The sequence below is a fragment of the Streptomyces virginiae genome (assembly GCF_040638905.1).
In the GTDB taxonomy this organism is placed as follows: domain Bacteria; phylum Actinomycetota; class Actinomycetes; order Streptomycetales; family Streptomycetaceae; genus Streptomyces; species Streptomyces virginiae_B.
Window position 1 is genome coordinate 1 of the sequence record NZ_JBEZYV010000019.1, and the last position, 56,508, is coordinate 56,508.

Genomic DNA, 56,508 nt, shown 5'->3' on the forward strand with positions numbered 1-56,508 from the left:
GGGGGGTGTCTCCTCGGCTCGCGCGGGACTGACCTTCTCGGCCGTACCCGCCGGTGCGCGCTCGTCCTGCGGGGACACCCCCCACCGACCCCACACCCCCACCCCGGCGGCGCCCCGTCCCGGACGAAGCGGGGCCGTGGGGTGGGGACACTCCGGGGGCTCCCCGCAGGACGAGGCGCAACCACCGGGCACAACCGGGACATGCCCGCACGCGCCGAGCCGAGGAGAGCCCCCGGAGGGGCACCACCCCACCCGAAGCCACCGCCCTACCCGACGGGCCACACCCCCGGCCAGGGGACGCGACCCAGCCCCGCCGGCGATTGAGACGCGGCCACCGGCCCGCAGCCGGGAACGGGAACGGGCCGGGCCCGGTGCCCCCGTGGGGGAACCGGGCCCGGCCCGAACTGCTGACGCGCCGCGAGGCGTACCGCTTAGTTGTCGTCCTCGTCGATCAGGAAGCCCCGCATCGGCGACGGCGCCTGCATCGGCTGCGGCGCGGCCGGCCGCACCGGAGCCATCGGCTGGGTCATCGCCGGCGACATCTGCTGCTGGCCGCCGTAGGACGGACCGGCGCCCATCGGGGAGGGACCGCCCATGGACGGGCCGCCCATGGAGTGGCCCATCGCACCGGCCGGAGCCATCGAAGGCGACGGCGACGGGGGCAGCGCGGGACCGGCCGGGTTGCGCGGCGGGGCCAGGGAGTCGTCCGCCTGGGTCTCCAGCTGGCGCAGCTGCGACTCCAGGTAGGACTTCAGACGCGTACGGTACTCACGCTCGAAGCCCCGCAGGTCCTCGACCTTGCGCTCCAGCGTGGCACGGGCGGACTCCAGGGAGCCCATCGCGACGCGGTGCTTCTCCTGCGCGTCCCGCTCCAGCGCGTCGGCCTTGGCGCGGGCGTCCCGCTCCAGGCCCTCGGCGCGCGACCGGGCCTCGCCGACGATCTTGTTGGCCTCGGAGCGGGCCTCCGCGATCGCCTGGTCGGCGGTCTGCTGCGCCAGCGACAGGACGCGGGCGGCGCTGTCGCCACCGGCACCCTGCTGCGGGAGCTGCGGCTGCTGCATCTGCTGCATCTGCTGGCCCATGGGCTGCATCTGCTGACCCATCGGCTGCATCTGCTGGCCCATGGGCTGCATCTGCTGGCCGAGCGGGTTCTGGCCGCCCATCGACTGCTGCTGCTGCATCTGCTGCTGGCCCATGCCCTGCGGTCCACCCATGGGGTGCTGCTGCATGGGTCCGCCCATGGGGCCGCCCATCGGGCCGGGGCCCTGCTGGCCCTGGCCGCCGGGGCCCGGCGGGAGCTGCGGCGCGCCGCCCGGCAGCTGGGGCGGGCCCATCTGCGGGTTCTGCTGCTGCGGCGGGCCGGATATGGCCGCGGGCACGGGGGCGCCGGGGCCGCGCTGGTCCTGGGGCTCGGGCTTGCGCATGCTCTGCTGCTGCTGGTTCTGCGCGGCGGCACGCGTGGCGGCAGCCAGCTTGGCGCGCAGGTCCTCGTTCTCGCGCAGCAGGCGCGTCAGTTCGGACTCGACCTCGTCGAGGAAGGCATCGACCTCGTCCTCGTCATAGCCTTCTCGGAGGCGGACGGTCGTGAACTGCTTGTTCCGCACGTCCTCGGGAGTCAGCGGCATGTCTTCTTCACCTCTACGTAGTCGTCGGCAGTCGGCTGGACCGTATCGGGACCGTCCCCGCGCGTACGGGGAAGCTCATCGTTCACACGCTTCTCGCAGCGGTGCTCACGAAGCTGATGAGGATGTAAACGATGATCATCAGAACGAAGAAGGACAGGTCGAGTGCCACGCCGCCGAGACGCAACGGCGGAATGAACCGCCGAAGGAGCTTGAGCGGTGGATCGGTGACAGTGTAGGTGGCCTCCAGAACGACCACCATCGCCTTGCCGGGTGTCCATGAACGTGCGAACTGGAACACATAGTCCATGACCAGTCGGAAGATCAGCACGATCAGGAAGCACATCAGCACGACGTAGACCACTTGCAGTGCGATGCCCATCCCGCGCTTCCCTCTCCCCGTTTCCCGATCTGTTCCCGGTCCCGTATCTGACGGATCGGTCTAGCTTTGGTTGAAGAACCCGCCCTCCGCGATGCGGGCCTTGTCCTCCGCCGTGACATCGACGTTAGCAGGCGACAGCAGGAACACCTTCTGTGTCACGCGTTCAATGCTGCCGTGCAGACCGAACACGAGTCCGGCGGCGAAGTCCACGAGACGCTTGGCGTCCGTGTCGTCCATCTCCGTGAGATTCATGATCACCGGAGTGCCCTCACGGAAGTGTTCCCCGATGGTACGGGCCTCGTTGTAGGTCCGGGGGTGCAGTGTCGTGATGCGGTACGGCTCCCGCTCGGAGACGACCTTGGGCATGATCACGGGGGCGTTCTTCTCCAGGTTCGTGCGATCAGGTGTGATGGATGCCACGGGGGCAATTCGCGCAGGACGTCCGTTTTCCACCGGAATTGGGATGGGTTCCCGCTGCGCCGGAGGCTGTACGGCTCGTACCGGTTCGTCCGATACGGGCGACTGGTGCACGGGCTGCTGTCGGCGATCCCGCTCCCGAGCCCGCTCGATCTCCGGCTCGGGCTCGAACTCGTCATCGGGGTCGTACCCCGGGTTGTCGTACCGGTCGTCCTCCACGAGGCCGAGGTAGACCGCCATCTTGCGCATCGCGCCGGCCATTCTCCGAGTCCTCCGCTCTGTGGTGGATCGCCCTGTCGCAGGTGCCGCCGTGTCACGAATGTCACCAACTGCCCGCGATCCACGTGGTCTGCCCGCTCATCGACGGGAATGACCATATTTTCTGCTGTGGTCCGACTTTCTTCGCGACGTTACCCGAGCCGGGGTCTCGCGCCGAGTACCGCAGTGCCGACGCGTACATGTGTCGCACCGGCCGCAACGGCCTGTTCCAGGTCTGCGCTCATCCCGGCCGACACCATCGTGGCAGTCGGATGGTCCGCGCGCAGGCGGGATGACAATTCCATCAACCGCTCGAAAGCGGCCTGTTCGCGTCCCGCGTAGTGGCCGGACAACGGTGCGACGGTCATCAGTCCGTCGATCCTCAGTCCCGGTGCCCCGGCGACGAGGTCCGCCAACTCCGCCAGCTGCTCCGGTGCGGCACCGCCCCGGATACCCCGCTCGCCCGACTCGGCGTCGAGGGCGATCTGGACGAGGCAACCGAGTTCACGGCCGGCGCCGGTCGCGGCCGCCGAGAGGGCGGTCACGAGCCGGGGCCGGTCGACCGACTGCACCACATGCGCGTATCCCGCCACGGAACGGACTTTGTTGGTCTGCAACTGGCCGACGAAGTGCCAGCTGAGCGGCAGATCCGCGCAGGCCGCGGCCTTGGGGGCGGCGTCCTGGTCGCGATTCTCGGCAACATGACGGACGCCCAACTCCGCCAGCAGTCGTACGTCGCTCGCCGGGTAGGTCTTGGTGACCACGATGAGGGTCACCTCCCCGCGCTCCCGGCCCGCCGCGGCGCAGGCGGACGAGATACGTTCCTCCACCCGCACCAGGTTCCCGGCGAGCTCCGACTTACGATCCGTCATTCTTCTTTTCCCCCGGGGTCCGGGGGTACTCCCCCCGGGAAAGCTCCGTCAACCAGACATATCCGGCCAGCCGGCCGGTGACCCGGTCGCGACGGTACGAGAAGTGGTCCCGCGACTCCAGTGTGCAGACCGGTGAACGCAGGCCGTTCACCACCCCCGCCTCCGCGAGCTGCGCGTGCACCCCCGCGACGACGTCGACCGCCGGTGTGCCCCAGCTGGTCTCGGCCCGGGCGGCGGGAACCACCGACGCCACCGACTCACGCATCTCGGCCGGCACCTCGTAGCAGTGCCCGCAGACCGCGGGTCCGGTACGGGCGACGATCCGCCCTGGTTCGGCGCCGAGGGAGACCATCGCCTCCACGGCCGCGGGCACCACCCCGGCGACCAGTCCGGGCCGCCCGGCGTGGGCGGCCGCGGCGATCCCCGCGACGGGGTCGGCCAGCAGGACGGGCGTGCAGTCGGCGGTGAGCACGGCGAGGGCGAGTCCACGACGGGCGGTCACCACCGCGTCCACGGCGGGGATCGCGGTGTCCGCACCCCACGGGCCGTCGACCACCGCGACGTCCCGGCCGTGCACCTGGTTCATCCAGACCACCAGGTCCGGGTCGAGTCCCAGGGATCGCGCCGCCAGGGCCCGGTTCGCGAGAACGGCGGCCGGGTCGTCTCCGACCGCGCCGCCGAGGTTGAGCTCTTCGTACGGAACGGCGCTCACTCCGCCCCACCGGTCGGTGAAGGCGAAGTGGGCGCCGCCCACGTGATGCTGCTCCGGTGTCACTTCAAGAAGTCCGGGACATCCAGTTCCTCGGCCGGGCTGTCCTGGTACGGCCGGGCCGTGGGGACCTGCGGCGCGGGGGCCTGGACCTCGACCGGGGCCGCCTCGACGGGGGCCGGGGGCTCCTCGCGCGGGGGGACCGTGCCGAGTCCGCCGAAGGCCGGGCGGGCCGGCTCGGCGGCGCGGACCGGAGCCGGGGCGGGCTCCTCGCGCTTGGTGGACGCGGCGCCGATGACGTTGTCCCGTCGGGCCGGGGGCTGTCCGCCGTCGAAACCGGCGGCGATGACGGTGACCCGCACCTCGTCGCCGAGCGCGTCGTCGATGACGGCGCCGAAGATGATGTTCGCCTCGGGGTGCGCGGCCTCGCTCACCAGCTGCGCGGCCTCGTTGATCTCGAAGAGACCGAGGTCCGAGCCGCCGGAGATGGAGAGCAGCACGCCGCGGGCGCCGTCGATGGACGCCTCCAGCAGCGGCGAGGAGATCGCCATCTCGGCGGCGGCCACCGCGCGGTCGTCGCCGCGGGCCGAGCCGATGCCCATCAGGGCCGAGCCGGCCTCGGACATCACGGACTTGACGTCGGCGAAGTCGAGGTTGATCAGACCCGGGGTGGTGATGAGGTCGGTGATGCCCTGGACGCCGGAGAGCAGGACCTGGTCCGCCGACTTGAAGGCGTCCAGGACGCTGACCTGGCGGTCCGAGATGGACAGCAGGCGGTCGTTGGGGATGACGATGAGGGTGTCGACCTCTTCGCGGAGCTCGGCGATGCCGTCCTCCGCCTGGTTCGCGCGGCGCCGGCCCTCGAAGGTGAACGGCCGGGTGACCACACCGATCGTCAGGGCGCCCAGCGAACGCGCGATGTTGGCGACGACGGGTGCGCCGCCGGTGCCGGTGCCGCCGCCTTCACCGGCGGTGACGAAGACCATGTCGGCCCCCTTGAGGACCTCCTCGATCTCCTCGCGGTGGTCCTCTGCCGCCTTGCGACCGACCGCCGGGTTGGCGCCGGCGCCGAGGCCGCGGGTGAGTTCGCGGCCGACGTCGAGCTTGACGTCGGCGTCGCTCATCAACAGCGCCTGCGCGTCCGTGTTGATGGCGATGAACTCGACGCCCTTGAGACCGACCTCGATCATTCGGTTGATGGCATTGACACCACCGCCGCCGACACCGATGACCTTGATGACTGCGAGGTAGTTCTGCGGTGCTGCCACGTCGAAGGCCTCTCGCCTCGAGTTACGTGTCGCCGCCTCGCGGGCCTGCGTTGCGACGACTGATGCCGAAATAGGGACGGTCCGAACGCGCCGACCCGAACCCTCACCCTGAAGTTTAGGGTTAGGGGTGTGTCTGTTCCTTGGAATCTTCCGAACAGGACACTAAGTCGACAAGTAGCGCGTGTTCAACGAACACGCCGAACCTCCCGTTTTTCTTTTCACCCTATGTGATCACCCGTATCGCTGGCCAACCAGGGTGCGTCGCTGTTCGACCTGACGTCAACTCCCGGCCGCAGCAGGGGCGGTGGGAACGCTCACGTCGAAGTGAGCGGCCTTCGGCGCGGCTTTCAACAAAGCGGTCAGCGCGCGCCCCTTCGCGTCGCTCTGTTCGCCGCTGCCCCACCGCACGGACCGGCCCCCGGTCAGCTCCAGCACGATCGAATCGTAGGAACCCACCTTGACCTGCACGGTTTGCCCGGCGATCGGCGCCGGGAGGGATCCGGCGACGAGCACGGCCTCGTGCAGCAACCGCTCTTCGTCGAAGCGGCGGGCGCTCGGGGAGCCTCCCGCGTTCAATTCGAGGACCGGAACACCCGCGGGTGCTTTCGGAACCGTGTCGAATCGCACACCCGATGCGTCCACTTCCACGAAGTTGGCGTCCTTTTTGATGAGCAGGACGGGTTTGCGCTCGGTCACCTTCAGTCCGATTCCGTGCGGCCAGGCCCGCACCGCATCGACCGAATCGATGCGGGGCAGACGGCCCCGTACGCGGCTTTCGATCTCGTCCGTGTCGATGCCCACGAGGGGCGCTCCCACCGGCACGGCCGCGGCGGAGATCACCTGCTCGGGCGTGAGCACGTCGGTGCCGGTGGCGGTGACCTTCTCGACGCGGAGCCAGGAGGACCCGTAGAGGACCCAGCTGCCGCCCGCGACGAGGAGCACCGCGGCGGCCAGGGAGGCCAGCGCGGGGACCCGGCGCAACTGCTTGCCGGGGCCCCGCGGGACGTTCCACTTCACGGGCTTCGCGGGCTTCGGGCTCTTGGGCGGCTCGGTAGAGCCGGCGCCCTTGCGGGGCGGCCGGCCGGGCCGATCAGGAGACGGTGTGCCTCGCTGTGCGGTCGTCGCTCCGGCCACTCCTGTGCCTCCTGCGTCCGTGCTCCCGCGTCAGCGGGACCGGTGGGCTGCGATCGCCTCGTACACCATGCCGACCAGCAGCTCGTCGGCGTCCCGGCGGCCGAACTCACCGGCGGCGCGGGACATCTCGTACAGGCGGTGCGGGTCGGACAGCACCGGGAGGACCTGGCCGAGCACCCAGTCGGGCGTCAGTTCCGCGTCGTCCACGAGCAGGCCGCCGCCGGCCTTGACCACCGGCTGGGCGTTGAGCCGCTGTTCGCCGTTGCCGATCGGCAGCGGGACGTAGGCGGCGGGCAGCCCGACGGCGGACAGTTCGGCGACGGTCATCGCTCCCGCGCGGCACAGCATCATGTCGGCGGCGGCGTACGCGAGATCCATCCGGTCCACGTACGGTACCGGCACATAGGGCGGCATCCCGGGCATGTTGTCGACACGCGGCAGTTCGTTCTTCGGCCCGACGGCGTGCAGGATCTGCACGCCGGAGCGCTGGAGGGTCGGAGCGACCTGCTGGATGGTCTCGTTGAGGCGGCGTGCGCCCTGCGAGCCGCCGGAGACCAGCAGCGTGGGCAGGTTGGGGTCCAGGCCGAACGCGGCGCGCGCCTCGGGGCGTACGGCGGCCCGGTCGAGGGTGGAGATGGACCGGCGCAGCGGGATGCCCACGTAGCGGGCGCCGCGCAGCTTGCTGTCGGGCGTGGAGACCGCGACGGCGTGCGCGTACCGGGATCCGATCTTGTTGGCCAGTCCGGGCCGGGCGTTGGCCTCGTGGACGATGATCGGCACTCCGAGCCGCTTGGCCGCGAGGTAGCCGGGCAGGGCCACGTAGCCGCCGAAGCCGACGACGCAGTCGGCCTTGGTGCGCAGGAGGATCTCCTCCGCGGCCTTGATGGTGCCGCGCAGCCGTCCGGGGACGGTGATCAGCTCAGGGGTGGGCTTGCGGGGCAGCGGTACGGCGGGGATCAGCCCCAGCTCGTAGCCGCGCTCCGGCACCAGGCGGGTTTCGAGTCCGCGCTCGGTTCCCAGGGCGGTGATGCCCACTGAAGGGTCCTGCCTGCGCAGGGCGTCCGCGAGGGCGAGCGCCGGCTCGATGTGGCCGGCGGTCCCCCCACCGGCGAGTACGACATGCACCGAAATTCACCGCTCTCCGGACGGACGCTTCTTGACGCGCCGTCTCATCGACTTCCATCTCACCCCGGTCCGCCTCCAGCCGGTCTTCGGCTGTCGCGTCGCGAGGGCCGCGCGCGCGGCCGGCTCCTCCCGCGCGAAGGCGATGAGCAGTCCGACCGCGAACATGGTCGGCAGCAGGGCCGACCCCCCGTAGGAGAACAGCGGGAGCGGGACTCCGGCGATCGGCAGCAGGCCGAGCACCGCACCGATGTTGATCACGGCCTGCGCCGTGATCCAGGTGGTCACGCCTCCCGCGGCAAACCGTACGAAGGAGTCCTCCGTGCGTCCGGCCACGCGGATACCCGCATAGCCTAGAGCCGCGAACAGGGCGAGGACCGACAGCGTCCCCGCCAGTCCCAGTTCCTCCCCCGTGATGGCGAAGATGAAGTCGGTGTGGGCTTCGGGTAGTTGACCCCATTTTTCCACACTTGCACCCAGCCCGGAACCGAACCAGCCGCCCGACGCGAGGGCGTAGATCCCGTGTACGGCCTGCCAGCAAAGGTCGTTCTTGCCCGGTTCTGTCGCACCGATGCACTCCAGGCGGTCCATCCGGTGCGGACTGGTCTTGATGAGCAGCGCGACGATCGCAGCCGCGAAGGCCAGTACGCCGACGAACATCCGCGTCGGGGCCCCCGCGAGCCAGAGCAGGCCGAACAGGATGGCGCCCAGGATCATCGCGGTGCCCATGTCCCCGCCCAGCATGATGAGGCCGAGCAGCAGGAAGGCCACGGGGACCAGCGGCACCAGGAGGTGCTTCCACTGGCTCAGGAGGCCCTTGTCGCCCTTGCGGGCCAGCAGGTCGGCGCCCCACAGGATCAGCGCCAGCTTGCCGAACTCGCTGGGCTGGAGCATGAACGGGCCGCCGAGGGAGATCCAGTTCTGGTTGCCGTTGATCGAGACCCCTATCCCGGGGACCTGGACCAGGACCATCAGGAACAGCGTGCCGGCGAGCACCGGATAGGACAGCGCCCGGTGCAGCTTGACCGGCATCCTGGAGGCGGCCAGCAGCAGGCCCGCGCCGATGAGGGCGGCCAGGAACTGCTTCTTGAAGAAGTACGCGTCACCCAGGCCCAGCTGGAGGGCCTTGATCATGGAGGCGGAGTACACCATCACCAGACCGAGCACGGTGATGAGCAGGGAACTTCCGAAGATCAGGTAGTAGGCGGTGAGCGGGCGGTCCCACGCCCTGCGCAACTGCTGCTGCGTACGCCGCAGACCGGCCAGCGGCCCGCGCCCGGCGGGCCGCGTCGGGCGCTTCACGCTCACGCCGGGGCGCTTGCGGCCCTGCGCCTTCACGGCGGACGGCCGCCGCCCCGGCAGCATCTGCTTGGCCGGCATCTGTGATCTTCCCCTCCACTCGTACGAGGCGAGCATCCGGCCGGAGGGAACCTGTCCCGGCGCCCCCGGCCTAGGCCGTGTCCGCGGCGCTCTCGGCGGCCAGTTCGCGCACCGCGTCGGCGAACGCTTCCCCACGCTTGTTGTAGTTCGCGAACATGTCCATCGAGGCGCAGGCCGGTGCCAGCAGGACCGTGTCGCCGGGCTCGGCGAGCGCGGCCGCCTCCCGGACCGCTGCGAGCATCGCCCCAGTGTCGGTCCGGTCGAGGTCGACGACCGGGACCTCGGGGGCGTGTCGCGCCAGCGCCTCGGCGATCAGCGCCCGGTCGGCGCCGATCAGGACGACGCCGCGCATCCGCTCGGCCGACTTCCGCACGAGGTCGTCGAAGGTCGCGCCCTTGGCCAGGCCGCCGGCGATCCACACGACCTTGTCGAAAGAGGCGAGGGAGGCCTCCGCCGCGTGGGTGTTGGTGGCCTTGGAGTCGTCGACATAGACGACGGAGCCGACCTCGTCCACCCGGGCGACCCGGTGGGCGTCCGGACGGAAGTCGCGCAGCCCGTCGCGGACCGCGCGCGGCTCCACGCCGAAGGCGCGGGCCAGGGCCGCGGCGGCGAGCGCGTTGGCGATGTTGTGCGGGGCCGGCGGATTGACGTCCTTGACCTCGGCGAGCTCCTGGGCGTTCTTCTGCCGGTTCTCCACGAAGGCCCGGTCGACGAGGATGCCGTCGACGACGCCGAGCATGGAGGGGCCGGGGGCGCCGAGGGTGAAGCCGATCGCGCGGCAGCCCTCTTCGACGTCGGCCTCGACGACCAGGTCCTCGGTGGCCTTGTCGGCCACGTTGTAGACGCAGGCCACCGTGTTGCCCTCGTAGATCCGGCCCTTGTCCGCGGCGTACGCCTGCATGGAGCCGTGCCAGTCGAGGTGGTCGGGCGCCAGGTTGAGGACGGCCGCCGAGTGGACGCGCAGCGAGGGCGCCCAGTGCAGCTGGTAGCTGGAGAGTTCGACGGCGAGCACGTCGTACTCCTGCTCGCCGAGCACCACGTCGATGATCGGGGTCCCGATGTTGCCGACGGCGGCGGTGCGCAGGCCGGCGGCCTTCAGGATCGAGGCCAGCATCTGCGTGGTGGTGGTCTTGCCGTTGGTCCCGGTGATCGCGAGCCATTCGGCCGGCCCGGCGGGGGCCCGGTCGCCGGCTGCGGCCCCGTCGGCCCCTTGCGCCGCGGCCCGGCGGGCGGCACGGAGCTCCGCGCCGGCTGCGCGCAGCCGCCAGGCGATCTCGACGTCGCCGACGACGTCGACGCCGGCCGCGGCGGCGGCCAGGAAGAGCGGGCTCTGCGGCTGCCAGCCCGGCGAGGTGACGACCAGTTCGGTGCCCTCGGGCAGGGTCTCGCCCGCCGGGGCTCCGTCGGGGAGGTGGCCGAGACGGACCTCGATGCCGAGCTCCGCCAGCTCTGCGGCCCTTGCGCGGTGCGCGTCACCGTCGCCGTTGTCGACGACGGTCACGCGCGCGCCCAGCCCGGCCAGTGCCCGGGCGGCGCTGATGCCGCTGATGCCGAGCCCTGCAACGGTGATCCGGCCCGGCAGTCCGAACCGGCCCAGGGCGTCGGGGCCGAGCACGCCGGCCAGGTCGGTGGCGCTCACTTGTCGGCTGCCCATCCCGCGTAGAAGAGACCGAGACCCACGATCACGCACATGCCCTGGATGATCCAGAAGCGGACCACGACGAGGACCTCGGACCAGCCCTTGAGTTCGAAGTGGTGCTGGAGCGGCGCCATCCGGAAGACGCGCTTCCCGGTCAGCTTGAAAGAGCCGACCTGGATGACGACCGACATCGTGATGAGTACGAAGAGGCCGCCGAGGAGCGCCATCAGGAACTCCGTGCGGGAGCAGATGGCGAGGCCGGCGAGCGCGCCGCCGAGGGCCAGCGAACCGGTGTCGCCCATGAAGATCTTGGCCGGCGAGGTGTTCCACCACAGGAAGCCGAAGCAGGCGCCCATGAGGGCGGAGGCGACGACGGCCAGGTCGAGGGGGTCTCGCACCTCGAAGCAGGCGTTCGGGTTGGTGAGGTCGGCCGCCATCGCGCACGACTCCTGGAACTGCCAGACGCCGATGAAGGTGTAGGCGCCGAAGACCATCACGGCGGCGCCGGTGGCCAGACCGTCCAGACCGTCGGTGAGGTTCACGCCGTTGGACATGGCCAGGATCATGAACAGTGCCCAGACCACGAAGAGCACCGGGCCGATCGACCAGCCGAAGTCCGTGACGAACGACAGCTTGGTGGAGGCCGGAGTCAGTCCCCGCGAGTCCTTGAACTGGAGTGCGAGCACCGCGAAGGCGATGCCGACGATCAGCTGGCCGGCCATCTTGGCCTTGGCCCGCAGGCCCAGCGACCGCCGCTTGACGATCTTGATGTAGTCGTCGAGGTAGCCGACCAGGCCCATGCCAGCCATCAGGAAGAGCACCAGCAGGCCCGAGAAGCTCGGCTCGGAGCCGGTGAGGATCTTCGTCAGGGCGTAGGCGACGAGCGTGGCCAGGATGAAGGAGATGCCGCCCATGGTGGGCGTGCCCTTCTTGCCGGCGTGGCCGCGCGGGCCGTCGTCGCGGATGAACTGGCCGTAGCCCTTGCGGGCGAGCAGCTTGATCAGCAGCGGGGTGCCGACGACGGTCAGGAACATGCCGATGACACCGGCGAACAGGATCTGCCTCATCGGCCGGCGACCTCGCCCTCGACAGTGCCCTCGAGCAGGGCCTGCGCCACCCGCTCCAGACCGGCCGACCTGGAAGCCTTCACCAGCACGACGTCACCCGGGCGCAGTTCACTGCGCAACAGGTCGACCGCCGCCTGCGCGTCGGACACGAGCACCGACTCCTCACCCCACGAACCCTCGTTATATGCGCCCAGTTGCAGCCAGGAGGCTTCCCTGCCCCCGACCGCGACGAGCTTGCTCACGTTGAGCCGGACGACAAGTCGTCCGACCGCGTCGTGCTCGGCGAGAGCGTCGTCTCCGAGCTCGGCCATCGGGCCGAGCACCGCCCACGTGCGCCCCCCGTTCGCCCTGCCGCCACCGCCCATCGCGGCGAGCGCGCGCAGTGCGGCCCGCATGGACTCCGGGTTCGCGTTGTAGGCGTCGTTGACGATCGTCACACCGTCCGCCCGCTCGGTGACCTCCATCCGCCACCGTGACAGCGTGCCCGCCCCGGAGAGCGCGGTGGCGATCTCCTCGACGGACATGCCCAGGACGTGGGCGACGGCGGCCGCGGCAAGCGCGTTCGACACGTGGTGCTCACCGTACAGCCGCAAGGTCACGTCGCTGCACCCGGTCGGTGTGTGCAGTGTGAAGGAAGGCTGCCCCTTGTCCGTCATGCGGACTTCCGTGGCCCGGATTTCGGCGTCGTCGGCCTCGCCGAACAGGACCGTACGGGCCTTGGTACGCGCGGCCATGGAACGAACCAGCAGGTCATCGGCGTTGAGGACGGCGACGCCGCCCTCAGCCTCGGCCGGCAGCGCCTCGACGAGCTCGCCCTTGGCCTGTGCGATCTGCTCGCGTCCGCCGAACTCGCCGATGTGCGCGGTGCCGACGTTGAGGACCAGACCGATCCGAGGGGGCGTCAGTCCGGTGAGGTAGCGGATGTGGCCGATGCCGCGGGCGCCCATCTCCAGGACGAGGTGCTGGGTGTCCTCGGTGACGCGCAGCGTCGTGATCGGCAGGCCGATCTCGTTGTTGAGGTTCCCGGGGGTCCACACGGTCGGCGCGTGGTGCTGGAGCACCTGCGCGATGAGGTCCTTGGTGGAGGTCTTGCCGGCGGACCCGGTGAGGGCGACGACGTCGGTGCCCAGGCGGGCGACGACGGCCCGGGCGAGCGCACCGAGGGCGGCCACCACGTCGGGGACGACGATGGCCGGGACGCCGACGGGCCGGGTCGCGAGGACGCCGACGGCGCCGGCGGCGAACGCGCCTTCGGCGTAGTCGTGGCCGTCGACCCGCTCGCCGAGGAAGGCGGCGAACAGGCTGCCGGGGCGGACCTCGCGGGAGTCGTAGACGACGGGACCGGTGACCTGGACGGACGGATCCGGTATGTCGTGGGGCCGCCCGCCGGTGATGTCGGCGATCTCGGCGAGGGAAAGGGCGATCACTGGTTCACCTCGGCCTGTCGGACCTGGGTCGTTCGATCGAGCACGAGTTGGTGTTCGATCGCGGCGCGGAGCACCGTGCGGTCGTCGAAGGGCCGGACGACCCCTGCGGTGTCCTGGCCCTGTTCGTGGCCCTTGCCCGCCACGAGCACGGTGTCGCCGGGCTCGGCGCGCGCGACGGCGGCGGCGACGGCCGCCGCCCGGTCGGCGTCGACGAGGACGGTTCCGCGCTCGGCGGGCGGTACGGACACGGCGCCGCCGAACATCGCGGCGAGGATCGCGAGCGGGTCCTCGGAGCGCGGGTTGTCGGAGGTCAGGACGGCCACGTCGGCGAACCGGGCGGCCGCGGCGCCCATCGGGGCCCGCTTGGTGGTGTCGCGGTCGCCGCCGCAGCCGAGCACGATGTGCAGCTTGCCGGTGGTGACCTCGCGCAGCGCGCGCAGCACCGACTCGACGGCGTCCGTCTTGTGCGCGTAGTCGACGACGGCGAGGTACGGCTGCCCGGCGTCCACCCGCTCCAGCCGGCCGGGGACCCCCGGGACGGCGGCGACGCCGTCGGCGGCGGTCTGCGGGTCGAGGCCGGCGGCGGCGAGCGTGACGATCGCGGCGACGGTGTTGGCGACGTTGAAGGGGCCGGGCAGCGGGGCCTTGGCCCGTACGCGCTGTCCCTCGGGGCCGACCAGCGTCAGCGTGGAGTCCATGTGGCCGGTGACGACGTCCTCGGCGCGCCAGTCGGCGGCCGGGTCGCCCGCGGCGGAGAAGGTGACGACGGGGACGGTCGCCTCCTCGGCCAGGCGGCGGCCGTACTCGTCGTCGAGGTTCACCACGCCCAGGCGGGCCCGGCGGGGGGTGAACAGCCCCGCCTTCGCCTGGAAGTAGTCCTCCATGTCGGAGTGGAACTCCATGTGCTCGGGGCTCAGGTTGTTGAAGACGGCGACGTCGAAGACGCAGCCGTCGACGCGGCCGAGTACCAGGGCGTGGCTGGAGACCTCCATGGCCACGGCCTCGACGCCGCGTTCGCGCATGACGGCGAAGAGGGCCTGGAGGTCGGTGGCCTCGGGGGTGGTCCGCTCGGACTTGATGCGCTCGTCGCCGATGCGCATCTCGACGGTGCCGACCAGTCCGGTGCTGCGGCCCGCCGCGCGCAGGCCGCCTTCGACGAGGTACGCCGTGGTGGTCTTGCCCGAGGTTCCGGTGATGCCGATCTGGAGCAGGTCCTCGCCGGGCCGGCCGTAGATCGCGGCGGCGAGCTCGCCCATCCGGCCGCGCGGGTCGGGGACGGCCAGTACCGGCAGGCCGGTCGCGGCGGCGCGCTCGGCGCCGGCGGGGTCGGTCAGCACGGCGGCGGCGCCGAGGCCGGCGGCCTGGGCGGCGAAGTCGGCGCCGTGGGTCCTGGCGCCCGGCAGGGCCGCGTACAGGTCTCCGGGGCGGACCGCACGGGAGTCGTGCGTGATCCCGGTGATCTGCGCAGCGCCTGGCGACGGGATGCCCAGCAGCGCGGCCAACTCGCCCAGCGGGCTCGGAGTGGCGGACGCGGGCCTGGGCGCTCCCGGCGGCGCTGCCGGGGCGTCTTGCTGGGTGGTTCTGGGCTGATCAGCGTGGGGCACGGCGGTGAGCGTACCGGGCCCGGCGGCCGGGCCGCGAAGTGAGGGCCCGGCCCCGGCTGCGGCGTCCGGTCGGTTCCCGGGTTTCGGGGTGATCGTTGTCACTGATGGTGCCTCACGCTTTTCTGGCGGGCAGGCCGCGGCCGTGGGTCACTGGCCGGGCTGCGGACTGGGCTGCGGGGCGGGCTGCTGGGCGGGCTGCGGGCCGGGCTCGTAGGTGACCGGGAGCCCCGCGGGGGCGGTGCCGGTGGGGGCGACCTGGAGGGTTTTGAGGGCGAACTCCATGACCTTCTTGTAGATGGGGCCGCAGATCTGGCCGCCGAAATAGCTGCCCTTGGTGGGGTTCTGGATGGCGCAGTAGACGGTGATGCGCGGGTTGTCCGCCGGGGCGAAACCGGCGAAGGATGCGGTGTATCCCTTGTAGCGGCCGGTGGCCGGATCCACCCGGTTGGAGGTGCCGGTCTTGCCGCCGACCCGGTAGCCGGGGATCTTCGCCTTGGTTCCGGTGCCCTCCTGGTCGTCGACGACGGATTCGAGCATCTCGGCGAGGGTCTTGGCGGTCTCCTGGCTGATCACACGGTTCTGTTCGGGAGCCGGGGCCGGGGTGAAGCGGCCGTCGGGGCCCTTGGTGCCGCGGACCAGCGTCGGCTCGATGCGGACCCCGCCGTTGGCGATGGTCGAGTACACGGAGGCCGCCTGCATGGCGTTGAGGGACAGTCCCTGGCCGAAAGGGATCGTGTACTGCTGGGAGGTGGACCAGTCCTGCGGCCGGGCGAGGATGCCGCGGGACTCGCCCGGGTAGTCCAGGCCGGTGGGCCGGCCGATGCCGAACTTCGTCAGGTACGAGTGCAGGACCTCGTTGGACTCGGCCTGGGTGGGGCCGAGCTGGCCGGTGGCCAGGATGGTGCCGATGTTGGAGGACTTGGCGAGGACCCCGTTGAGGGTCAGGTACCAGGTCGGGTGGTCGATGTCGTCCTTGAAGAGCCGGTCGCCGCGGTGCAGCCGGTTGGGGACCTCGACGCGGGTGTCGGGGGTCGCCTTCTTCTCCTCCAGCACGGCCGCCATCGACATCACCTTGGCGGTGGAGCCGGGCTCGTACACGTCCTGGAGCGCGGCGTTGCCCATGGCGGCGGAGCTGGCCCGGGTCAGGTCGTTGGGGTCGAAGCCGGGGGCGTTGGCCATGGCCAGTACCTCGCCGGTGCGGGTGTCCTGGACGATGACGTAGCCGCGGTCGGCCTCGGACTTCTGCACCTGCTCGGCGATGGCGCTCTGCGCCGCCCACTGGATGTCCCGGTCGATGGTCAGCTCGATGTCGTCGCCGGGGACGGCGGGCTTCTCGCTGGAGCCGGCGGTGGGGACCTTGCGGCCGCCGGACTGGGCGTAGGTGATCTCCCCGTCCTTGCCGGCCAGCTTCTTGTCGAGGGAGGATTCCAGCCCGCCGGCGCCCCTGCCCTCGGCGTTGACGTAACCCAGTATCCCGGCGGCGAGGTCACCGCCCGGGTACACGCGCTTGCTGCTGTCCTCCTTGAACACGCCGGCCAGGACGTTGGCTCCGGGGGCGTTGTTCTTCTTGTCGGCGGTCGCCTTCTCGGAGAAGACCCGCTTGAGGTCCTTGATCTGGTTCCAGACCTGCGGGGTCTGGCGCTGGGCGAGGACCACGTACCGGCTGTTCTTGGTCCTGAGCTTGTCCGCGAGCTCCTTGGCGTCCTTGCCGAGGATCGGCGCCAGCAGCGCGGCGGCCTGCTCGGGGGCGTCGGGGGCCTTGCTGTCCTGCGGGGTGAACATCTTCGGGTCAGCGGTGATGTCGTACGCGTCGACGCTGGTGGCGAGGGCCACGCCCTTGCGGTCGGTGATCTCACCGCGCTCGGCGGCCAGCTTGACGTTGGTGTAGCGGTTCTTGGAGGCCGCCGCGGAGAAGGACGAGGCGTCGACGGCCTGCACCTGGAGCAGCCGGACGACGAAAGCGAGCATGACGAGGGTCAGGCCCACGCCGACCAGGCGCAGCCGGGGCCGGGGGCTGCCGAGCCGGATGGTGTGGGGCTTGCTGGGGCCGGAGGGGCGGCGCGTCGCCGGGCGGGAGGCCGGGCGGGCGGTGGCGCGGGTCCGGTCGCCCGGCCGCGACGGCCTGGCCGGCCCCGGCACCCGCCGCCGCGGCGGGTCCTGCGGGCTCACCCGGCCACCGTCCGCGGTGTGCCAGTGCCGGTTCCCGTGCCGGTGCGGTGGCCGTGGAACAGGGCTGCGGGCTTTCCGGGGCTCCGCCCCCGACCCCGCGCCTCACGCACCGGCGAGGCTGGTTCAGACGGGATCCGCGTCACGACGTCACCTTCCAGGGGTCTGGCTGGACTGCGGGGTAGCGGTGGGAGCCGGCTGGGCCGGGGCCGGGGGAGCGGCCGGGGCCGGGCCCGGTCCGGCCTGCGCGGGCGGCGTCGTCGTCGGGGCCGGGGTGGGCGACGGCGGCGCCTCGGCCACCGAGACGCTGCCGGCGACCTTGCCGTCGGGGCCGATGAAGACGGGGCTGCCGCCCGGGACCAGGCCCAGCTCACGCGCACGGCGCTGGAGTGCGTCGGGGGCGGAGTGGGCATCCACGTCGCGCTGGAGGGCCTGCTCCTCGTCGGTGAGGGCGGTGGTCTCCTTCTTCAGCCGGGTCAGCTGGAAGGAGCCCTCGTTGAGCGCGGAGTTCAGCAGCAGCAGGCTGATCAGCCCGCCGGCGAGCAGGGCGACGACCAGTAGGACGAACGGCATCCGGGCCGCCTGCCCGCCGGGCCGCGGCCGGGCCGGGCGGGCGCCGAGGGCCCGCCCGATGCGGGCCGCCTGCCCGCGGGTCAGCGTGGCGACCTTCCCGGCCTTGGTCACAGTCGCGCCTCCCGGATGCGTTCGACCCCCCGGAACCTCGCCGGGGCGGCCCGCCGGTTCTCGGCGATCTCCTCCTCGGTCGGCAGCTCCGCCCCGCGCGTGAGCAGTTTGAGCTTCGGCTGGTACTTCTCCGGCACCACCGGCAGCCCGGGCGGGGCGGTGGAGGTGGCGCCCGCCGAGAAGACCTGCTTGACCAGCCGGTCCTCCAGCGAGTGGTAGGAGAGGACCGCGATCCGGCCGCCGACCGCGATCCGGTCCACGGCGGCCGGGATGGCCCGCTCCAGCCCGGACAGTTCGCCGTTGACCTCGATCCGCAGCGCCTGGAAGGTGCGCTTCGCCGGATTGCCGCCGGTCCGCTTTGCGGCCTGGGGCAGGGCGTCGCGGATGAGCTCGACCAGCCGGGCGCTGTTGCTGAAGGGGGCCTTTTCGCGTTCGCGGACGATCGCGGACACGATCCGCTTGGCCTGCTTCTCCTCGCCGTACTGGCGCAGGATCCGCACGAGCTCGCCCGGCGCGTAGGTGTTGAGGACCTCGGCGGCGCTGATACCCGTCGTCTGGTCCATGCGCATGTCCAGCGGCGCGTCCTGCGCGTAAGCGAACCCGCGGTCGGCCTCGTCCAGCTGCATGGAGGAGACGCCCAGGTCGAAGAGGATGCCCTGGACGGCCGGGAGGCCCAGACCGTCGAGTACCTCGGCGAGGTCCGCGTAGATCGCGTGGACGAGGGTGGCCCGGTCGCCGAAGCGGGCGAGCCGTTCGCCGGAGAGCCGCAGGGCCTCCTTGTCGCGGTCGAGGCCGATCAGGCGGACGTCGGGGAACCGGGTCAGCAGGGCCTCGCTGTGGCCGCCGAGCCCGAGGGTGCAGTCGACGACGACGGCCCCGGGCCTCTCCAGCGCCGGGGCCAACAGGTCCAGGCACCGCTGGAGCATCACCGGGACATGTCGGGACTCGCTAGTCAAAGCGCCCTCTCAGATAACGGCGCGGCGTGCGTACGCACCGCCCGCTCCCCCGGCCGGTGAGCGGAAGAGGGCCGGGCCGTACGTACGCGCCGCGCACGCGGAGTCTTCATCGGTGGCCGGCGGCCGGTCAGGGCCGGGCTCCGGCCGGTTCGCGTCACTTTAGTGCAACGGTCGCCGCGGTCAACGAACCGGCCCGCGCGCCGTACGCGCCTCTCGGACCGAAGCCCCAAAAGCTCCCGAACCACCCGGACGGCCGACTCCCGCCCACCCCTGTGGGTTAGCTCACAACAAGCCCCGTTGACGTTCTTTGTCCAACCTCACGCGAGGCCGTCGGCGCCCGTGACCATTAACGTCGTACCCATGACGACTTCCGCATCCCTGCCTGCAGAATCCGCACCCGAGGCATCCGCCGGCGGATCCGTCACCGACCGGCTGGTCGAGGCGAACCAGCGTTACGCCGCCAAGTTCACCGACCCCGGCATGGACGCCCGCCCCGTGCTCCACGTGGCCGTCGTGGCCTGTATGGACGCCCGCCTCGACCTGCACAAGGCCCTCGGCCTGGAGCTCGGCGACTGCCACACCATCCGCAACGCGGGCGGCGTGGTCACCGACGACACCATCCGCTCCCTCACCATCAGCCAGCGGGCCCTCGGCACCCGCACGGTGATACTCATCCACCACACCGGCTGCGGTCTCGAAAGCCTGACCGAGGACTTCCGGCACGAGCTGGAGGACGAGGTCGGCCAGCGCCCCTCCTGGGCCGTCGAGGCGTTCCGGGACGTCGACCAGGACGTACGCCAGTCCATGCAGCGGGTCCGCACCAACCCGTTCCTGCCGCACAAGGACGATGTGCGAGGCTTCGTCTTCGACGTGCACACCGGGCTCCTCCGGGAGATCGATCCCAGCTCCTGAGTGACACAAGGCCCTAACGCCGTCAAGAATGCGGGGGGACACCACCCGGGAACCCCGGGTCCGGTGTCCGTGTTTCGGGGTGGGCCGGTCATGCGCCAAGGGCGTCGGCCCTGAGAAATGGGCCGAGGAGAACCAGGTGACGACGTATGACGACCGAGCGAGCCTCGCGGATCTGACCAGCACGGCGGAGCGGGTCCGCCGGTCGGTCGAGAGCGTGATCGAGGGCAAGCCCGAGGTCGTTCGCCTCGCGCTGACCGTGCTCCTCGCCGAGGGGCACCTGCTGATCGAGGACGTGCCCGGCGTGGGCAAGACGATGCTCGCGAAGACGCTGGCCAAGTCCATCGACTGCTCGGTGCAGCGCATCCAGTTCACGCCGGACCTGCTGCCCTCCGACATCACGGGCGTCAGCATCTACGACCAGCAGCGCCGCGAGTTCGAGTTCAAGCCGGGCGCGATCTTCGCGCAGATCGTCATCGGCGACGAGATCAACCGCGCCTCGCCGAAGACCCAGTCCGCGCTGCTGGAGTCGATGGAGGAACGCCAGGTCACCATCGACGGCACCACCTACACGCTGCCCAGCCCCTTCATGGTCGTCGCCACCCAGAACCCGGTGGAGATGGAGGGCACCTACCCGCTGCCCGAAGCCCAGCGCGACCGCTTCATGGCCCGCGTGTCCGTCGGCTACCCCAGCCCCGAGGCCGAGCTCCAGATGCTCGACGTGCACGGCGGGGTCAACCCGCTCGACGACCTCCAGTCCGTCGCGCACGCCCACGACATCGTCAAGCTCATAGAGGCCGTGCGCGAGGTCTACGTCGCCGAGCCCGTCCGGCGCTACGTCGTCGACCTGGTCTCCGCCACCCGCAGCCACCCCGACCTGCGGCTGGGCGCCTCCCCCCGGGCCACCCTGCACCTCCTGCGCGCCGTCAAGGCCTCCGCCGCGCTCGCCGGCCGGGACTACGTCCTGCCCGACGACGTCCAATCGCTGGCCGCGCCGGTCCTCGCGCACCGGCTGCTGCCCACCGCACAGGCCCAGCTGAACCGGCGCACCTCCGAGCAGGTCGTCGGCGAGATCCTCCAGCGCACCCCCGTACCGGCCGCGCACGCCCGCGGCGAGATGCCGCCCGGCGCCGGCGCCCGGAGCTTCTGATGGGCGCCGGCGGCCCGGGAGACGGCGGCGGACTGCGCGCCTCGCTGTCCGGGCTGACCACCCGCGGCCGTTCCTTCGTGGCCGCCGGGATCGCCGCTGCCGTGTGCGCCTACGTCCTCGGCCAGGGCGCACTGCTGCGCGTCGGCCTGCTGCTCGCCCTCCTGCCGCTGCTCTGCGTCTACGCCCTGCACCGCACCCGTTACCGGGTCTCCGGCAGCCGCCGGCTGACCCCCGGGCGGGTGCCCGCCGGCGCCGAGGCCCGGGTGCAGCTGCGCATGGACAACGTCTCCCGGCTGCCCACCGGCCTGCTGATGCTCCAGGACCGGGTGCCCTACGTACTGGGCCCGCGCCCGCGGTTCGTCCTGGACCGGGTCGAGCCCGGCGGCCGCCGCGAGGTGTCCTACCGGGTCCGCTCCGACCTGCGCGGCCGCTACCCGCTGGGCCCGCTCCAGCTGCGGCTGACCGACCCCTTCGGGCTGGTCGAGCTGACCCGCTCCTTCAGCACCTACGACACCCTCACCGTCATACCGCGCACCGAGCCCCTCCCCCCGGTCCGGCTGACCGGCGAGTCCAACGGCTACGGCGACGGCAGCCGCCGCTCCCTGGCCCTGGCCGGCGACGACGACGTGATCCCGCGCGGCTACCGGCGCGGCGACGACCTGCGCCGCGTGCACTGGCGCTCCACCGCCCGCTACGGCGAGCTCATGGTCCGCCGCGAGGAACAACCCCAGCGCAGCAGGGCCACCGTCCTGCTCGACACCCGCCGCCTCGCCTTCGACGGAGCGGGACCCGACTCCGCCTTCGAATGGGCCGTCTCCGCGGCCGCCTCCAGCCTCGTGCACGTCCTGGAACAGGGCTTCTCCACGCGGCTGCTCACCGACACCGGGAGCTCGGTGCCCGGCGAGGGCGGCGGCGGGTTCTCCGCCGGCGGGCACGAGTCCGCGGAGGCCGCCGGGCTGATGATGGACACCCTCGCCGTGGTCGGGCACTCCGACGGCGCCGGGCTCTCCCGCGCCTACGACGCGGTGCGCGGCGGCGGCGGCTTCGGCGAAGGCGGCGGCGACGGGCTCCTCATCGCCTTCTTCGGCGACTTGGACGACGTACAGACCGAACTGGCGGCCAAGATGCGCCAGCGCACCTCGGGCGCGGTGGCCTTCGTACTGGACACCGGGGCCTGGGGCGGACGGCCCGAGCCCGGGCACGACGTGGTCCCGCTGGAGGAGCGGCTGCGCAGGCTGCGCGACGCGGGCTGGACGGCGCTGGCCGCCACGCCCGGGGCGGCCTTCGGCGAGCTGTGGCGCCAGGCAGGGGCCGGACGCGTCGGTACGGGAACGAGCGGAGGCCGGGAATGAGCGGACGGGCGAAACTGACGGTGTTCGCGGCGCTCGCGACGCTTCTCACCTCCTGGTCACTGAGCCCGCTGGTGGAGTCGCAGGCCTGGCTGCTCCAGGGCGCGCTGCTGCTGGCCGTGCAGAGCGCGGTGGGCGCGGGCGCCCGGCGGGTGCCGCTGGCGCGTTCGCTGACCGTGGCCGCGCAGCTGCTGGTATCGCTGCTGCTGCTCGCGCTGCTCTTCGCCGGCAAGGTCGAGTCCACCGGCAGCGGGCCGCTGGCCTACTTCGTGACGGACTTCGGCTCGCTGTTCGCGCAGGGCGTCCACGACGTCGGCGAGTTCGCGATACCGGCACCGCTGACGGACGGCATCCAGCTGCTGCTGGTGTCCGGGGTGCTGCTGATCGGCCTGCTCGTGGACCTGCTGGCGGTGACCGCGCGCACAGCGGCCGCGGCCGGGCTGCCGCTGCTCGCGCTGTACTCGGTCGCCGCGGGCCTGTCGGGCGGCGGGGAGGCCTCGTGGGTCTCCTTCCTGATGGCGGGCTGCGGCTACCTGATGCTGCTGCTGTGCGAGGGCCGCGACCGGCTCGCCCAGTGGGGGCGGGTCTTCGGAGCGGCACCGCGCGGAAGCGGCGCGGCCGACTCCGGTCTCAGCCCCGGCGGCGGCCGGGCGACGGCTCCGGTGCGGTTCGGCCGGCGCGTCGGCGCCATGGCCCTGGGCCTCGCCCTGGTGGTGCCGGCGGCGCTGCCCGCCCTCGGCGAGGGGCTGCTCGGCGGTCCCGAGGACGGCGAGGGCAGCGGCGGGTCCGGCGGCACGATCTCGGCGGTCAACCCGCTGGTCTCCCTGCAGAGCAACCTGAACGCGCAGGACAACCGTGTGGTGCTCAGGTACCGGACGGACAACCCGCAGCAGAGCGAGCAGTACCTGCGCATCCTGGCCCTCGACGAGTTCAGCGGCGCCAAGTGGGAGGCGTCGGGGCGGGCCCTGACCGACGTGCCGCAGCAGCTGCCCGCCCCGCCGGGTCTCGGTGACCAGGTCCGCCTCGGCGCGACCGAGGTGACCACGAACATCACGGCGTCGGACAGCTACAGCCAGCGCTACCTCCCCCTGCCGTACCCGGCGACCGCGGTGGACGTCCGCGGCAAGTGGCGCTTCGAGCCGGTCGGCCGGACCCTGGTCGGCGACCAGCTGGGCAGGGACAAGTACCAGACCGTCCGGGGCGCCGAGTACAACGTGCGCAGCCTGCTGCTGAAGCCGACCGCGCAGCAGCTGCAGAAGGCCCCGGCGCCGGACCCGGCGATCCGCGAGGAGTACACGAAGGTCCCGGACAACCTGCCGCCGGTGGTCGCCGAGACGGCCCGCCAGGTGACGCAGGGGACGAAGGACGACTACTCGCGCGCGGTGAAGCTGCAGGACTTCTTCGCCGTTAGCGGTGGGTTCCGCTACGACACGCAGACCGCCTCGGGGACGGGGCCGCAGGCCGTGGCCCGGTTCCTCGCCGACAAGGAGGGCTTCTGCATCCACTTCGCGTTCTCGATGGCGGCGATGTCCCGCACGCTGGGCATCCCGGCGCGCGTCGCGGTGGGCTTCACTCCCGGGGAGAGGCAGTCGGACGGCGTCGTGAACGTGTCGATGCGCGACGCCCACGCCTGGCCCGAGCTGTACTTCCAGGGCGTGGGCTGGACCCGGTTCGAGCCGACGCCCCGGTCGGGCCTCAACGTCCCGGACTACTCCCGCACGCAGGCTCCGGCGGCCCAGCCGTCCGCGCCGGCGCCGCTGCCCTCGCAGGGCGCGGTGCTGCCGGCTCCGGCGCCGTCGGCGTCCGTCGAGTGCCCGCCGGCGCTGAAGAAGCTCGGTGAGTGCGGGCCGACCGCACCGCAGCAGAGCGCGGCCCGGGACGGCGGACCGTCCCTGGCGGCGGTCCTCGGCTGGGCGGCGGCCGTGGCCGCGGTGCTGGGCCTGCCCCTGCTCCCGCTGCTGTGGCGCAGCCGACTGCGGGCCCGGCGCCTGGGGACCGGGGAGGTGCCGGCGGCCTGGCAGGAGCTGGCCGACGCCGCCTGGGACGTGGGCGTGGCCCCGGACGAGGCGCTGTCCCCGCGCCGGGCCGCGAGCCGGATCGTGGACCTGGGCCAACTGGAAGCGGACGCCGCCGCGGCGGTGCACCGGGTGGCGGGCGCGGTGGAACGGGCCCTGTACGCGCCGCCGGGCGCGGAGGTCTCGTACGCGGGCCTGGCGGACGACGTACTCCAGGGCCGGGCGGGCCTGCTGGCCGCGGCGGACCGCCTGCCCCGGCTGCGCGCGCTGCTGCTGCCGCGCTCGGCGGCCCGGATCTCCTGGGCGGTCTCGGCCCGCTGGTCGGTTCTGGCCGGGGCGGCCTCGGCCCGCCTCACGGCCCTCCGGCTCCGCCTCCCGCTCCGGGGCCGCGGCTAGGGCGTGCCTGTCGGATCTTGTCGGCCGAGCCGCGTTGTCCGGTGCCGTGCCTCGCGAGGCGGAGGAGCTCTCCGCGTACCGGACGTAAGCGGAGCCCCGACAACGCGGCGAGACGCGGTGCCGGGCAGCGCGGGCCCGGCAGGATCCGAAGGAAGGCGAGGGGGTGTGGGGGCAGAGCCCCCGCAACGGCGCCGCGCCCAGCGCACCACCTGCGGAACCCGCGGACGCGAGAACGCGGCGAGGCCCGATCCCCCCGGGCCCCGCCGCGTCCGCGCTTTTCCCACCGGGTCCCCCGTACCTCCTCCCGGTTCCGGAAGGAGGTACCCGGTCCGCTCCGCAGCCCCGTGTCGGCGGTGCGGACCGGGTCTCCTGTCCGTTGCTCCCAGTCTGGCGTCCACGCAGGTGGGAGCCCATCCGCGCGCGTACTCATTTCCGCGGCTAGGTACGGGTACTCAGCGACCGCGGCGGGCCCCACCAGTTGTACGGCCTGACGCGCCCGCGCGGCACCGCCGACTGGGGGGTGCCGTGCGGTTCAGCGGTTTCCGCTGACCCGGCCGCGCAGCAGCAGCGACAGCGCCGAATGCACGTCGTCGAGGGACCGCTCCCGCTGGAAGGACTGCCAGTCCAGGGCGGCCACCAGGACCATCCCCACCATCGCGGCCGCGGTGAGCGGCACGTCGATCTCGGAGCTGAGCTCCCCCCGCTCGACGCCCTCGCGCAGCACCTTCTCCACGACGGCCACCGCCTCCTGGCGGACCACCATCAGGGTGGACTGCCAGGTGCGGTTGGTGCGCCACAGTTCGGCGACGTACAGCTGGGTGAAGGCGGGGTAGCGGTCGATGAAGACGAGGCCCGCCCGGATCATGGCGTCGAGCGCCTCGACCCGGCTGCCGCCGCGCGCCTCGGTCTCCTCGGCCGCCGTTCGCAGCGATGCCGTCAGCAGGCCGACGCCGTGCCGGAGCAGTTCCTCGAAGAGCTCGTTCTTGCTCGCGAAGTTGTAGTAGACGGTGCCCTTCGCCACGCCCGCCCGCTCGGCGATCTCATCGACCGTGGTCGCTGAGAAGCCCTTCTCGGCGATCAGGGTGACGGCCGCTTCGTAGAGCTTCTGCCGGGTGGCCCGACGACGGCCCCCGCCGGTACCCGTACCGGTGCTGCTGCTGTCCATGGCGCTGATTGTCACAGGTCAACACATCCCTACAGGGTCAGTTCCGGGTGCAGTCGGTCCATGGTCCACACCTGCTTGCCGCGGGCGGCCAGCGCGGTCAGTGCGAGGGCTCCGACCGTGAAGGCCACCAGGACCACGCTGCCCTGCCAGACCGGGGTGAGGTCGCCGCCGGTGATGAGGTGGCGCAGGCTCTCCACGACGTAGGACATCGGCAGGTAGGGGTGGACGGCGTTGAAGAAGTCCGGACTGGTCTGGACGGGGTAGGTGCCGCCGGCCGAGGTCAGCTGGAGCATCAGGACGGCGAGGACGAGGATCCGCCCGGCCGCGCCGAACTTGGCGTTGAGCCACTGGATGATCGCCGCGAAGCAGCCGGTGACCAGCAGCAGGAAGCCGATGGTGAGGGCCGGGTGGGCCATCTTCAGGCCGAGGTCCGGGGCCCACTGCAGGACGGACATCAGCAGGGCGACCTGGGCGGCGCCGATCCCCATGACGGGCAGCCAGCCGGCGAGGGCGATCCGCCAGGGCGAGGCGCCGGCGGACAGGGCCCGCTTGTTCATCGGGGTGATCAGCATGTAGGCGACCATCGCGCCGACCCAGAGGGACAGCGGGATGAAGTAGGGCGCGAAGCCGGTGCCGTAGTTGGGCGCCTTGTGCAGGGACTGGTTGGCGAGCTTGATCGGGTCGGCCATGACCTCGGTGCGGGCGTCCCGCTGCTGCTGGTCGTAGTCGGGGATCTTGCCCACGCCCTCGTGCAGGCCGCCGGCGAGCTCGCCGGTGCCGTCGACGAGCTTGTACATGCCTCCGTCGAGGCGGTGGGCGCCGTCGCCGAGCTTGCCGACGCCGTCGCTGAGGGCGCCGGAGCCGGTGGTGGCGGTGCCGAGGCCGGTGTGCAGCTCGGCCATGCCGGTGGCGACCTTGTGGGCACCGGTGTTGAGGGCGTTGACCTTGGCGACGGCCGCGTCGAGGTCCGCGGCGAGGTGGGGGGCCTTGTCGGCGAGGTCGCGCGCCTTGTTCTCCAGGTCGGTCAGCTGGGTGCGGAGCTTGGACACGTCGCCGTTGGCGTTCTTGACCAGGGCGCTGACGTCACCGCTGAGTTCGGCGGCCTCCGCCATGTCGTCCCGGACCCTCTTCAGGTCGGGGCAGGAGGCGAGGTGCGGTTCGCCGCCGGGGGTGACGCAGTGCTTGGTGTAGTAGGCGTCGGCGCCGGTGGAGGCGCGCTTGGCGGCGGCCGCGGCGGCCGGGGCCTTCTCGGCGAACTTGTCGAGGTGGTTGTTGACCACCTTCGCGCTGTCGGCGACCAGTTCGGCGGTGGCCGCGAGGCTCTTGGGGTCCTTGACGAAGGGGCGGGCCTTGTCGGCCGCGCCGTTGACCTTGTCGGCGACGAGCTGGGTGCCGTTCGCGACGTCCCTCGTGCCGGTCTCCAGCTTGGCTGCGCCCGAGTTGAGCTTCTTCAGGCCGTTGGCCAGCTCGCCGCTCTTCTCCCCGGCGGTGTCGAGGCCGTCGGCGAGCTCCTTGGCGCCCTCCTGGGCCTTGCCCGCCCCGTCCTTGAGCTTGTCGGCGCCGTCGGCGGCCTCGGCGGTCTTGTCGTGCAGGTCGGAGAAGCTGACGAAGATCTTGTCGAGGAAACCGCGGGAGGCGTTGGCGGACGCCGCCGAGCGGACCTCGGAGAAGACGGTGCGCGAGATGGAGCCGACGACGTAGTTGTTGGCGTCGTTGGTGCGGACCTGGAGGGCACCGGTGGTGGGGTCGTCGCCCGAGCTGGAGGCGATCTTCTCGCTGAAGTCGGCCGGCATGGTCAGGGTCAGGTAGTAGGTGCCGTCCTCCAGGCCCTTGGCCGCCTTCTCGGGGCTCACCTCCCGCCAGTCGAAGGTCCTGCTGTCGCGGAGCTTCTTGGTGATCTCGCCGCCCGCGTCCAGGTGCTTGCCGTCGACGCTCGCGCCCCGGTCGGAGTTGACGAGGGCGACGGGCACCTTGTCGAGGCGGCTGTACGGGTCCCAGAAGGACCAGAGGTAGAGGGCTCCGTAGAGCAGTGGCAGCAGGAGCAGCGCGACGAGGGCGGCCCGGGGCAGCTTCCCCCGCCCGAACCGCTTCAGCTCAAGCGCGGCCAGCTTCGGCGAGCGCATCGTCCGCCCCCTTCGTGTCGACGTTTTCGGTGTCGGTGTCGGTGTCGGTGTCGTTTCCGGTGCCGGAGCCGTCGTCGGTGCCGTCGGCCGCATCGGCGGCGGCATCGGCGGCGGCATCGGCGTCCTTCTCCGGGTCCGCCTCGACGTCCTCTTCGGCTCCCCTGCCGGCCTCGGCGTCGTCCTTCGCCCCCTTGCCCCACGTGATCTTCGGGGTGTCGGCGGCGGGCCTCTTCGGCTTCTCCTCCGGTGCCCCGTCGTCCGCCTTCGGGCCGGTCCGCAGGACCACGGCGTCGGCGGGGGCTTCGCTGCACACCGCGAGGACGGTGGTCCCCCGGGCGGCGATCGAGCGCAGCAGGGTCCAGACCTCGCCGCGTTCGGGGTCCGAGAGCTTGAGGTCGAGGTCGTCCAGGGCGAGCAGCCGCGGGGAGCCGAGCAGGGCGATGGCCACCGACAGCCGCACGGACTCCAGCCGTTCCAGGTCCCGGACGGTGGTGCGCTCGGCCTTGGGCAGTGTGGCGAGGTCCAGTCCGGCGGCGTCGAGGGCGGCCTCGATCCGGGCGGAGGCGGCGGCGCGGCGCTCGGCCCGGGGCCGCAGCAGGGAGCGGATCGGGGCGTCGTAGTGGCGCTGGAGCAGGGCGCCCTCGCGCAGCTGCTCGGCGACGGTGAGGGACTGGTCGAGGTCGTTGACCCCGGGGACCGGGCCGAGGGCGGCGATCCGGCGGACCGCGGCCATCTTCTTCGGCAGCCGGTGGGGGCCGACCTCGGCGTGGCCCTCGGTGGGTTTCATCCGCCCGGTGAGGGCAAGGAGCAGGCAGGTCCGGCCGCTGCCGGAGGGGCCTTCGACCGCGATGAGCGAGCCGGGCGCCGCGTCGAGGCCGAGCCCCCGGAAGGCCCAGCCGCGCGGGCCCTTGAGTCCGAAGTCCTCGGCCTTGACGGCCGCGCCGTGCGGGCTGTCCACGCCGTCCCCCTTCTTTTTGAACTGACCGGTCAGTTCAAAAACTACCACCTGATGCCGCACCAGGCGTGCAGGAGGGGGTAGTTGCTCTGCATATGACGGAAAAAGCGCAGGTCAGGGCGATTGTCAGTGGGGGCCGTCACGATGGGGGCAACGCACAACGCATCGACAGGAGGTTCGTCATGGCCACACCGTCCCCGTCCCCTGTCCACCCCGTCCTGCGGAAGTCGGCGGCCCCTCCGGCCGCCCTCGACCTCCTCGCCAAGGCCCACAGCGGCCTGGCCGAGGCCGCCCGGCTGACCCGGCCCAACGAGCGCTACGCGACGGCCCACCTCTCCGCACTGCGCACCGCCGCGGCCGTGCTCGCGGCGCGCGGGCGCCCCGAGCCGGCCAACCCGCGGCGGCGGCCCCGGATCCGCAGCGCGTGGGAGGTGCTGCCGGAGCTGGCACCGGAGCTGGCCGAGTGGAGCGCCCTCTTCGCCTCCGGCGCCGCGCGCCGGGCCCGGGCCGAGGCGGGGATACCGGACGCGGCGAGCGCCCGGGACGCGGACGACCTGCTGCGCGCCGCCTCGATGTTCCTGCGCCTGGTGGAGCGGATGCTCGCCGTACGGGTGCCCGCCCAGAGCCCGGCCCAGACCTTGCCCCAGCCACGGCCGGAGCGTCCGGACGCGGGATGACCTGCCCGGCTGCGGAAGGCAATAGGGTGGGGCACTGACCGCTCACCCTTACCGCGCCGAGGAGCCATCAGCCGTGTCGGACACTTCCCGCCCCCGTGCCTCCCTCCGCACCGCCGTGGTGTGGGAGGTCCTCAAGGAGGCGCTCGACCGCCGGGTGAAGGCGACCGGACGGGACGTGCTGGACGTGCTCGACACCGGCGGCGGCACCGGCAAGTTCGCCGTGCCGGTGGCCCACCTGGGCCACCGGGTCACCGTGGTCGACCCCAGCCCCAACGCCCTGTTCGGGCTGGAGCGCCGGGTGGCCGAGGCCGGCGTCGCCGACCTGGTCCGCGGCGTCCAGGGCGACGCCCAGGGCCTGTTGGACGTGGTGGAGCGGGAGGCGTACGACGTGGTGCTCTGCCACGGCGTCCTTGAGTACGTGGACGACCCGGCCGAGGGCGTGGCCAACGCGGTGGCTGCCCTGCGCCCCGGCGGCACGCTCAGCCTGCTGGCCGCCGGCCTCGGCGGGGCCGTACTCGCCCGCGCCCTGGCCGGGCACTTCACGGAGGCCCGTACCGCCCTCGGCGACCCGGCCGGCCGCTGGGGCTCCGGCGACCCGGTGCCGCGCCGCTTCACCGCCGAGCAGCTCTCCGAGCTGGTCGGGGAGGCCGGCCTGGCGGTCGGCGCGGTGCACGGCGTGCGGATCTTCGCCGACCTCGTCCCGGGCGTCCTGGTGGACACCGAGCCGGGCGCGGTGGAGGCGCTGCTGCGTCTGGAGGAGGCCGCGGCGGAGCTGCCCGCCTTCCACGCGGTGGCCACGCAACTGCACGTCCTGGGCGAGAAGCAGGTCTGAACTGCGCTCTTGCGCGCACGGAGTCTGCCGCCGACCCTCCGCTTCGCCGGTCCGCCCCGTATGATCGGGAGCAGTGACCGGCATGGCGATCGGGCCATTGGGGAATAACGGCCTCAGTGACCGCTCCCGCGGCGGTACGGTTTTCACGCAGTGGCGTTACGGCTGTGTCTTTCTGTGCTTTGTCATTTTGGAACGTGTGTAGAGGGCGGGTGTCACGGGGGCGATTCCCCGCCTATCCTGAAGGGGACCCCTGGTCGCTACCCCCGCGACCGACGGATGAGGAGGACTCCCGTGCCGCTCTCGGAGCACGAGCAGCGAATGCTCGAGCAGATGGAGCGAGCGCTGTACGCCGAAGACCCCAAGTTCGCGACAGCGCTTGAGGGCAGCGGGCTGCGTACGTACACCCGGCGACGGGTCTACCAGGCAGTCGCAGGCATTGTGGTGGGTATCGCGCTCCTCATGACCGGTGTGATCATTCCGAACGTGCTCTGGATCAGCGTGGTGGGCTTCCTCGTCATGCTGGGATGTACGGTCCTGGTGGTCACCGGTTGGCGCAAGGCACCCAAGCCCGGCGAGCAGCCCGTCTCCGGAAGTACTGGCGGTTCGGCCCGCGGCCACAACCGGCAGCGTCGGTCGATGATGAACCGCATCGAGGACCGGTGGCAGCGCCGGCGTGACGAGCAGGGGCAGTAGCCCCGGACCACGTGAGTGAGGGGACGGCCGCCACCGTGCGACCGTCCCCTCACTGTTGTGCGCCGGCCTGCGGTCCACGGGCGTCCCCGTACGGCATGATGATCCGATGAGTGTGCTCCCCCTGGTCTTCACCAGCGGCTGGGCCAGCGGGATCAACGCATACGCCGTGGTCCTCCTGCTCGGCATCTTCGGCCGTACCGGCCTGACCGACGAGGTCCCCGCGTCGCTCCAGCGCCCGGATGTGCTGATCGTCGCCGCCGTGCTGTTCCTGTGCGAGGCGGTCGCCGACAAGATCCCGTACGTCGACTCGATATGGGACACCGTCCACACCGTGATCCGCCCGGTGGCAGGTGCGGCGATCGGCGCCCTGCTGGCCGGTCAGAGCGGCTCGCTCTCCGACATCACCGCCGGGGCCGTCGGCGGCACCACGGCGCTGGCCAGCCATTTCGTGAAGGCCGGCACGCGGATGGCGATCAACACCTCGCCCGAGCCGTTCACCAACGTGGCAATGAGCATCGCCGAGGACCTCGGTGTGGCGGGCCTGGTCACCTTCGCGATGTTCCATCCGCTCGCCGCCGCGATCATCGCGGGCTCCCTGCTGGTCGTCGGGCTGGCCATACTCTTCTTCCTCTGGAGCCGGATCCGCCGTTTCCTGCGCCGGCGCGCCCAGCGCCGCGAGGAGAAGCGGCTGGCCACGGAGGCCCGCCAGGCCACCGGGGCCCCACCCCGCTGACCGCGGGCGCCCGCACGGGGCCATAGGCTCGCCCGCATGGCACGAATTGCGGTGATCGGCGCCGGCATGGGCGCGATGGCGACGGCGGCCCGGCTGGCCGTGGCGGGGCACCAGGTGACGGTGTACGAGCGGAGCGCGACCTACGGCGGGGCCGTCGGCCGGTACGAGCGCGAGGGCTTCGCCTTCGACACCGGGCCCGGGCTGCTGCACCTTCCCGCCGTCTACCGCGACCTCTTCCTGAAGACCGGCAAGCGGCCGCTGGAGGAGTGCGTCGACATGGCGCAGGCCGACCCGGCCGTCCGCCACGTCCTGCCCGGCCACGGCATCGACGTCACCCTGCCCGGCGCCTCGCACGGCGGTGTCGCCGCCGCCCTCGACGGCGCGTTCGGCCAGGGTGCCGGTGAGCGCTGGAACGGGGTGCTGGGCCGTGCCCGCGACGCCTGGGACGCCACCCGCCGCCCGCTGCTGGAGGAGCCCCTGCGGGACGGGGCCCGGCAGGCGCTGGGCGGCGACCCGTACCCGGCCCTGCGGCGCAGCGGCCTGCTCCGCCGCCGTACACCGACCCTCGCCGAGGTGGCCGGGCGGGAGCTGGGCGGTCCCCTGGCGCAGGTGCTGACCGGAGTGGTCCGCGGCTACGGCCTCGACCCCGCCACGGCTCCCGGCTCGGCGGCCGTGCTCCCGTACATGGAGCAGACCTTCGGCAGCTGGTACGTGAGCGGCGGGATGCGGGCACTGGCCACCGCCGTGTACGAGCGCTGCCTGGAGCGGAAGGTCGCCTTCGTCTTCGGGGCGGAGGTCCGCGAGGTCCTGGTCCGGGGCGGCCGGGCGGCCGGCCTGCTGCTGGCCGACGGAACGGAGGCGGCCGCCGACTCCGTCGTCTGCGGGATCGACCCGCGGCGGCTGCCGGCCGGTTCGCTCCCGTGGCCCGCCGACGCCGTACCGGCCCGCGGGGACGGCGTGCCCGGCCGGATCACGCTGCTGCTCGCGCTGCGCGGGGCCCGCCCGGCGGGGACCGTCCACCGCACCCTCGTGCACGCCGCCGGGGCGCAGGTCACCGTCATGCGGCCGGACGATCCCGCCACGCGGCCCGACGCGGAGCACGAGGCGGTCACCGTGAGCGCCGTCCACGGCCCGGGGACCTCGGAGCCCGGGGAGCTGCTGAACCTCGCTGAGAAGGCCGTACAGGGCCTGCGGGAGCGGCTGTTGTGGCAGGAGGTGCGCACCCCGGCCGACATCGAGGCGGCCACCGGTGCATTGGGCGGCGCGGTGCCCCCGCCCGCCCTCGCGGGCGCGGGGGGCCGGCTGCTCTATCCGGCCAACTCCACGGCCGTGCCCGGGTTGTACCTGGCGGGCGGCTGGGCCCACCCCGGCGGCGGGCTCGCGCACGCCGGGATGACCGGGGCCCTGGTGGCCGGGCTGATCGTGGAGGGTGCGGGCTTCCGCGGCTCCCAGTGACCCGGCCGCGGACCCTGACCTCGCCCTGACCCCGCCCTGACCCCGGCCCCGGCCGGCTCAGTAGCGGTACTGCTCGTACTCCCCCTGCTGGGGGTACGGGTACTGCTGCGGCGGCTGCCCGCCCTGCTCGTCCGACGGGTACGGCTGGCCGCCCCCGTCGGTGGATCTCTGCTGCGGGACCCAGACGCCGCCCGGCGGGGTGTCGGTGGAGTACTGCTGCTGCCCGTAGTCGGCGTACGGGGCGTAGTCGTAGGGCTGGGGCGGGACGACGCCCCCGCCGGTTCCGATGTACGGGTCCGAGTAGGCGGCGTAGACCTGCTGCTGCTCGCCCGTCGGGTAGCCGCCGGAGTAGTCGTAACCGCCCTGGTTGTGCTGGTCGTAGTACGCCGCGTACTGGTGGCCGTCCTGCTCGGCGGTGGTGAACGGCGAGGCGAAGGCCGCCGTCTGGCCGACCTCCGGGGCAGGCGTCGAGAAGCTCTGTATCCCGTAGGACCCGGTGTCCTCGGGCACCGGCTGCGGGCTGTAGACCTCTTCGGCCGCGGCCCGCAACGGCCGCTCGTCCGCGGCCCCGTCGGCGTCCCCGTACTCCAGGGCGGTGACCTGGAGCGCCGGTTCCGGCGTCGCGGTCCTTCCCCTGCGGCGCCTGGCCTGCCGTACGGGCTCCCCGCCGCGGCGCAGCGCCCAGCCGGCGACGAAGCCCTTGCGGAAGGAGAGCGTCACCAGGGTCTGGCCCACGGCGAACGCGGCGGCGCCGGCGCCGATGACCGGCACCGAGGGCAGTATCACCCCGGCGACGACGCCGAGGAAGCCGGCGAAGGCGAGCAGGCGCCAGCGGAGCCGGGCCTTGTACTGCATCAGTACCTCGGCAAGCAGCCACAACGCGACGATTCCGAACGCGATGTAGAGGACCGTCATACCCATGCAAGGCCCCTCTCGGTACGGCCGTCACACGGGTACGGCCGGTCAGGCCCGCTGGTGCAGGCCCAGGTTCTCGTAGATCTCGAGAGTCGCCGTGGAATTGTTCAGCGTGATGAAGTGCAGTCCCGGTACACCTTCGGACAGCAGCCGCGCGCAGAACTCCGTGGCGAACTCGATGCCAATGGAGCGTACAGCGGCCGGGTCGTCCTTGACGGCGAGCATGCGCTCTTTCACGTCCGCGGGGAAGACAGCGGTGCTGAGCTGGGGCAGTCGGTCGAGCTGCTTGATGCCCACAACAGGCATGACCTCGGGGATGATCGGGGTCTCGCAGCCCGCCTTCTCGACGCTGTCGCGCAGCCTCAGATAATTCTCGGGATCGAAGAACATCTGGGTGATCGCATAGTCCGCGCCCGCACGGCACTTGTCCACGAAGTGCCGGATGTCCGTATCCCAGTCGGTCGATCGCGGGTGCATCTCGGGGAACGCCGCGACGCCGACGCAGAAGTCTCCGGACTCCTTGAGCAGCCGCACCAGGTCGGCGGCGTAGTGCACGCCCTCGGGGTGGGCCACCCAGTCGGCCATCGGGTCGCCCGGCGGGTCGCCGCGCAGGGCGAGCATGTTGCGGATCCCGGCGTCGGCGAACTGGCCGATGACGTGGCGCAGTTCGGCGATGGAGTGGTCCACGGCGGTGAGGTGCGCGACCGGGGTCAGCGTGGTGTCCGCGGCGATCTCCTGGGTGGCCTTGACGGTGCCGCCGCGGGTGGAGCCGCCGGCTCCGTAGGTCACGGAGACGAAGCTCGGGGATACCGCCTCGACCCGGCGGAGGGCGTTCCAGAGGTTGCGTTCGCCCTTCTCGGTCTTCGGGGCCCAGAACTCGAAGGAGTACGAGCGCCCGGACGCGAGGAGGTCGCGGACCGTGTGTGCACGGTCCGACCAGGTGGAAGCGGTACCAGAGGCCATGTGGGCAGGTTAGACGCGGCCCGGCGCTCCCCGAAGCGGCGTCCGCCTTTTGGACACGTTTTTGGACACCTGGGCTTCCGCCTCTGGCTCGAAGGGGCCTGTACGGACTATGCGGCGCGGAATGCCACCGGTCGTCGGCTGTCCGGGCGGACGGGACCGGAGGGCTCAGCCGAGCCGGGCCCGGACGCGCTTGGCGAGGTCGGCGGCGGCCGCACCGGGGTCGGAGGCCTCGGTGAGCGCGCGGACGACCACGACGCGGGTGGCGCCTGCGTCCAGCACCTCGTCCAGGTTCGTGGCGTCGATGCCGCCGATGGCGAACCAGGGCCGGTCCTGCTCCAGGGAGGCCGCGTAACGGACCAGGTCCAGGCCGGGGGCGTGGCGGCCGGGCTTGGTGGGGGTGGGCCAGCAGGGCCCGGTGCAGAAGTAGTCCACGCCCGGTTCGGCGACGGCCGCGGCGACCTCGTCCTCCGCGTGGCAGGAGCGGCCGACGAGGACCCGGCCGCCGAGGATGGCGCGGGCGGCGGGGACCGGGATGTCGCCCTGTCCGAGGTGCAGGACGTCGGAGCCGATGGCGTGGGCGACGTCGGCACGGTCGTTCACGGCGAGGAGCTTGCCGTGGCGGCGTGCGGCCTCGGCGAAGACCTGGAGGTGTTCGAGCTCCTCGCCCGCCTCCATGCCCTTGTCGCGGAGCTGGACGATGTCCACGCCCCCGGCGAGCACGGCGTCGAGGAACTCGGGGAGGTCACCCTGGCGCTTGCGGGCGTCCGTGCACAGGTAGAGCCGGGCATCGGACAGCTGCATGGGTGTACCCCCCGTGATGGAGGCGGTGTACGGGCGCGGGGCCCGTACACCGCGGTGGAGCCGGCTACTGCGGATCAGGTCAGAGGGCGAGCGCCTGAGCGCGGCGCTTCACCTCCGTGCCGCGATTCTCGCTCAGCGCCTGGGCGGGGGTGCCGGGCAGGGTCGGGTCGGCGGTGAAGAGCCACTCCAGGATCTCCTCGTCGGAGAAGCCGTCGTCGCGCAGGACGGTCAGCAGGCCGACGAGGCCCTTGACCACCTTGTCGCCGTCGATGAAGGGGGCCGGAACCTGCAGGGCCCTGTTCTCGCCCCGGCGAACGGCGATGAGCTGCCCTTCCTTGACCATCTGGCGGACCCGCGTCACCTCGACGCCCAGCATCTCCGCGATGTCGGGGAGGTACAGCCAGTCGGGGACGAGGGAATCGATCTTTGCGTCAATCTCGGTCACAGGCCAAGCCTGCCACCTCCCACCGACAGCCGGTACCCGGGGCGGACCGTCCGTGGCGCGCCCCCGGGGCCGGTGTCTACGCCGTGGCCGATTTCAGCGGGGTGCCGGGGTCCGCGACCTTCGCCGGGTCGACCGGGACGCCCGTCTCGATCAGCTTGCGCCCCTGCGCCAGGTCCCGGGGCCGGCCGACCGCGAGGACCGCGACCAGGGCGCCGTCGCGCAGCCAGCACACCGACCAGGCCTCCTGGGCCGGGTCCCCGCGCCGGACCAGGGTGTCGGCCCCGCCGTGGTGGCCGGCGTACTGCACGAAGCGCCCGAACTGCTCGGACCAGAAGTACGGCACCGGGTCGTAGACCGCGGTGGGCTCCCCGGCCAGAATGTTCGCCGCGACCGTCCTCGGGCCCTGGAGCGCGTTGTCCCAGTGGTGCACGAGCAGCCGCGCCCCGTACCGCCCGGACGGGAAGGAGGCGCAGTCGCCGACCGCGTACACCCCCGGCAGGGAGGTCATCAGGTGCGCGTCGGCGGTGACCGAGCCGTCGGTTCCGCGTTCCACGCCGGACCCGGCCAGCCATCCGGTGGCGGGACGGGCGCCGATGCCCACGACCACCGCGTCGGCGGGCAGGGCGCGCCCGTCGGCCAGGAGGACCCGCCCCTCCTCGACGCCGGCCACCTTCGCGCCGGTGATCAGCTCGGCGCCGGCCTGCCCGTACCAGCGCGACATCGGCTCGGAGACCTCGGCGGGCAGGGCGCCCGCCAGCACCCGGTCCGCCGCCTCGACGACGGTCACCGCGCAGCCGGCCTCGCGGGCGGCGGTGGCGAACTCGGCGCCGATCCAGCCCGCGCCGACGACCACGACCCGGGAGGCGGCCGCCAGGACGGGGCGCAGCCGCGCCGCGTCGTCCAGCGTGCGCAGCAGGTGTACGCCCGGGACGCCCTCGGCGCCGGGCAGGGTCAGCGGCTGCGCGCCGGTGGCCAGCACGAGGACCTCGTAGGGGACCGGTCCCGCCTCGGTGTCCAGCTCGTGGTCGGCGGCCCGCAGTCCGGTGACCTCCGTCCCGAGGCGGAGCCCGATGCCCAGGGCTTCGAAGTCCACGTCGAAGGCGGAGTCCTCGGCCTTGCCGAGCAGCACCGCCTTGGACAGCGGGGGCCGGTCGTAGGGCTGGTGCGGTTCGGCTCCCAGCAGGGTCACGGGGCCCGCGAAGCCCTGCTCGCGCAGGGCGACCGCGGTCTGCACCCCGGCCATTCCGGCGCCGACGATCACGACGCCGCGCTGATTCTGTTCCGTCTGCTCACTCACGCGGCCACCCTAGTCATCTGACGCTCCGTCAGGAACAGGTGCCGCCTTACCCGCCGTCCATGGCCGGGATAGTCTGGCCACCGTACCTATCGCGGGAGTCCGGCGCACCGGGCTGAGAGGGAGGCTGGCCGGCCTCCGACCGTACGAACCTGATCCGGGTCATGCCGGCGAAGGGAGGGGCTGGACGCCCATGCACTCATCTGGAGAGGGATCCGGCCGGGGATCCGACGTCCTCGTCATCGGGGGCGGGATCATCGGCCTGGTCACCGCCTGGCGGGCGGCGGAGCGCGGGCTGCGCACCGTACTCGCCGACCCGGCACCTGGCGGCGGCGCCGCCCAGGTCGCGGCCGGGATGCTCGCCCCGGTCACCGAACTGCACTACGGCGAGGAAGCCCTCCTCGGCCTCGGCCTCGCCTCCGCCGAACGCTATCCGCGCTTCGCCGCCGACCTCGCCGAAGCCGCCGGCGGCCTGGACATCGGCTACCGCGCCTGCGGCACCCTCGCCGTCGCCCTCGACGCCGACGACCGCCTCCACCTGCGCGAACTCCACGCCCTCCAGCGCCGCTGCGGCCTGGAGTCCGAATGGCTCACCGGCCGCGAATGCCGCCGTCTGGAGCCCATGCTCGCCCCCGGCGTACGCGGCGGCCTGCGCGTCGACGGCGACCACCAGGTCGACCCGCGCCGGCTCGCCGCCGCCCTGCTCGCCGCCTGCGAAGGCGCCGGAGTGACCGTCCACCGGGCGGGCGCCGAGCAGCTGCTCACCACCGCGGACCGGGCCACGGGCGCCCTCCTCGACGACGGTACGCAGCTGCGCGCCGACCAGGTCGTCCTGGCCGCGGGCTCGCTCAGCGGCAGACTGGCGGGCGTACCCGCCGAGGTGCTGCCCCCCGTACGGCCGGTCAAGGGACAGGTACTGCGGCTCACCGTGCCCGCCGCGTACGCCCCCTTCCTCTCCCGCACCGTACGGGCGGTCGTGCGCGGCAGCCACGTCTACCTCGTGCCCCGCGAGAACGGCGAACTCGTCATCGGCGCCACCAGCGAGGAACTCGGCTGGGACACCACCGTGACCGCGGGCGGGGTCTACGAACTCCTGCGCGACGCCCACGAACTGGTACCCGGCATCACCGAACTCCCGCTGACCGAGACCCGGGCGGGACTGCGCCCCGGATCACCCGACAACGCCCCGCTGCTGGGCCCGACCGACCTGCCCGGCCTGCACCTGGCCACCGGGCACTACCGCAACGGGGTGCTGCTGACCCCGCTCACCGGCGAGGTGATGGCCGAACTGCTGGTCACCGGCGAACTGCCCGGGATCGCGCGCCCCTTCACCCCCCGCCGTTTCTCCGCCGCACGTCAGGAGTCGTACGCATGACCATCTCCGTCAACGGCGAACCGCGCGAGGTCGCGGCCGGCACCACGCTCGACACCGTCGTCGCCGCCCTGACCGCGGCTCCCTCCGGGGTGGCCGCCGCACTCAACGAGACCGTGGTCCCGCGCGGGCAGTGGCCGGCCACCCCCGTGGGCGACGGCGACCGCGTGGAGATCCTCACCGCGGTCCAGGGGGGCTGACCGGCATGGCCGACGACCTCTTCACCCTGGGCGACCGGACCTTCTCCTCCCGCCTGATCATGGGCACGGGCGGCGCCCCCAGCCTGGACGTGCTCGAACGCGCCCTCGTGGCGTCCGGCACCGAACTCACCACCGTGGCCATGCGCCGCCTGGACCCCACCGTGCAGGGCTCGGTCCTCTCCGTCCTCACCAAGCTCGGCATCTCCGTCCTGCCGAACACGGCAGGCTGCTTCACCGCGGGCGAGGCCGTCCTGACGGCCCGGCTCGCGCGGGAGGCCCTCGGCACCGACTGGATCAAGCTGGAGGTGGTCGCGGACGAGCGGACCCTCCTGCCCGACGGCGTCGAACTGCTGGACGCCGCCGAGACCCTGGTGGACGAGGGCTTCACCGTCCTGCCGTACACCAACGACGACCCGGTGCTCGCGCGCAAGCTGGAGGACGTGGGCTGCGCGGCGATCATGCCGCTCGGCTCCCCCATCGGGTCGGGCATGGGCATCCGCAACCCGCACAACTTCGAGCTGATCACGGAGCGGGCCCAGGTCCCGGTGATCCTGGACGCCGGCGCGGGCACCGCCTCCGACGCCGCCCTGGCGATGGAACTGGGCTGCGCGGCGGTGATGCTGGCCTCGGCGGTCACCCGCGCACAGGAGCCGGTCCTCATGGCGTCCGCCATGCGGGACGCCGTCTCGGCGGGCCGCCTCGCCCACCGGGCGGGCCGCATCCCACAACGCCGCTTCGCCGAAGCCTCGTCCCCCACGGAGGGCCGCGCGGCCCTGGACCCGGAACGCCCGGCGTTCTGAGACGCGGGCGGCCGAGCACGGCGCAGGACGGGGACTTCGCCGGGGACGGGAGCCGCCCGGTCGGAGGCTGAAGGCCCCCGCGCCTCCCGCTCCCCCGCGAAGCCGCCCCTCCCCCTCCCGCCCCCGATCGGCCTGGTCACCGCCCCGCGCGCGGGTGGCCGACCGCCGAGCCGGAGCGGGGATGCCGAGGGCGCGGCGAGGGGGCGGGGGCCTGTTCCGGCGCCTGCTCACGTCACAGCTGCGCTGCAAGGCGACCCGCCCCCGACGGGGTCCCGGCGCCGGCTCGTAGAATCGCCGGGTGGATACGACCTTGGAAGACCCCCTCGTCGGGCGTGTGCTCGACGGCCGCTACCGCATCGATGCCCGCATCGCGGCCGGCGGCATGGCCACGGTCTACCGGGCCGTCGACACCCGCCTGGACCGGATCCTCGCCCTGAAGGTGATGCATCCCGCGCTCGCGTCCGACGCCGCCTTCGTGGACCGGTTCATCCGCGAGGCGAAGTCCGTGGCGCGGCTCGCGCACCCCAACGTGGTCGCCGTGTTCGACCAGGGCACGGACGGGCCGTACGTCTATCTGGCGATGGAGTACGTCTCGGGCTGCACCCTGCGCGACGTGCTGCGCGAGCGCGGCGCGCTCCAGCCCCGGGCGGCCCTCGACATCCTCGAACCCGTCCTCGCCGCGCTCGGCGCCGCCCACCGGGCCGGCTTCGTGCACCGTGACATGAAGCCCGAGAACGTCCTGATCGGCGACGACGGCAGGGTCAAGGTCGCCGACTTCGGGCTGGTCCGGTCCGTGGACTCGGTGACCAACACCACCGGCTCGGTCCTCGGCACCGTCTCCTACCTGGCCCCCGAGCAGATCGAGAACGGGATCGCCGACACCCGCGCGGACGTCTACGCCTGCGGTGTCGTCCTCTACGAGATGCTCACCGGCTCCAAGCCCCACCTCGGCGACTCCCCCGCCCAGGTGCTCTACCAGCACCTGCACGAGGACGTCCCGCCGCCGTCCGCCGTGGTGCCCGGGCTGTCCGTCGGTCTCGACGGGCTCGTGGCGTCCGCCACCGCCCGCAACCCCGACCTGCGCCCCTACGACGCCGCCGCGCTGTTCGGCCTCGCCCGCGAGGCCCGCGCCGAGCTCACCGACGCCGAGCTGGACGCCGTACCGCCGCAGGCGCAAGCCGTCGACCGGTCGTCCGCCGAGGACCGCACGGGCGTGATCCCCCGCCCGGTGGCCGCGCAGCCCGTGAACCTCACCTCCCGGCTGGAGTCGCCGCCGCTGGATCCGCCCGCTCCGCCCGGACGCCGGTCGGCGCCCGCCGCGCGCCCGCGCCGCGGAGTGCTGCTGGTGGTCGTCGGCGTCCTGCTGGCGCTGGGGATCGGTACGGGCGTCTGGTACATCAACTCCGGCCAGTTCACCAAGGTCCCCAACCTGCTCGGCAAGACCGAGGAGCAGGCGCGCGCCCAGCTGTCCGAGGCCGGGCTCGGCGTGAAGGGGGTCGACCGGAAGTTCAGCGACGCCTTCGAGCGCGGGACGGTGATGAACACCGATCCCCCGGGCGGCCGGCGGATCCGCGGCAACGGCGCGGTGACCATCACGATCTCCCGCGGCCCCGAGGTCGTGTCCGTGCCCAACCTGAAGGGCAGGCCCCTGGACGAGGCCAAGGCCGAGCTGACCCGGACCGGGCTGGCTCCCGGGATCGTCACGCAGGCCTTCAGTCAGGAGGTCGCCCAGGGCTCGGTGATCAGCACCAACCCGGCGGGCGGCGAGAAGCGGGCGCCCGACACGGCGGTCTCGATCGTCGTCAGCAAGGGCCGGCCGGTGCCGGTGCCGGGCGTGACCGGGCTCCCCTTCGAGCAGGCGAAGGCCACTCTGGAGGGTCTGGGCCTGAAGGTCGTTGCGGCTCCCGAGCAGGTCAACGCGCCGTCGGATCCCGGTACGGTCGCCAACCAGTCGATCGGCGCCGGCACCCAGGCCGCGGCCGGGGACACGGTCACGCTGACGGTGTCCAAGGGCCCGCGCCAGCTGCCGGTCCCGAACGTGGTCGGCCAGGACGTGGACGCGGCCCGCAGGACCCTGGAGAGCGCGGGCTTCAAGGTTAAGGTGGATCGGCCGCTGATCTCCTTCAGCAGGACGGTGGACGCCCAGTCGGTGCTGCCCGGCCAGACCGCCGCCGAGGGCCTCACGATCACGATCACGATCAAGGGGCTGTAAACGCACGTGGTACGCAATCCAGTGGGCGGACACGTCCCCGTCTCGGGCGGTCTCGCCTCGGTCGGGCTGACGTATGCCCGCGAGATGGGCGCCGAGGCCGTCCAGGTCTTCGTCGCCAACCCGCGCGGCTGGGCCACCCCGGTCGGCAGTCCGGCGCAGGACGAGCGGTTCCGCGAGGAGTGCGCGCGGGAGGGGATTCCCGCGTACGTGCACGCCCCGTACCTGATCAACTTCGGCTCGCACACCGGGGCCACCGTGGAGAAGTCGGTGGAGTCCCTGCGCCACTCGCTGCGCCGGGCCCGGCAGATCGGCGCGCTCGGGGTGGTCGTCCACACCGGGTCGGCGACCGGCGGTCGTCCACGGGAAGCGGCGTACGCGCAGGTCAAGGAGCACATGCTGCCGCTGCTGGACGAGCTGACGCATGACGACGACCCGTTCCTGCTGCTGGAGTCGACGGCCGGGCAGGGTTCCTCGCTGTGCTCGCGCACCTGGGACTTCGGCCCGTACTTCGATGCGCTGGACCACCATCCGAAGCTGGGGATCTGCCTGGACACCTGCCACATCTTCGCGGCCGGTCACGACCTGGCGGAGCCGGGCGGGACGAAGGTGATGCTGGACCTGCTGGTGGACACCGTGGGCGAGGGCCGGCTGAAGCTGGTCCACGCGAACGACTCCAAGGAGGGTGTCGGCGCGCACAAGGACCGGCACGCGAACGTCGGCCGGGGCCACATCGGCCGGGACGCCTTCGCCGAGCTCTTCACGCACCCGGCGATGGACGGCGTGCCGCTGATCATCGAGACGCCCGGCGGCAAGGAAGGGCATGCGGCGGACGTGGCGCTGCTGAAGGAGCTGCGCGGCCCGCTGTGATCCACTCATTCTTGAGGAACAGGTCAGCCCCACCCGGCGCCGGATCCTCGCCTCGGCGCGGCCTGCGTACGGCCGTCCGGGTGGCCCTGGCCGATCGCGCTCCGGCCGGGGGCCCGCAGGACACCCCTTAGATCTCGGGGCCGTCCCCCGGCTCCTCCTGGTAGGAGTAGCGCTGCTCGCGCCAGGGGTCGCCGATGTTGTGGTAGCCGCGCTCCTCCCAGAAGCCGCGGCGGTCGGCGGTCATGTACTCGATGCCGCGGACCCACTTGGGGCCCTTCCACGCGTAGAGGTGCGGGACCACCAGCCGGACCGGGAAACCGTGCTCGGCGGTGAGCAGTTCGCCGCCCTCGTGGGTGGCGAAGACGGTCCGGTCGGAGGCGAAGTCGGCCAGCCGCAGGTTGGAGCTGAAGCCGTATTCGGCCCACACCATCACGTGCGTGACCTGCGGCGCGGGCGGGGCCAGGGCGAGCACGTCGCGGGCGAGCACACCGCCCCATTCGGCGCCCTGCATGCTGAACTTCGTGACGCAGTGCAGGTCCGCCACGACGGTCGCGAACGGCAGGGCCGTGAACTCCTCGTGGTTCCAGCAGTGCTTGTCGCCGTCGGCGGTCGCGCCGAAGACGCGGAACTCCCAGCGGTCCGGCTTGAACTTGGGCACGGGACCGTAGTGGGTGACGGGCCAGCCCTTCTGCAGCCGCTGCCCCGGTGGAAGCTCCAGCTGCTCTGCTCCCGGAGATTCCCGGCTTTCCGGCTGACCCATGACTCCATGGTGACAGACTGGGCAGGGTGGTCATGACCAGGTCTGGGCCGATTCGGGCAAGTCGCGGTAACTCCCACTAAGGAGGCACTTACTGGACGGCCCCCAGTGGCGGTGCAAGGATGCGCGCAACTGCCCCGTCACATAGCTGACATTGCCTGGAAGGAGCCTCTGCGATGCAGGGCGACCCCGAGGTCCTTGAGTTTCTGAACGAGCAGCTGACCGGCGAGCTGACGGCCATCAACCAGTACTGGCTGCACTACCGCATCCAGGACAACAAGGGCTGGACCAAGCTCGCCAAGTACACGCGTGAAGAGTCCATCGATGAGATGAAGCACGCGGACAAGATCACCGAGCGCATCCTGATGCTCGACGGCCTGCCGAACTACCAGCGTCTCTTCCACGTGCGCGTCGGGCAGACGATCACCGAGATGTTCCAGGCGGACCGCCAGGTCGAGGTCGAGGCCATCGACCGGCTCAAGCGCGGCATCGAGGTCATGCGCGGCAAGGGCGACATCACGTCGGCCCGTCTTTTCGAGGAGATCCTGGAGGACGAGGAGCACCACATCGACTACCTCGACACCCAGCTGGAGCTCATCGAGTCCCTGGGCGAGGCGCTCTACATCGCGCAGCTCATCGAGCAGCCGAGCTGACCTTCCGGCGGGCCGATCCAAGGTCGCCGAGCCTGCTCCAGCCCGCTCCGGCCCGGCTTCTAGGCCGCTTCCGCCAGCGCGGGCGAGCGTACCGCCTCCGTGTCGGCGGCGAGCACGGACACCGCGTCGCCCTTCTCCAGCAGCTCCCTGCGCGGGCAGGCCCCGCGGCCGAGAATGCCCTGGATGGTGCGTACGCAGGAACCGCAGTCGGTGCCGGCCTTGGTGGCCGAGGCGATCTGGCGGGGCGTGCAGGCCCCGGCAGCCGCGTGTTCCTTGACCTGCTTGTCGGTGATCCCGAAGCAAGAGCAGACGTACACGCGGTTCACCTCCTGGCGCTGACTGGTGCGGCGAGCCATCCCCTATTCGGTGAGGCTTACCTAACCGTACCCAAAGTTAGGGTGGCCTAAAAGCCCCGGGTACGACAGTGGGGCGCGGATCACATCGATCCGCGCCCCACAGTCGTAGGAACGCACCTACTGATCCCGACGACTAGTCGCGGTAGAGCTCCGCGACCAGGAACGCCAGGTCCAGCGACTGGCTGCGGTTGAGCCGGGGGTCGCAGGCCGTCTCGTAGCGCTGGTGCAGGTCGTCGACGAAGATCTCGTCGCCGCCGCCCACGCACTCGGTGACGTCGTCACCGGTGAGCTCGACGTGGATGCCGCCCGGGTGGGTGCCGAGGCCCTTGTGGACCTCGAAGAAGCCCTTGACCTCGTCGAGCACGTCGTCGAAACGGCGCGTCTTGTGGCCCGAGGCCGCCTCGAAGGTGTTGCCGTGCATCGGGTCGGTCACCCAGCCGACGATCGCACCGGAGGCGGTGACCTTCTCGACCAGCTCGGGGAGCTTGTCGCGGACCTTGTCGGCGCCCATGCGGACGACGAAGGTCAGCCGGCCCGGCTCGCGCTCGGGGTCCAGGCGGTCGATGTACGTCAGCGCCTCGTCCACCGTGGTGGTGGGGCCGAGCTTGATGCCGATCGGGTTGGCGATCTGCGAGCAGAACTCGATGTGCGCGTGGTCCAGCTGGCGGGTGCGCTCACCGATCCACACCATGTGGCCGGAGGTGTCGTACAGCTTGCCGGTGCGCGAGTCGGTGCGCGTCAGCGCGCCCTCGTAGTCGAGCAGCAGCGCCTCGTGGGAGGCGTAGAACTCGACGGCCTTGAATTCGGCCGGGTCGGTGCCACAGGCCTTCATGAAGCTCAGCGCGTTGTCGATCTCCCGCGCCAGCTGCTCGTACCGCTGACCGGACGGGGAGGACTTCACGAAGTCCTGGTTCCAGGCGTGCACCTGGCGCAGGTCGGCGTAACCACCGGTGGTGAAGGCGCGCACCAGGTTGAGCGTGGAGGCGGAGGCGTTGTACATGCGCTTCAGCCGCTCGGGGTCCGGGACGCGGGCCTCTTCGGTGAAGGCGAAGCCGTTGACCGAGTCGCCGCGGTAGGTCGGCAGGGTGACGCCGTCGCGGGTCTCGGTGTCCTTGGAGCGCGGCTTGGAGTACTGGCCCGCGATGCGGCCGACCTTGACGACCGGCACGGAGGCCGCGTACGTCAGTACGGCACTCATCTGGAGCAGCGTCTTCAGCTTGGCTCGGATGTGGTCGGCGGAGACGCCGTCGAAGGCCTCGGCGCAGTCGCCGCCCTGAAGCAGGAACGCCTCGCCCTTGGCGACGGCTCCCAGACGGGCGCGCAGCTGGTCGCACTCGCCCGCGAAAACGAGCGGAGGATACGACTCGAGGTCCGCGACGACAGCGCGCAGAGCCTCGGCATCGGGGTACGAAGGCTGCTGCGCCGCGGGAAGGTCTCGCCAGGTCGCCTTGGCGGCGGGGGCTTGGGTTTCAGCGTTCACGGTCACCTCGTACACATTACGGCGTTACGCGGGGCATCTTGCCCCCCGCCCACAACGTGAGACGGATTTCTCGAAGGCGGTGGACGCCCGGCGGAACGGAATCCATGGTTCGGCGTGCGGCCGGGGTCGGAACCGGCGCGAGGGCCGTCTTGTCGGTCAGCGGGCGTGATCGGCAAGACGCCCGCTGGGCGGCCGGTCTGGGCTATGGTTCACCGCATGTACGCGCACACGAACCAGAACTGGTGGTGGCCCGCTCCCGGCGGCCCTCTTCCTGCGCGTACCTGAAGACACGCACGACGCGAAGGCCGCCCCGAGGGGCGGCCTTCCGCGTTCGGCGACCTCGGCGCCGGCAGCGAGAGCCGCTCCTCCCCTCCGGAAGGACGCTCCGCCCATGGAATCCAGCCGCCAGAACCGCCAGGACTGCCGCGACCGACGGCACCCGCTGAGCCGGCTGCTCGACGACTCCTGCCCGCCGTTCGCCCTGCTGCGCCGGCGCACCCCCGGCCGCGACCACGACACCGTCGAGGTGCTCCTCGGCCCGGTCCACGAGGCCGGGCGCCTGGCCGACCTGCCCGTCGGCCCGCTGCCGACCCTGGCGCTCGTGCCCTTCCGGCAGATCCGGGAGCGCGGGTTCGACGTACGCGACGACGGCACGCCGCTGAGCGTGCTCGTCGCCGAGGAGGTGTACGAGATCCCGCTCGCCCAGGCCCTCGCGGAGCTGCCCGCGCACGCGGTGCGGGTGGCGGACGGCGGCTTCGACGTCTGCGACGAGGCGTACGCGGACACCGTGGATCGGGTGATCCGCGACGAGATCGGCCGGGGCGAGGGCGCGAACTTCGTCATCCGGCGCACCTTCGAGGGCCGGATCGGCGGGTTCGGCCGGGCGGACGCGCTCGCGCTGTTCCGGCGGCTGCTGGCGGGCGAGCGGGGCGCGTACTGGACCTACGTCGTCCACACCGGCGAGCGCACGCTGGTCGGCGCCAGTCCCGAGGTCCACGTCCGGATGTCCGCAGGCACGGTCGTGATGAACCCGATCAGCGGGACGTACCGCCCTCCCGCCACGGGACCCACCGTCGAGTCGCTCCTCGCCTTCCTCGGAGACCGCAAGGAGACCGAGGAGCTGTCGATGGTGGTCGACGAGGAACTGAAGATGATGTGCACGGTCGGGGACCGGGGCGGGGTGGTCGTCGGACCGCGGCTCAAGGAGATGTCCCACCTCGCGCACACCGAGTACGAGCTGCGCGGACGCTCCTCGCTCGACGTGCGGGAGGTGCTGCGGGAGACGATGTTCGCGGCGACGGTGACGGGCTCGCCGGTGCAGAACGCCTGCCGGGTGATCGAACGGTACGAGGCGGGCGGGCGCGGCTACTACGCGGGCGCGCTGGCCCTGCTGGGCCTGGACGCGGCCGGGGCGCAGACCCTCGACTCCCCCATCCTGATCCGGACCGCGGACATCGCGGCGGACGGGACCCTGCGGGTGCCGGTGGGGGCCACGCTGGTGCGGCACTCCGATCCGGCGGGCGAGGTGGCGGAGACGCACGCGAAGGCGGCGGGGGTGCTGGCGGCGCTCGGCGTCCGCCCGTCGGCGCCGCGGCCGGCCGCCGAGGGGGCGCGCCTGGCCGAGGACCCGCGGGTGCGGGCGGCCCTGGCCGCCCGGCGGGCCGACCTGGCGCCCTTCTGGCTGCGGATGCAGGACCGGCCGGCCGCGCCGACGGGCCGTGCGCTGGTGGTGGACGGGGAGGACACCTTCACGGCGATGCTGGCCCACCTCCTGCGGGTGGCCGGGCTGGAGGTGACCGTACGGCGCTTCGACGAGCCGGGGCTGCGGGAGGCGGCCCTGGCCTGGGAGGGCCCGATCGTGCTGGGCCCCGGCCCGGGCAACCCGGCGGACGGCGCCGACCCGAAGATGCGGATGCTGCGCGGGCTGACGGCGCAGCTGCTGGCCGGGCACCGGCACGGCCTGCTCGGGGTCTGCCTCGGGCACGAGCTGCTCGCCGCCGAGCTGGGCCTGCCACTGGTGCGCAAGGCGGAGCCGGCGCAGGGCGCGCAGACCCGGATCGGGCTTTTCGGGGCCGAGGAGGTGGTCGGCTTCTACAACACGTACACCGCGCACTGCGACGCCGCCGGCGCGGCGCGGCTGGCGCAGGCCGGTGTGGAGGTGTCCCGCGACCCGGTGACCGGGGAGGTCCACGCGTTCCGTTCGGTCGGCGGCGGCTTCGCGGGGGTGCAGTTCCACCCGGAGTCGGTCCTCACCCTGCGCGGCGCCGAGCTGCTGCGCGAGCTGCTCACCGCGGTCCGCGCTCCGGCCCCGGCGTAGTTCCCGCGCCCGCGGGGTGTCCGGGCCGGAACCGGCGTACCAACTGCCAGGTCAGGACCAGGCCGAGCACCACCATCCCGTACAGGGACGCCGTGAGGTCGCCGGCGGCCAGCGCCACCGACACCGGTGCGCCGACCGCGGGGTCGGCGAACGTCAGCCACGCGTCCACCCGCTCTCCCGGCCCGGCCCGGAGAGCGGGCCGCAGGGCCCGGACGGCGTACACGAGCTGTACCGCGGCCACGGCGAGCAGGAGCCATCGGCCCACGGAAGGTATGTCCACGCGGCCGAACCTACCGGCCGGCCCGCGCATCCCGCACGGCCGTCCGGTGAAGCACGGGTGAACTCGCGGGGCCGCGGTCGGCTCCGGCGGGGCATCGGCTTCTCGTCCGCCTGCACGCCGAATGCCAGGATCTCCACGTCGACTCCCGTACGCCGGACCATGGGCCGTTGGTCGCGATACGACCCATGGTGTGCCAACGCCCGGCGGCTCAGCCGAAGAAGACGCCGACCTCCTGGTAGAGGGCGGGGTCGACCGTCTTCAGCTTCGCCGTCGCGTCCGCGATCGGTACCCGGACGATGTCCGTGCCCTTGAGCGCGACCATCTTCCCGAAGTCCCCTTCGTGGACCGCGTCGATCGCGTGCAGCCCGAAGCGGGTGGCCAGCCAGCGGTCGAAGGCGCTGGGGGTGCCGCCGCGCTGGATGTGCCCGAGCACCGTCGTGCGGGCTTCCTTGCCGGTGCGCTCCTCGATCTCCTTGGCCAGCCATTCGCCCACGCCCGAGAGCCGGACGTGCCCGAAGGAGTCCTTGGTGCCGTCCTTGAGCACCATGTCGCCGTCCTTGGGCACGGCGCCTTCGGCGACCACGACGATCGGCGCGTAGCTCGCCTTGAAGCGGGAGGTCACCCAGGCGCACACCTGGTCCACGTCGAAGCGCTGTTCCGGGATGAGGATGACGTTGGCCCCGCCGGCGAGCCCGGAGTGCAGCGCGATCCAGCCGGCGTGCCGGCCCATGACCTCGACGACGAGGACCCGCATGTGCGATTCGGCCGTGGTGTGCAGGCGGTCGATGGCCTCGGTCGCGATGCCGACGGCGGTGTCGAAGCCGAAGGTGTAGTCGGTGGCTGACAGGTCGTTGTCGATGGTCTTCGGCACGCCGACGCAGGGGATGCCGTACTCGTCGTAGAGGCGCGCGGCGACCCCGAGGGTGTCCTCGCCGCCGATCGCGACGAGGGCGTCCACCTCGTACTTGGCCAGGTTCTCCTTGATGTCGCGCACCCCGTTCTCCGTCTTGAACGGGTTGGTGCGCGAGGAGCCGAGGATGGTGCCGCCGCGGGGCAGGATGCCGCGGACGGCGGGGATGTCGAGGGGGACCGTGCGCCCCTCGACCGCGCCCCGCCAGCCGTCCTTGAACCCGACGAACTCGCAGCCGTACTCCTGGTGGCCCTTGCGGACGACGGCCCTGATCACCGCGTTGAGTCCGGGGCAGTCGCCGCCACCGGTCAGTACTCCGACCTTCATTGCATCTCCCTTCGCCATGACGGCCACGCTAGTGGTGACGCAGGTCACAACAAGGGCTTGCGAAGCGGCAATTCAGGTGGAATCACGGGGCGTTGCGTACGCCCGTTCACTCGTACGAGGACGTAAGTACGATCGACGCGCGCACGGGCGGCGCTCACGCGTCGTCGAGGCCCGCCTCTATGGCGTAGCGGACGAGCTCCACCCGGTTGTGCAACTGCAGCTTGCCCAGGGTGTTCTGGACGTGGTTCTGCACGGTGCGGTGCGAGATGACCAGCCGCTCCGCGATCTGCTTGTACGAGAGCCCCTTCGCCACCAGGCGCAGCACCTCGGTCTCGCGGTCGGTCAGCTGAGGCGCCTTCGGCTCGTCGGAGGCGGTCGGCACCGGGTCGGTGGCCAGCCGCCGGTACTCGCCGAGCACCAGCCCGGCCAGGCCCGGGGTGAAGACCGGGTCCCCGACGGCGGTGCGGCGTACGGCGTCGATCAGCTCTTCGGCGCCGGCGGACTTCAGCAGGTAGCCGGTCGCGCCGGACTTCACCGCCTCCAGGACGTCGGCGTGCTCACCGCTGGCCGACAGGACCAGGACCCGCAGCGCCGGGTTGGCGCCGACCAGCTCCTTGCAGACCTGTACGCCCGGCATGCCGGGCAGGTTGAGGTCGAGGACCAGCACGTCGGGGTTGACGGCGCGGGCCCGGCGCACCGCCTCGGGGCCGTCGCCGGCGGTGGCCACCACGTCGAGGCCGGCGGCGGCCAGGTCGCGGGCCACCGCGTCGCGCCACATGGGGTGGTCGTCGACGACCATCACCCTCGTCTCGCGGTGCTCCTGCGGCTGCTGCGGGTTGTTCACGTCGGTGTGCTCGCTCACTTCTTGTCCGTCCTGCCCCTGGGTACCTTCAGTTCCACTTCGGTGCCCTGCCCGGGGACGGACACCAGATCGGCGCTGCCGCCGAGGTCGCGCAGCCGGCCTCGGATGGACAGCGCCACGCCCATACGGCCCTCGCCCTCGGCCTGGTCGAGGCGGCCCGCCGGGATGCCGGGGCCGTCGTCGCGAACGGTGACGATCACCTCGTCGCCCCAGTCCTCGACCAGGATCCAGGCCCTGGCGCCCTCCCCGGCGTGCCTGCGCACGTTGTCGAGGGCCGCGCCGACGGCGGCCGCCAGCTCCTTCGCCGCGGGCACGGGCAGCGGTACCGGGGTGCCCGGCTCGGCGAAGCTCACCCGGGACCCGGCGTGCGGGGCGAGGAGCGAACGCAGGTCCAGCTCCCCCTCGTCCGCGCCGGGCTCGTCGTCGTCGTACGTGTCCACCAGCGCGCCCCGTGACTCGTCGCGGCAGACCCGGGAGGGCTGCACCAGGCCGCTGGAGACCAGCGTGCGCAGCGCCACCTCCTGCTCCCCGGCCATCCTGCCCAGTTCCTCGGCCTCGCCGCCCAGTTCGGCGCCGCGGCGCTGGACCATGGCGAGGACCTGGAGGACGCCGTCGTGGATGTCGCGGGCGAGGCGCTCGCGTTCGCGGGTGGCGGCCTCGATCTCCAGGGCGCGGGCGAGGGTGTTCTCACTGGCCCGGGCGACCTCGACGACGTAGCCGATGGCCACGGAGGCGACCCAGACGAGCAGGACGTTGTGCAAGGTGTCCCGGGTGGGCTGGCCGCCGTGGATCACGATGTTGGCCATGGCCACGAAGGTGGAGGCGAAGCAGGCCCAGCGCCAGCCGCCCTTGATGGCGAAGCCGAGGACGGCGCCGGCCGTCCAGATGGTGGGGAGGGTGGGGCCGCCGGCGGCGATCCGCTCCTGGGTGTCGACGATCGGCGTGAGCAGGACGCCGGCGATCGCCACGGTCAGGTCGGCGACGAGGAAGCCCTTGGTGCAGCTGGCGGCGTTCGAGACCTTGCGGAAGGTGGCGAGGGTCCACACGGCGAGGACGGCGAGGTAGCCGGCCGCGGGCCAGGGGTGCGGGAACTGCTTGTACGCCGAGGCGAACAGCAGCACCGCGTAGACCATGGTCAGCAACCGGTACGCGGTCAGGGCGCGCCAGAGCGGCTGCTCGACCGACATGCGTACGACGCGTTCGCGTTTCGCCATCTCCCCCACCCCCTGACGGGCGGTACCGCCCGCCGCTACTCGCTCTTGTCGGCCCCGTCGGCCCTGGCCGCCCTGGCCGCCTTCTCGGCCGCCTTCTCGGCGTCCTTGGCGGCCTTCTCGGCGTCGGCGATCTGGCGCTTGGCCGCCGTCGCGTAGATGTCGACGTACTCCTGGCCGGAGAGCTTCATGATCTCGTACATGACCTCGTCGGTCACCGAGCGGAGGATGAAGCGGTCGTTGTGCATGCCGTGGTACCGGCTGAAGTCCAGCGGCTTGCCGATGCGGATGCCCGGGCGCATGAGCTTGGGGATGACCTTGCCGGGCGGCTGGATCTTCTCCGTGTTGATCATCGCGACGGGGATCACGGGGGCTCCGGTGGCCAGCGCCACCCGGGCCAGGCCACCCGGCTTGCCGCGGTAGAGGCGGCCGTCGGGTGAACGCGTGCCCTCGGGGTAAATACCGAACAGCTCACCGCGTTCGATGACCTCGATGCCGCTCCTGATGGCCGCCTCGCCGGCCCCGCGGGCGCCGGAGCGGTCCACCGGGAGCTGGCCGACGCCCTTGAAGAACGCGGCGGTCAGCCTGCCCTTGACGCCCGGGGAGGTGAAGTACTCCGCCTTGGCGATGAAGGTGACCTTGCGGTCCAGCACGGCCGGGAGGAAGAGGGAGTCGGAGAAGGACAGGTGGTTGCTCGCGAGGATCGCCGGCCCCTCGGCGGGAACGTTCTCGATGCCCTCCACCCACGGCCTGAAAGCGAGTTTCAGTGAACCGCCGATGGAGAACTTCATTGCGCCGTAGATCAACTCGAAAGCCTTCCTGTGTCTGTCGAACAGACCTTATCCCGTGCCCCCGCCGGCAGGGGCCCGACGACCCTGGCCGGTGCCACCCCGGTCGCGTACGGTGAAGTCACACAGAGCAACGCACCCGCCCGACGTACGTCATGATCAAGGAGTCCCTGGTGCCCGTCCTCCCTGGAGCCGAGCCGTTCCGCCACGAGGGCGGAGAGGTCGGCGTCCTCCTCTGCCACGGCTTCACCGGTTCCCCGCAGTCCCTGCGCCCCTGGGCCGAGTACCTCGCCGGGCGGGGCCTGACGGTGTCGCTGCCGCTGCTGCCCGGACACGGGACGCGCTGGCAGGACATGCAGCTCACGGGCTGGCAGGACTGGTACGCCGAGGTCGACCGCGCCCTGCGGGAGCTGCTGGACCGCTGCGAGCAGGTGTTCGTCTTCGGGCTGTCGATGGGCGGCGCGCTGACCCTGCGGCTGGCGGCCAAGCACGGGGACGCCGTCAGCGGCATCGTCCTGGTCAACCCGGCGAATAAGGTGCACGATCCGCTGGCCTTCGCCCTTCCCGTGGCGCAGCACTTCATCCGGTCGACGCCGGGTATCGCCAGTGACATCGCCAAGCCGGGGTCGGTGGAGGTCGGCTACGACCGGGTCCCGACGCGGGCCGCGCACTCGCTGCGGAAGTTCCTGCAGCTTGTGGACGCCGAGCTGCCGCAGGTGACGCAGCCGCTGCTCCTGCTGCACAGCCCTCAGGACCACGTCGTGCCGCCCGTCGACTCGGCGCGTGTGCTGGCCCGGGTCTCGTCGACGGACGTCACGGAGATCCTGCTGGAACAGAGCTACCACGTCGCGACGTTGGACCATGATGCGGAGCGGATCTTCGCGGACAGTTTTGCGTTCGTCGGCCGACTGGCGGAGAGCGTGGGCAGGGAGGGGGCGGAGGCCGGTGGCTGAGCACGAGGAGCAGTCGGGCGGTATCCCGCCGCTGGACGAGGAAGCGGCGTGGGCCGCGATCGTGGCCGGGTACGGGCAGGAGCCGCCGGACCCGCCGGGGTCCCGGCCGTACAGGCCGATCGAGAACCTCCTGCTGCCGGAGGAGGACGTCAAGCCGCTGCCTCCGGAGCCGGTTCCGGACGCCGAGCCCGAGCCGCCGGCCGCGCCGGCGCCCGCACTGGGCAGCTCGGTGGTTTTCGCCCCGGGCGTGGGCATGGCGGGCCCCCGGGACCACTCGCCGGCGGAGCCTGACGACGACGACCCGGCCGCGGCGGAAGAGGGCCATTTCGTCCAGCCCGAGCCGGAGCTGCCGCCGGCGGACACGACGGCGAAGTTCGCGTGGCTCGCGGTGGTCGGCGGCCCGGTGCTCCTGCTGCTGGCGGTGCTGCTGCAGTGGGACATGACCTGGTGGCTGACGACGCTGGGCATCGGCGGCTTCCTGGGCGGCTTCGCGACGCTGGTCGCCCGCATGCAGCACGGCGAGGACGAGGACGACGACCCGGGCCGCGGCGCGGTGGTCTGACCGAAAACGCCCGCGGGGCTGCCCACCAGCCCCCGCCGGCTGCCGCCGGCCCCGCCGACGTTCGAGGCACGGGGCCCGGGGGCAACGTCCCGCCCTTCCGACCCCGCCGCACCCTCAGCCCCGCCGGCGTGTGAGGCGCGGGGCCCGGGGCAGCGCCCCGTTCTCTCAGCGCCGCCGCACCCTCAGCCCCGCCGGCGTCTGAGGCGCGGGGCCCGGGTGCGGCGCCCCCGCGACGGCGCCGCACCCGTACCGCCTGCCCAAGCTACGGCGCAGCCGGCAGGCGCAGCGCCGCCAGCACCGGCAGATGATCCGTGGCGGACCGCAGGTCACCGTCGCAGACCCCCGCCAGCCCCGTGGGGACCCCGCAGGCCAGCACTTCCACCCCCGCCGTGGCGAAGACGGCGTCGATCCGCCGGTCCGGCGCCACCGCCGGGAAGGTCCGCTCCCCGCCCCAGGGCGCGACGGCCCAGCAGTCCTGCAGGCCCGCGGCCAGCCGCGCGAAGGCGGGGCCGCCGGGTCCCTCGTTCACGTCGCCCGCGGCGATCCCGTACGGGGTGTCCAGCGCGGCGACCCGGTCCAGGAGGAGGTCCGCCTGGGCCAGCCGCTGCGCCCGGTCCAGCGACAGGTGCGCCGAGGCGACGCCCACGCGTACGCCGCCTACGCGGACGACCGCGGTGGCCAGGCCCCGCCGGTGCAGCCCGGGCGTGTGCGGGAGCAGGACGTCCTCGGTCCGCTCCACGAAGACCCGCAGCGAGCACAGCAGCAGCGGTCCGGTCGCCGTCGCGCCCCCGCCCAGCACCACCAGGTCGCATTTCCTGGCCAGTCGCGCGGCGTGCTTGCGCCAGCGGAAGAACCGCGGCGCCTCCTGTACGAAGACCAGGTCCGGCTCGCAGGCCCGGATGACCCGGACCAGCGCCTCCTCGTCGTCGCGCAGCGAGCGGATGTTGTAGCCGAGAACCCGGATGACGGCAGAACCGTCGGGCTCCGTACGGGACTTCGGCAGCGGGGGCGGCAACTGGTCCATGTCCATGCACCGCAAGATACGCAGCCGCCCGCCGCTCCCCCAAGGGGCGCGGCGGGCGGTCCGGGCGGAAGGGTCAGCCCTGGCGGGCCAGGTCGGCCGCGCCGACGAGTCCGGCCCTGCCTCCGAGCTGCGCGGCGAGCACCTGGGCGTGCGGGCGCCAGGCGCCGCCCACCAGCCAGCGCTTGAAGGACTTGCGGATCGGGTCGAGGACGAGGTCGCCCTCGTCGGAGACGCCGCCGCCGACGATGAACGCCGACGGGTCGAAGAGGGAGGCCAGGTCGGCGAGGCCGGCGCCGGCCCAGCGGGCCAGCTCGCGGAAGGCGTCGACGGCCACCAGGTCGCCCTGCCGGGCGGCCTCGCTGATGTGCTTGCCCTCGATGCCCTCGGGGGTGCCGTCGCCGAGCGCGAGCAGGATCGTCGCGTTCTCGGGGGTCGCGTTGGCGCGCTGCCTGGCGTAGCGGACGAGGGCGCGGCCGGAGGCGTACTGCTCCCAGCAGCCCTGGCTGCCGCAGCCGCACAGCAGGCCGTCCGGGACGACCCGGATGTGGCCGAACTCGGCGGCGACGCCGAAGCGTCCGCGGCGCAGCTTGTTGCCGATGATGATGCCGCCGCCCAGGCCGGTGCCGAGCGTGATGCAGATGACGTCGTCGTGGCCCTGGCCGGCACCGAAGCGGTATTCGCCCCAGGCCGCGCAGTTGGCGTCGTTCTCGACGACGACGGGCAGGCCGATGCGCTGCTCGACCTTGTCCTTGAGCGGCTCATGGCGCCAGTTGATGTTCGGCGCGAAGAGTACGGTCGCACGCTTGTCGTCCACGTATCCGGCGGCGCCGATGCCGACGGCCTCGATGGTGTGGTTGCTGCTGACCTCGGAGACGGCGGCGCAGATGGCCTCCGTCACTCCGTCCGCCGTCGGCGGGGTGGGCACCTTGTACGTCTCAAGGATCGTGCCCTCTTCGTCGACCACGCCGGCCGCGATCTTCGTGCCGCCGATGTCGACGCC

Annotated in this window: 52 protein-coding genes and 1 riboswitch (1 of these 53 only partly in view); of the genes, 18 read left to right on the plus strand and 34 right to left on the minus strand. The window is 72.4% G+C overall.

Features of this window, described 5'->3' with window-relative positions; genetic code table 11:
• Positions 1-431 precede the first annotated feature (431 nt).
• The 16 genes from AB0F82_RS23950 to rsmH form a co-directional block, all read right to left on the minus strand.
• A complete protein-coding gene (locus AB0F82_RS23950; protein WP_356813200.1) occupies positions 432-1,625 on the minus strand; it encodes a DivIVA domain-containing protein in 1,194 nt (397 codons plus the stop codon).
• 82 nt (positions 1,626-1,707) lie between these two features.
• On the minus strand, positions 1,708-2,004 hold the full coding sequence (locus AB0F82_RS23955) for a YggT family protein (protein WP_030664053.1): 297 nt from the start codon (positions 2,002-2,004) through the stop codon (positions 1,708-1,710).
• A 60-nt stretch (positions 2,005-2,064) separates the two neighbouring features.
• A complete protein-coding gene (locus AB0F82_RS23960; RefSeq protein ID WP_356813199.1) occupies positions 2,065-2,682 on the minus strand; it encodes a cell division protein SepF in 618 nt (205 codons plus the stop codon).
• A gap of 149 nt (positions 2,683-2,831) precedes the next feature.
• The gene (locus AB0F82_RS23965; RefSeq protein ID WP_362631146.1) at positions 2,832-3,551 is read right to left on the minus strand and encodes a YggS family pyridoxal phosphate-dependent enzyme; all 720 of its coding nucleotides are present in this window, start codon (positions 3,549-3,551) and stop codon (positions 2,832-2,834) included.
• On the minus strand, positions 3,538-4,305 hold the full coding sequence (gene pgeF, locus AB0F82_RS23970) for a peptidoglycan editing factor PgeF (protein WP_362631148.1): 768 nt from the start codon (positions 4,303-4,305) through the stop codon (positions 3,538-3,540). The genes AB0F82_RS23965 and pgeF overlap by 14 nt, the downstream gene beginning before the upstream one ends.
• Before the next feature lie 17 nt (positions 4,306-4,322).
• Positions 4,323-5,528, minus strand: coding sequence for a cell division protein FtsZ (gene ftsZ, locus AB0F82_RS23975; protein ID WP_030664043.1), 1,206 nt, complete (start codon positions 5,526-5,528; stop codon positions 4,323-4,325).
• A gap of 279 nt (positions 5,529-5,807) precedes the next feature.
• A complete protein-coding gene (locus AB0F82_RS23980; RefSeq protein WP_436842141.1) occupies positions 5,808-6,662 on the minus strand; it encodes a cell division protein FtsQ/DivIB in 855 nt (284 codons plus the stop codon).
• Between the two features lie 30 nt (positions 6,663-6,692).
• Entirely contained in the window at positions 6,693-7,787 is a 1,095-nt protein-coding gene (murG, locus tag AB0F82_RS23985) for an undecaprenyldiphospho-muramoylpentapeptide beta-N-acetylglucosaminyltransferase (RefSeq protein WP_030027892.1), read from the minus strand.
• Positions 7,788-7,793: 6 nt separating this feature from the next.
• Positions 7,794-9,164, minus strand: coding sequence for a putative lipid II flippase FtsW (gene ftsW / locus AB0F82_RS23990; RefSeq protein WP_362631151.1), 1,371 nt, complete (start codon positions 9,162-9,164; stop codon positions 7,794-7,796).
• A 70-nt stretch (positions 9,165-9,234) separates the two neighbouring features.
• The gene (gene murD, locus AB0F82_RS23995) at positions 9,235-10,818 is read right to left on the minus strand and encodes a UDP-N-acetylmuramoyl-L-alanine--D-glutamate ligase (protein WP_362631152.1); all 1,584 of its coding nucleotides are present in this window, start codon (positions 10,816-10,818) and stop codon (positions 9,235-9,237) included.
• Positions 10,800-11,870: a phospho-N-acetylmuramoyl-pentapeptide-transferase gene (mraY, locus tag AB0F82_RS24000; protein WP_356813193.1), complete on the minus strand. Its 1,071-nt coding sequence runs from the start codon at positions 11,868-11,870 to the stop codon at positions 10,800-10,802. Before mraY ends, murD begins: the two co-directional genes overlap by 19 nt.
• Positions 11,867-13,297: a UDP-N-acetylmuramoyl-tripeptide--D-alanyl-D-alanine ligase gene (locus AB0F82_RS24005; RefSeq protein WP_356813192.1), complete on the minus strand. Its 1,431-nt coding sequence runs from the start codon at positions 13,295-13,297 to the stop codon at positions 11,867-11,869. The genes mraY and AB0F82_RS24005 overlap by 4 nt, the downstream gene beginning before the upstream one ends.
• Positions 13,294-15,003: a UDP-N-acetylmuramoyl-L-alanyl-D-glutamate--2,6-diaminopimelate ligase gene (locus AB0F82_RS24010; protein WP_362631155.1), complete on the minus strand. Its 1,710-nt coding sequence runs from the start codon at positions 15,001-15,003 to the stop codon at positions 13,294-13,296. Before AB0F82_RS24010 ends, AB0F82_RS24005 begins: the two co-directional genes overlap by 4 nt.
• A gap of 45 nt (positions 15,004-15,048) precedes the next feature.
• Complete coding sequence (locus tag AB0F82_RS24015; RefSeq protein WP_362631157.1) at positions 15,049-17,070, minus strand: peptidoglycan D,D-transpeptidase FtsI family protein; 2,022 nt, start codon at positions 17,068-17,070, stop codon at positions 15,049-15,051.
• 147 nt (positions 17,071-17,217) lie between these two features.
• Positions 17,218-17,751, minus strand: coding sequence for a hypothetical protein (locus AB0F82_RS24020; RefSeq protein ID WP_362631158.1), 534 nt, complete (start codon positions 17,749-17,751; stop codon positions 17,218-17,220).
• Positions 17,748-18,677 (minus strand): 16S rRNA (cytosine(1402)-N(4))-methyltransferase RsmH, encoded by a 930-nt coding sequence (gene rsmH / locus AB0F82_RS24025; RefSeq protein ID WP_390075181.1) that lies wholly within the window; start codon positions 18,675-18,677, stop codon positions 17,748-17,750. Before rsmH ends, AB0F82_RS24020 begins: the two co-directional genes overlap by 4 nt.
• 390 nt (positions 18,678-19,067) lie before the next feature.
• On the opposite strand from rsmH, the gene AB0F82_RS24030 reads away from it, so the two are divergent.
• The 4 genes from AB0F82_RS24030 (at position 19,068) to AB0F82_RS24045 (ending at position 24,526) form a co-directional block, all read left to right on the plus strand.
• A complete protein-coding gene (locus tag AB0F82_RS24030) occupies positions 19,068-19,619 on the plus strand; it encodes a beta-class carbonic anhydrase (protein WP_356813088.1) in 552 nt (183 codons plus the stop codon).
• Between the two features lie 136 nt (positions 19,620-19,755).
• Entirely contained in the window at positions 19,756-20,766 is a 1,011-nt protein-coding gene (locus tag AB0F82_RS24035) for an AAA family ATPase (RefSeq protein WP_356813087.1), read from the plus strand.
• Positions 20,766-22,118: a DUF58 domain-containing protein gene (locus tag AB0F82_RS24040; RefSeq protein WP_362631161.1), complete on the plus strand. Its 1,353-nt coding sequence runs from the start codon at positions 20,766-20,768 to the stop codon at positions 22,116-22,118. The genes AB0F82_RS24035 and AB0F82_RS24040 overlap by 1 nt, the downstream gene beginning before the upstream one ends.
• Entirely contained in the window at positions 22,115-24,526 is a 2,412-nt protein-coding gene (locus AB0F82_RS24045) for a DUF3488 and transglutaminase-like domain-containing protein (RefSeq protein ID WP_362631163.1), read from the plus strand. Before AB0F82_RS24040 ends, AB0F82_RS24045 begins: the two co-directional genes overlap by 4 nt.
• A gap of 532 nt (positions 24,527-25,058) precedes the next feature.
• On the opposite strand, the gene AB0F82_RS24050 is transcribed toward AB0F82_RS24045, so the two are convergent.
• The 3 genes from AB0F82_RS24050 to AB0F82_RS24060 are packed head-to-tail and all read right to left on the minus strand — an operon-like array spanning position 25,059 to position 28,772.
• Positions 25,059-25,691, minus strand: coding sequence for a TetR/AcrR family transcriptional regulator (locus AB0F82_RS24050; RefSeq protein ID WP_356813084.1), 633 nt, complete (start codon positions 25,689-25,691; stop codon positions 25,059-25,061).
• A 29-nt stretch (positions 25,692-25,720) separates the two neighbouring features.
• Positions 25,721-27,814 carry a YhgE/Pip domain-containing protein gene (locus AB0F82_RS24055; protein ID WP_362631165.1) on the minus strand — a complete coding sequence of 698 codons (2,094 nt, stop codon included), beginning with the start codon at positions 27,812-27,814 and terminating at the stop codon, positions 25,721-25,723.
• Positions 27,786-28,772: an ATP-binding cassette domain-containing protein gene (locus tag AB0F82_RS24060; protein ID WP_362631167.1), complete on the minus strand. Its 987-nt coding sequence runs from the start codon at positions 28,770-28,772 to the stop codon at positions 27,786-27,788. Before AB0F82_RS24060 ends, AB0F82_RS24055 begins: the two co-directional genes overlap by 29 nt.
• Before the next feature lie 179 nt (positions 28,773-28,951).
• Between AB0F82_RS24060 and AB0F82_RS24065 the strand changes: the two genes are divergently transcribed.
• From AB0F82_RS24065 to AB0F82_RS24085, 5 genes are all read left to right on the plus strand, one after another.
• On the plus strand, positions 28,952-29,446 hold the full coding sequence (locus AB0F82_RS24065) for an SAV_6107 family HEPN domain-containing protein (RefSeq protein WP_362631169.1): 495 nt from the start codon (positions 28,952-28,954) through the stop codon (positions 29,444-29,446).
• A gap of 73 nt (positions 29,447-29,519) precedes the next feature.
• Positions 29,520-30,278 carry a methyltransferase gene (locus AB0F82_RS24070; protein ID WP_362631171.1) on the plus strand — a complete coding sequence of 253 codons (759 nt, stop codon included), beginning with the start codon at positions 29,520-29,522 and terminating at the stop codon, positions 30,276-30,278.
• A 291-nt stretch (positions 30,279-30,569) separates the two neighbouring features.
• Positions 30,570-30,971, plus strand: a complete 402-nt coding sequence (locus AB0F82_RS24075) for a DUF3040 domain-containing protein (RefSeq protein ID WP_030663992.1) — start codon at positions 30,570-30,572, stop codon at positions 30,969-30,971.
• Positions 30,972-31,077: 106 nt separating this feature from the next.
• Positions 31,078-31,704 carry a DUF4126 domain-containing protein gene (locus AB0F82_RS24080; RefSeq protein ID WP_362631173.1) on the plus strand — a complete coding sequence of 209 codons (627 nt, stop codon included), beginning with the start codon at positions 31,078-31,080 and terminating at the stop codon, positions 31,702-31,704.
• Between the two features lie 36 nt (positions 31,705-31,740).
• Entirely contained in the window at positions 31,741-33,159 is a 1,419-nt protein-coding gene (locus tag AB0F82_RS24085) for a phytoene desaturase family protein (protein ID WP_362631175.1), read from the plus strand.
• 57 nt (positions 33,160-33,216) lie between these two features.
• Here the strand turns inward: AB0F82_RS24085 and AB0F82_RS24090 are convergent, their stop codons facing one another.
• The 5 genes from AB0F82_RS24090 to AB0F82_RS24110 all read right to left on the minus strand — a co-directional run bounded on the left by AB0F82_RS24090 (position 33,217) and on the right by AB0F82_RS24110 (position 37,580).
• On the minus strand, positions 33,217-34,080 hold the full coding sequence (locus AB0F82_RS24090; RefSeq protein WP_362631177.1) for a hypothetical protein: 864 nt from the start codon (positions 34,078-34,080) through the stop codon (positions 33,217-33,219).
• A gap of 42 nt (positions 34,081-34,122) precedes the next feature.
• The gene (metF, locus tag AB0F82_RS24095) at positions 34,123-35,037 is read right to left on the minus strand and encodes a methylenetetrahydrofolate reductase [NAD(P)H] (protein ID WP_030832763.1); all 915 of its coding nucleotides are present in this window, start codon (positions 35,035-35,037) and stop codon (positions 34,123-34,125) included.
• Positions 35,038-35,202: 165 nt separating this feature from the next.
• The gene (thiE, locus tag AB0F82_RS24100) at positions 35,203-35,838 is read right to left on the minus strand and encodes a thiamine phosphate synthase (protein ID WP_362631179.1); all 636 of its coding nucleotides are present in this window, start codon (positions 35,836-35,838) and stop codon (positions 35,203-35,205) included.
• 79 nt (positions 35,839-35,917) lie between these two features.
• Entirely contained in the window at positions 35,918-36,283 is a 366-nt protein-coding gene (locus tag AB0F82_RS24105) for an Rv2175c family DNA-binding protein (RefSeq protein WP_362631180.1), read from the minus strand.
• A gap of 76 nt (positions 36,284-36,359) precedes the next feature.
• Complete coding sequence (locus tag AB0F82_RS24110; protein WP_362631182.1) at positions 36,360-37,580, minus strand: NAD(P)/FAD-dependent oxidoreductase; 1,221 nt, start codon at positions 37,578-37,580, stop codon at positions 36,360-36,362.
• 81 nt (positions 37,581-37,661) lie between these two features.
• Positions 37,662-37,773, plus strand: a riboswitch (TPP riboswitch).
• Here AB0F82_RS24110 and thiO point away from each other — a divergent pair.
• The 5 genes from thiO to AB0F82_RS24135 all read left to right on the plus strand — a co-directional run bounded on the left by thiO (position 37,771) and on the right by AB0F82_RS24135 (position 43,028).
• Positions 37,771-38,952 carry a glycine oxidase ThiO gene (thiO, locus tag AB0F82_RS24115; RefSeq protein WP_362631184.1) on the plus strand — a complete coding sequence of 394 codons (1,182 nt, stop codon included), beginning with the start codon at positions 37,771-37,773 and terminating at the stop codon, positions 38,950-38,952. Its footprint overlaps the riboswitch before it by 3 nt.
• Positions 38,949-39,149, plus strand: a complete 201-nt coding sequence (gene thiS, locus AB0F82_RS24120) for a sulfur carrier protein ThiS (protein WP_326591336.1) — start codon at positions 38,949-38,951, stop codon at positions 39,147-39,149. Before thiO ends, thiS begins: the two co-directional genes overlap by 4 nt.
• Before the next feature lie 5 nt (positions 39,150-39,154).
• Positions 39,155-39,949 (plus strand): thiazole synthase, encoded by a 795-nt coding sequence (locus tag AB0F82_RS24125; RefSeq protein ID WP_362631186.1) that lies wholly within the window; start codon positions 39,155-39,157, stop codon positions 39,947-39,949.
• Between the two features lie 298 nt (positions 39,950-40,247).
• The gene (gene pknB / locus AB0F82_RS24130; RefSeq protein WP_362631188.1) at positions 40,248-42,161 is read left to right on the plus strand and encodes a Stk1 family PASTA domain-containing Ser/Thr kinase; all 1,914 of its coding nucleotides are present in this window, start codon (positions 40,248-40,250) and stop codon (positions 42,159-42,161) included.
• 6 nt (positions 42,162-42,167) lie between these two features.
• Positions 42,168-43,028: a deoxyribonuclease IV gene (locus AB0F82_RS24135; protein ID WP_362631190.1), complete on the plus strand. Its 861-nt coding sequence runs from the start codon at positions 42,168-42,170 to the stop codon at positions 43,026-43,028.
• Positions 43,029-43,155: 127 nt separating this feature from the next.
• Here the strand turns inward: AB0F82_RS24135 and AB0F82_RS24140 are convergent, their stop codons facing one another.
• On the minus strand, positions 43,156-43,788 hold the full coding sequence (locus AB0F82_RS24140; RefSeq protein WP_362631192.1) for a sulfite oxidase-like oxidoreductase: 633 nt from the start codon (positions 43,786-43,788) through the stop codon (positions 43,156-43,158).
• Between the two features lie 173 nt (positions 43,789-43,961).
• On the opposite strand from AB0F82_RS24140, the gene bfr reads away from it, so the two are divergent.
• Positions 43,962-44,438, plus strand: coding sequence for a bacterioferritin (gene bfr, locus AB0F82_RS24145; RefSeq protein WP_030037303.1), 477 nt, complete (start codon positions 43,962-43,964; stop codon positions 44,436-44,438).
• A 59-nt stretch (positions 44,439-44,497) separates the two neighbouring features.
• On the opposite strand, the gene AB0F82_RS24150 is transcribed toward bfr, so the two are convergent.
• A complete protein-coding gene (locus tag AB0F82_RS24150) occupies positions 44,498-44,794 on the minus strand; it encodes a (2Fe-2S)-binding protein (protein ID WP_362631194.1) in 297 nt (98 codons plus the stop codon).
• A 133-nt stretch (positions 44,795-44,927) separates the two neighbouring features.
• A complete protein-coding gene (locus AB0F82_RS24155) occupies positions 44,928-46,289 on the minus strand; it encodes a class II 3-deoxy-7-phosphoheptulonate synthase (protein WP_372449405.1) in 1,362 nt (453 codons plus the stop codon).
• A gap of 376 nt (positions 46,290-46,665) precedes the next feature.
• Here AB0F82_RS24155 and AB0F82_RS24160 point away from each other — a divergent pair, with 376 nt between their 5' ends.
• Entirely contained in the window at positions 46,666-48,591 is a 1,926-nt protein-coding gene (locus AB0F82_RS24160; protein WP_362631196.1) for an anthranilate synthase family protein, read from the plus strand.
• On the opposite strand, the gene AB0F82_RS24165 is transcribed toward AB0F82_RS24160, so the two are convergent.
• The 5 genes from AB0F82_RS24165 to AB0F82_RS24185 all read right to left on the minus strand — a co-directional run bounded on the left by AB0F82_RS24165 (position 48,560) and on the right by AB0F82_RS24185 (position 52,972).
• Positions 48,560-48,871 carry a hypothetical protein gene (locus AB0F82_RS24165; RefSeq protein WP_362631198.1) on the minus strand — a complete coding sequence of 104 codons (312 nt, stop codon included), beginning with the start codon at positions 48,869-48,871 and terminating at the stop codon, positions 48,560-48,562. The two genes, AB0F82_RS24160 and AB0F82_RS24165, sit on opposite strands and share 32 nt — an antisense overlap.
• A gap of 208 nt (positions 48,872-49,079) precedes the next feature.
• Positions 49,080-50,108, minus strand: a complete 1,029-nt coding sequence (locus AB0F82_RS24170; RefSeq protein WP_362631199.1) for a 6-phosphofructokinase — start codon at positions 50,106-50,108, stop codon at positions 49,080-49,082.
• 154 nt (positions 50,109-50,262) lie between these two features.
• The gene (locus AB0F82_RS24175) at positions 50,263-50,907 is read right to left on the minus strand and encodes a response regulator transcription factor (protein WP_356813094.1); all 645 of its coding nucleotides are present in this window, start codon (positions 50,905-50,907) and stop codon (positions 50,263-50,265) included.
• Positions 50,908-50,966: 59 nt separating this feature from the next.
• Complete coding sequence (gene macS, locus AB0F82_RS24180) at positions 50,967-52,184, minus strand: MacS family sensor histidine kinase (protein WP_362631201.1); 1,218 nt, start codon at positions 52,182-52,184, stop codon at positions 50,967-50,969.
• A gap of 35 nt (positions 52,185-52,219) precedes the next feature.
• Positions 52,220-52,972 carry a lysophospholipid acyltransferase family protein gene (locus AB0F82_RS24185; protein WP_362631290.1) on the minus strand — a complete coding sequence of 251 codons (753 nt, stop codon included), beginning with the start codon at positions 52,970-52,972 and terminating at the stop codon, positions 52,220-52,222.
• Between the two features lie 170 nt (positions 52,973-53,142).
• Here AB0F82_RS24185 and AB0F82_RS24190 point away from each other — a divergent pair, with 170 nt between their 5' ends.
• Complete coding sequence (locus AB0F82_RS24190; RefSeq protein WP_362631202.1) at positions 53,143-53,922, plus strand: alpha/beta hydrolase; 780 nt, start codon at positions 53,143-53,145, stop codon at positions 53,920-53,922.
• Entirely contained in the window at positions 53,915-54,484 is a 570-nt protein-coding gene (locus AB0F82_RS24195) for a hypothetical protein (RefSeq protein WP_356813062.1), read from the plus strand. Before AB0F82_RS24190 ends, AB0F82_RS24195 begins: the two co-directional genes overlap by 8 nt.
• A gap of 262 nt (positions 54,485-54,746) precedes the next feature.
• Here the strand turns inward: AB0F82_RS24195 and AB0F82_RS24200 are convergent, their stop codons facing one another.
• A complete protein-coding gene (locus AB0F82_RS24200; RefSeq protein ID WP_362631292.1) occupies positions 54,747-55,508 on the minus strand; it encodes an endonuclease/exonuclease/phosphatase family protein in 762 nt (253 codons plus the stop codon).
• A gap of 73 nt (positions 55,509-55,581) precedes the next feature.
• Positions 55,582-56,508: the 3' portion of an ROK family glucokinase gene (locus tag AB0F82_RS24205; RefSeq protein ID WP_362631204.1), read on the minus strand. The gene runs 15 nt beyond the window's last position; 927 of the gene's 942 nt are visible here — the last part of the coding sequence; its start codon lies off the right edge, out of view; the stop codon is at positions 55,582-55,584.

Coding starts and splice junctions, on each gene's coding strand:
- AB0F82_RS23950 (WP_356813200.1), bottom strand. CDS start 1,625: ATGCCGCTGACTCCCGAGGACGTGCGGAACAAGCAGTTCACGACCGTC.
- AB0F82_RS23955 (WP_030664053.1), bottom strand. CDS start 2,004: ATGGGCATCGCACTGCAAGTGGTCTACGTCGTGCTGATGTGCTTCCTG.
- AB0F82_RS23960 (WP_356813199.1), bottom strand. CDS start 2,682: ATGGCCGGCGCGATGCGCAAGATGGCGGTCTACCTCGGCCTCGTGGAG.
- AB0F82_RS23965 (WP_362631146.1), bottom strand. CDS start 3,551: ATGACGGATCGTAAGTCGGAGCTCGCCGGGAACCTGGTGCGGGTGGAG.
- ftsW (WP_362631151.1), bottom strand. CDS start 9,164: ATGCCGGCCAAGCAGATGCTGCCGGGGCGGCGGCCGTCCGCCGTGAAG.
- murD (WP_362631152.1), bottom strand. CDS start 10,818: ATGGGCAGCCGACAAGTGAGCGCCACCGACCTGGCCGGCGTGCTCGGC.
- mraY (WP_356813193.1), bottom strand. CDS start 11,870: ATGAGGCAGATCCTGTTCGCCGGTGTCATCGGCATGTTCCTGACCGTC.
- rsmH (WP_390075181.1), bottom strand. CDS start 18,677: ATGCTCCAGCGGTGCCTGGACCTGTTGGCCCCGGCGCTGGAGAGGCCC.
- AB0F82_RS24030 (WP_356813088.1), top strand. CDS start 19,068: ATGACGACTTCCGCATCCCTGCCTGCAGAATCCGCACCCGAGGCATCC.
- AB0F82_RS24040 (WP_362631161.1), top strand. CDS start 20,766: ATGGGCGCCGGCGGCCCGGGAGACGGCGGCGGACTGCGCGCCTCGCTG.
- AB0F82_RS24045 (WP_362631163.1), top strand. CDS start 22,115: ATGAGCGGACGGGCGAAACTGACGGTGTTCGCGGCGCTCGCGACGCTT.
- AB0F82_RS24050 (WP_356813084.1), bottom strand. CDS start 25,691: ATGGACAGCAGCAGCACCGGTACGGGTACCGGCGGGGGCCGTCGTCGG.
- AB0F82_RS24055 (WP_362631165.1), bottom strand. CDS start 27,814: ATGCGCTCGCCGAAGCTGGCCGCGCTTGAGCTGAAGCGGTTCGGGCGG.
- AB0F82_RS24065 (WP_362631169.1), top strand. CDS start 28,952: ATGGCCACACCGTCCCCGTCCCCTGTCCACCCCGTCCTGCGGAAGTCG.
- AB0F82_RS24080 (WP_362631173.1), top strand. CDS start 31,078: ATGAGTGTGCTCCCCCTGGTCTTCACCAGCGGCTGGGCCAGCGGGATC.
- AB0F82_RS24085 (WP_362631175.1), top strand. CDS start 31,741: ATGGCACGAATTGCGGTGATCGGCGCCGGCATGGGCGCGATGGCGACG.
- AB0F82_RS24090 (WP_362631177.1), bottom strand. CDS start 34,080: ATGGGTATGACGGTCCTCTACATCGCGTTCGGAATCGTCGCGTTGTGG.
- metF (WP_030832763.1), bottom strand. CDS start 35,037: ATGGCCTCTGGTACCGCTTCCACCTGGTCGGACCGTGCACACACGGTC.
- thiE (WP_362631179.1), bottom strand. CDS start 35,838: ATGCAGCTGTCCGATGCCCGGCTCTACCTGTGCACGGACGCCCGCAAG.
- thiO (WP_362631184.1), top strand. CDS start 37,771: ATGCACTCATCTGGAGAGGGATCCGGCCGGGGATCCGACGTCCTCGTC.
- thiS (WP_326591336.1), top strand. CDS start 38,949: ATGACCATCTCCGTCAACGGCGAACCGCGCGAGGTCGCGGCCGGCACC.
- AB0F82_RS24125 (WP_362631186.1), top strand. CDS start 39,155: ATGGCCGACGACCTCTTCACCCTGGGCGACCGGACCTTCTCCTCCCGC.
- AB0F82_RS24140 (WP_362631192.1), bottom strand. CDS start 43,788: ATGGGTCAGCCGGAAAGCCGGGAATCTCCGGGAGCAGAGCAGCTGGAG.
- bfr (WP_030037303.1), top strand. CDS start 43,962: ATGCAGGGCGACCCCGAGGTCCTTGAGTTTCTGAACGAGCAGCTGACC.
- AB0F82_RS24150 (WP_362631194.1), bottom strand. CDS start 44,794: ATGGCTCGCCGCACCAGTCAGCGCCAGGAGGTGAACCGCGTGTACGTC.
- AB0F82_RS24160 (WP_362631196.1), top strand. CDS start 46,666: ATGGAATCCAGCCGCCAGAACCGCCAGGACTGCCGCGACCGACGGCAC.
- AB0F82_RS24170 (WP_362631199.1), bottom strand. CDS start 50,108: ATGAAGGTCGGAGTACTGACCGGTGGCGGCGACTGCCCCGGACTCAAC.
- AB0F82_RS24175 (WP_356813094.1), bottom strand. CDS start 50,907: ATGGTCGTCGACGACCACCCCATGTGGCGCGACGCGGTGGCCCGCGAC.
- macS (WP_362631201.1), bottom strand. CDS start 52,184: ATGGCGAAACGCGAACGCGTCGTACGCATGTCGGTCGAGCAGCCGCTC.
- AB0F82_RS24185 (WP_362631290.1), bottom strand. CDS start 52,972: ATGAAGTTCTCCATCGGCGGTTCACTGAAACTCGCTTTCAGGCCGTGG.
- AB0F82_RS24200 (WP_362631292.1), bottom strand. CDS start 55,508: ATGGACCAGTTGCCGCCCCCGCTGCCGAAGTCCCGTACGGAGCCCGAC.